The 57671-nt window shown below is 70.3% G+C and carries 44 protein-coding genes and 5 pseudogenes (2 of these 49 only partly in view); 23 read left to right on the forward strand and 26 right to left on the reverse strand.

What is annotated here, in order from left to right; translation table 11 throughout:
• From WT60_RS34735 to WT60_RS25850, 7 genes and pseudogenes are all read left to right on the forward strand, one after another.
• Nucleotides 1–452 carry the 3' portion of a hypothetical protein gene (locus WT60_RS34735; protein ID WP_186448655.1) on the forward strand. Its footprint begins 235 nt before the window's first position, so only the last 452 of its 687 coding nucleotides appear in the window; the start codon falls outside the window, past its left edge; it ends in the stop codon at nt 450–452.
• Nucleotides 449–904 carry a (2Fe-2S)-binding protein gene (locus WT60_RS25815; protein ID WP_059582187.1) on the forward strand — a complete coding sequence of 152 codons (456 nt, stop codon included), beginning with the start codon at nt 449–451 and terminating at the stop codon, nt 902–904. The genes WT60_RS34735 and WT60_RS25815 overlap by 4 nt, the downstream gene beginning before the upstream one ends.
• A 1-nt stretch (nt 905) precedes the next feature.
• Complete coding sequence (locus WT60_RS25820) at nt 906–3146, forward strand: xanthine dehydrogenase family protein molybdopterin-binding subunit (RefSeq protein ID WP_060356224.1); 2241 nt, start codon at nt 906–908, stop codon at nt 3144–3146.
• 15 nt (nt 3147–3161) lie between these two features.
• Nucleotides 3162–4460, forward strand: a complete 1299-nt coding sequence (locus WT60_RS25825) for a cytochrome c (protein ID WP_060356223.1) — start codon at nt 3162–3164, stop codon at nt 4458–4460.
• Between the two features lie 716 nt (nt 4461–5176).
• Nucleotides 5177–6592 carry a CoA transferase gene (locus WT60_RS25840; protein WP_038747886.1) on the forward strand — a complete coding sequence of 472 codons (1416 nt, stop codon included), beginning with the start codon at nt 5177–5179 and terminating at the stop codon, nt 6590–6592.
• A 157-nt stretch (nt 6593–6749) separates the two neighbouring features.
• A pseudogene (locus WT60_RS25845) lies at nt 6750–7100 on the forward strand (amino acid racemase); the annotation flags it as partial.
• Between the two features lie 104 nt (nt 7101–7204).
• Complete coding sequence (locus WT60_RS25850; protein WP_038747884.1) at nt 7205–8104, forward strand: LysR family transcriptional regulator; 900 nt, start codon at nt 7205–7207, stop codon at nt 8102–8104.
• Here the strand turns inward: WT60_RS25850 and WT60_RS25855 are convergent.
• The 4 genes from WT60_RS25855 to WT60_RS25875 form a co-directional block, all read right to left on the reverse strand.
• A complete protein-coding gene (locus WT60_RS25855; protein ID WP_060356222.1) occupies nt 8010–8504 on the reverse strand; it encodes a hypothetical protein in 495 nt (164 codons plus the stop codon). The two genes, WT60_RS25850 and WT60_RS25855, sit on opposite strands and share 95 nt — an antisense overlap.
• Nucleotides 8501–9313 carry a glycine betaine ABC transporter substrate-binding protein gene (locus WT60_RS25860; RefSeq protein WP_060356221.1) on the reverse strand — a complete coding sequence of 271 codons (813 nt, stop codon included), beginning with the start codon at nt 9311–9313 and terminating at the stop codon, nt 8501–8503. The genes WT60_RS25855 and WT60_RS25860 overlap by 4 nt, the downstream gene beginning before the upstream one ends.
• Before the next feature lie 57 nt (nt 9314–9370).
• Nucleotides 9371–10384: a zinc-binding alcohol dehydrogenase family protein gene (locus WT60_RS25865; protein WP_060356220.1), complete on the reverse strand. Its 1014-nt coding sequence runs from the start codon at nt 10382–10384 to the stop codon at nt 9371–9373.
• A gap of 739 nt (nt 10385–11123) precedes the next feature.
• Entirely contained in the window at nt 11124–12095 is a 972-nt protein-coding gene (locus WT60_RS25875; RefSeq protein WP_186448656.1) for a LysR family transcriptional regulator, read from the reverse strand.
• A 168-nt stretch (nt 12096–12263) separates the two neighbouring features.
• Between WT60_RS25875 and WT60_RS25880 the strand changes: the two genes are divergently transcribed.
• The 3 genes from WT60_RS25880 to WT60_RS25890 are packed head-to-tail and all read left to right on the forward strand — an operon-like array spanning nt 12264 to nt 16000.
• Complete coding sequence (locus WT60_RS25880) at nt 12264–13583, forward strand: MFS transporter (protein WP_038747872.1); 1320 nt, start codon at nt 12264–12266, stop codon at nt 13581–13583.
• 22 nt (nt 13584–13605) lie between these two features.
• Nucleotides 13606–14952 (forward strand): Zn-dependent hydrolase, encoded by a 1347-nt coding sequence (locus WT60_RS25885; protein ID WP_059582162.1) that lies wholly within the window; start codon nt 13606–13608, stop codon nt 14950–14952.
• A gap of 25 nt (nt 14953–14977) precedes the next feature.
• Nucleotides 14978–16000 carry a histone deacetylase family protein gene (locus WT60_RS25890; protein WP_038747866.1) on the forward strand — a complete coding sequence of 341 codons (1023 nt, stop codon included), beginning with the start codon at nt 14978–14980 and terminating at the stop codon, nt 15998–16000.
• A gap of 89 nt (nt 16001–16089) precedes the next feature.
• Here the strand turns inward: WT60_RS25890 and WT60_RS35755 are convergent.
• The 5 genes and pseudogenes from WT60_RS35755 to cobA all read right to left on the reverse strand — a co-directional run.
• Nucleotides 16090–16382 (reverse strand): annotated as a pseudogene (locus WT60_RS35755) (hypothetical protein).
• A 94-nt stretch (nt 16383–16476) separates the two neighbouring features.
• On the reverse strand, nt 16477–18654 hold the full coding sequence (locus tag WT60_RS25895) for a hypothetical protein (RefSeq protein WP_059648135.1): 2178 nt from the start codon (nt 18652–18654) through the stop codon (nt 16477–16479).
• Nucleotides 18655–19193: 539 nt separating this feature from the next.
• Nucleotides 19194–19697 (reverse strand): hypothetical protein, encoded by a 504-nt coding sequence (locus WT60_RS33975; protein WP_145986878.1) that lies wholly within the window; start codon nt 19695–19697, stop codon nt 19194–19196.
• A gap of 243 nt (nt 19698–19940) precedes the next feature.
• Nucleotides 19941–20996, reverse strand: a complete 1056-nt coding sequence (locus tag WT60_RS25905; RefSeq protein ID WP_060356235.1) for a CmpA/NrtA family ABC transporter substrate-binding protein — start codon at nt 20994–20996, stop codon at nt 19941–19943.
• Nucleotides 20982–21542 (reverse strand): annotated as a pseudogene (gene cobA / locus WT60_RS34740) (uroporphyrinogen-III C-methyltransferase); the annotation flags it as partial. The pseudogene cobA and the gene WT60_RS25905, both read right to left, overlap by 15 nt.
• 793 nt (nt 21543–22335) lie before the next feature.
• Between cobA and WT60_RS25915 the strand changes: the two are divergent.
• The 5 genes from WT60_RS25915 (at nt 22336) to WT60_RS34965 (ending at nt 32442) form a co-directional block, all read left to right on the forward strand.
• Nucleotides 22336–23661, forward strand: coding sequence for an MFS transporter (locus WT60_RS25915; RefSeq protein WP_060356218.1), 1326 nt, complete (start codon nt 22336–22338; stop codon nt 23659–23661).
• 23 nt (nt 23662–23684) lie between these two features.
• Nucleotides 23685–26300, forward strand: coding sequence for a nitrite reductase large subunit NirB (gene nirB / locus WT60_RS25920; RefSeq protein ID WP_060356217.1), 2616 nt, complete (start codon nt 23685–23687; stop codon nt 26298–26300).
• 37 nt (nt 26301–26337) lie between these two features.
• The gene (nirD, locus tag WT60_RS25925; protein WP_038747845.1) at nt 26338–26691 is read left to right on the forward strand and encodes a nitrite reductase small subunit NirD; all 354 of its coding nucleotides are present in this window, start codon (nt 26338–26340) and stop codon (nt 26689–26691) included.
• A gap of 41 nt (nt 26692–26732) precedes the next feature.
• Complete coding sequence (locus WT60_RS25930; RefSeq protein ID WP_060356216.1) at nt 26733–31013, forward strand: bifunctional nitrate reductase/sulfite reductase flavoprotein subunit alpha; 4281 nt, start codon at nt 26733–26735, stop codon at nt 31011–31013.
• Between the two features lie 709 nt (nt 31014–31722).
• Complete coding sequence (locus WT60_RS34965; protein WP_222430153.1) at nt 31723–32442, forward strand: hypothetical protein; 720 nt, start codon at nt 31723–31725, stop codon at nt 32440–32442.
• 304 nt (nt 32443–32746) lie between these two features.
• On the opposite strand, the gene WT60_RS25945 is transcribed toward WT60_RS34965, so the two are convergent.
• Nucleotides 32747–34459, reverse strand: coding sequence for a penicillin-binding protein 2 (locus WT60_RS25945; protein WP_060356215.1), 1713 nt, complete (start codon nt 34457–34459; stop codon nt 32747–32749).
• Between the two features lie 524 nt (nt 34460–34983).
• A pseudogene (locus WT60_RS25950) lies at nt 34984–35838 on the reverse strand (D-alanyl-D-alanine carboxypeptidase family protein); the annotation flags it as partial.
• Nucleotides 35839–36258: 420 nt separating this feature from the next.
• On the opposite strand from WT60_RS25950, the gene WT60_RS25955 reads away from it, so the two are divergent.
• The gene (locus tag WT60_RS25955; RefSeq protein ID WP_059669818.1) at nt 36259–36975 is read left to right on the forward strand and encodes a dienelactone hydrolase family protein; all 717 of its coding nucleotides are present in this window, start codon (nt 36259–36261) and stop codon (nt 36973–36975) included.
• A 564-nt stretch (nt 36976–37539) separates the two neighbouring features.
• Here the strand turns inward: WT60_RS25955 and WT60_RS35380 are convergent.
• Nucleotides 37540–38043, reverse strand: a pseudogene (locus tag WT60_RS35380) (lytic transglycosylase domain-containing protein); the annotation flags it as partial.
• Nucleotides 38044–38083: 40 nt separating this feature from the next.
• Here WT60_RS35380 and WT60_RS35385 point away from each other — a divergent pair.
• Nucleotides 38084–38569, forward strand: coding sequence for a hypothetical protein (locus tag WT60_RS35385; protein ID WP_236860926.1), 486 nt, complete (start codon nt 38084–38086; stop codon nt 38567–38569).
• A 177-nt stretch (nt 38570–38746) separates the two neighbouring features.
• On the opposite strand, the gene WT60_RS25965 is transcribed toward WT60_RS35385, so the two are convergent.
• The 10 genes from WT60_RS25965 to WT60_RS26010 all read right to left on the reverse strand — a co-directional run bounded on the left by WT60_RS25965 (nt 38747) and on the right by WT60_RS26010 (nt 47658).
• Nucleotides 38747–39889 carry an EscU/YscU/HrcU family type III secretion system export apparatus switch protein gene (locus tag WT60_RS25965; RefSeq protein WP_060356213.1) on the reverse strand — a complete coding sequence of 381 codons (1143 nt, stop codon included), beginning with the start codon at nt 39887–39889 and terminating at the stop codon, nt 38747–38749.
• A complete protein-coding gene (sctT, locus tag WT60_RS25970; RefSeq protein ID WP_038747827.1) occupies nt 39886–40668 on the reverse strand; it encodes a type III secretion system export apparatus subunit SctT in 783 nt (260 codons plus the stop codon). The genes WT60_RS25965 and sctT overlap by 4 nt, the downstream gene beginning before the upstream one ends.
• Nucleotides 40669–40678: 10 nt before the next feature.
• Nucleotides 40679–40948, reverse strand: coding sequence for an EscS/YscS/HrcS family type III secretion system export apparatus protein (locus tag WT60_RS25975; RefSeq protein ID WP_038747825.1), 270 nt, complete (start codon nt 40946–40948; stop codon nt 40679–40681).
• A gap of 18 nt (nt 40949–40966) precedes the next feature.
• Nucleotides 40967–41617, reverse strand: coding sequence for a type III secretion system export apparatus subunit SctR (sctR, locus tag WT60_RS25980; protein ID WP_038747822.1), 651 nt, complete (start codon nt 41615–41617; stop codon nt 40967–40969).
• Nucleotides 41618–41702: 85 nt separating this feature from the next.
• A complete protein-coding gene (locus tag WT60_RS25985; RefSeq protein ID WP_060356212.1) occupies nt 41703–42857 on the reverse strand; it encodes a FliM/FliN family flagellar motor switch protein in 1155 nt (384 codons plus the stop codon).
• Nucleotides 42838–43413 (reverse strand): hypothetical protein, encoded by a 576-nt coding sequence (locus tag WT60_RS25990; RefSeq protein WP_060356211.1) that lies wholly within the window; start codon nt 43411–43413, stop codon nt 42838–42840. Before WT60_RS25990 ends, WT60_RS25985 begins: the two co-directional genes overlap by 20 nt.
• 16 nt (nt 43414–43429) lie before the next feature.
• Nucleotides 43430–43777, reverse strand: coding sequence for a hypothetical protein (locus WT60_RS25995; protein ID WP_226383140.1), 348 nt, complete (start codon nt 43775–43777; stop codon nt 43430–43432).
• 8 nt (nt 43778–43785) lie between these two features.
• Nucleotides 43786–45219 (reverse strand): EscN/YscN/HrcN family type III secretion system ATPase, encoded by a 1434-nt coding sequence (locus WT60_RS26000; protein WP_236860927.1) that lies wholly within the window; start codon nt 45217–45219, stop codon nt 43786–43788.
• On the reverse strand, nt 45206–47293 hold the full coding sequence (locus WT60_RS26005) for an EscV/YscV/HrcV family type III secretion system export apparatus protein (RefSeq protein ID WP_060356210.1): 2088 nt from the start codon (nt 47291–47293) through the stop codon (nt 45206–45208). Before WT60_RS26005 ends, WT60_RS26000 begins: the two co-directional genes overlap by 14 nt.
• On the reverse strand, nt 47290–47658 hold the full coding sequence (locus tag WT60_RS26010) for a secretion protein (RefSeq protein ID WP_236860928.1): 369 nt from the start codon (nt 47656–47658) through the stop codon (nt 47290–47292). The genes WT60_RS26005 and WT60_RS26010 overlap by 4 nt, the downstream gene beginning before the upstream one ends.
• Before the next feature lie 160 nt (nt 47659–47818).
• Here WT60_RS26010 and WT60_RS26015 point away from each other — a divergent pair, with 160 nt between their 5' ends.
• Nucleotides 47819–50590, forward strand: coding sequence for a two component system sensor kinase (locus WT60_RS26015; RefSeq protein WP_038747810.1), 2772 nt, complete (start codon nt 47819–47821; stop codon nt 50588–50590).
• A gap of 20 nt (nt 50591–50610) precedes the next feature.
• On the opposite strand, the gene WT60_RS26020 is transcribed toward WT60_RS26015, so the two are convergent.
• Nucleotides 50611–51261 (reverse strand): two component system response regulator, encoded by a 651-nt coding sequence (locus tag WT60_RS26020; RefSeq protein WP_038747807.1) that lies wholly within the window; start codon nt 51259–51261, stop codon nt 50611–50613.
• Between the two features lie 101 nt (nt 51262–51362).
• Here WT60_RS26020 and WT60_RS26025 point away from each other — a divergent pair, with 101 nt between their 5' ends.
• From WT60_RS26025 to WT60_RS35390, 5 genes are all read left to right on the forward strand, one after another.
• Entirely contained in the window at nt 51363–51767 is a 405-nt protein-coding gene (locus WT60_RS26025) for a hypothetical protein (protein ID WP_226377296.1), read from the forward strand.
• Between the two features lie 23 nt (nt 51768–51790).
• The gene (locus tag WT60_RS26030) at nt 51791–53278 is read left to right on the forward strand and encodes an EscC/YscC/HrcC family type III secretion system outer membrane ring protein (protein ID WP_052145076.1); all 1488 of its coding nucleotides are present in this window, start codon (nt 51791–51793) and stop codon (nt 53276–53278) included.
• Nucleotides 53279–53294: 16 nt separating this feature from the next.
• A complete protein-coding gene (sctD, locus tag WT60_RS26035) occupies nt 53295–54506 on the forward strand; it encodes a type III secretion system inner membrane ring subunit SctD (RefSeq protein ID WP_060356209.1) in 1212 nt (403 codons plus the stop codon).
• 21 nt (nt 54507–54527) lie between these two features.
• Nucleotides 54528–54749 carry a hypothetical protein gene (locus tag WT60_RS26040; RefSeq protein ID WP_038747802.1) on the forward strand — a complete coding sequence of 74 codons (222 nt, stop codon included), beginning with the start codon at nt 54528–54530 and terminating at the stop codon, nt 54747–54749.
• Nucleotides 54750–55087: 338 nt separating this feature from the next.
• Nucleotides 55088–55243, forward strand: a complete 156-nt coding sequence (locus WT60_RS35390; protein WP_235364022.1) for a CyaA/EF/ExoY family adenylyl cyclase toxin — start codon at nt 55088–55090, stop codon at nt 55241–55243.
• An 86-nt stretch (nt 55244–55329) separates the two neighbouring features.
• Here WT60_RS35390 and sctW read toward each other — a convergent pair whose 3' ends face one another.
• The 3 genes in view from sctW to WT60_RS26060 are tightly spaced (each overlapping or abutting the next) and all read right to left on the reverse strand, a layout consistent with a single transcriptional unit that may run on beyond the window.
• The gene (gene sctW / locus WT60_RS26050) at nt 55330–56442 is read right to left on the reverse strand and encodes a type III secretion system gatekeeper subunit SctW (RefSeq protein WP_060356208.1); all 1113 of its coding nucleotides are present in this window, start codon (nt 56440–56442) and stop codon (nt 55330–55332) included.
• On the reverse strand, nt 56426–57100 hold the full coding sequence (locus tag WT60_RS26055; protein WP_038747796.1) for a hypothetical protein: 675 nt from the start codon (nt 57098–57100) through the stop codon (nt 56426–56428). The genes sctW and WT60_RS26055 overlap by 17 nt, the downstream gene beginning before the upstream one ends.
• Nucleotides 57097–57671, reverse strand: the 3' portion of a protein-coding gene (locus tag WT60_RS26060) for a type III secretion system domain-containing protein (RefSeq protein ID WP_186448657.1). 367 nt of this gene lie beyond the right edge of the window; 575 of the gene's 942 nt are visible here — the last part of the coding sequence; its start codon lies off the right edge, out of view — the gene reads right to left on this strand; its stop codon occupies nt 57097–57099. Before WT60_RS26060 ends, WT60_RS26055 begins: the two co-directional genes overlap by 4 nt.

Below are 57671 nucleotides of genomic sequence, written 5' to 3' on the forward strand. Positions count from 1 at the left end.
CTGAATGGCTGGCGCAGCCGCCCGCCTTGACGGCGCTGACGGCCGTAGCCGCCGTGAGTCGGCGGCCCGGCGCGACAACCCCGTGCGAACCGCGTTGCGGCGGGCAGGCGGCGCTCGTCGCGATCGCCTTGCGCGGGCCGCAGCGCCGGTATCCGAGCGGCATCGGAGTCGAGCCGCCACGCATGCCTGCCGTCGGCGCGGCGCGTGGAAGGCCGCGGTTTTTCCGCGTTTGCCGGCCCTCGCTCGTCGCTGCGCAGGATGTCGCCCCGCGCGATGCGCCGATCCGGTCGAGCCGACATGCGGGCGTGCGCTGCACCGTTTTCGTGCGTTGTCGTGCCGATCCATCGCGCCCGCACGGGCCGAGACTGCAGCAATTTCGCAATAGGTTCAATATGCGCGAGTTGCTGCTCGCCATTCGAAATCCCCACTCGTCATTGCCGGAGTCCGCATGACCGACTTGAACATCAACGGCGCGACCCATGCGGTCGACGCCCCCGCCGACATGCCGCTCCTCTGGGTGCTGCGCGATCTCGTCGGCCTGACCGGCACGAAATTCGGCTGCGGCATCGCGCAATGCGGCGCGTGCACCGTGCATCTCGACGGCGTCGCGGTGCGCTCGTGCGTGCTGCCCGTCGCCTCGGTCGGCGGCAGGAAAATCACGACGATCGAAGCGGTCGGCGCGACGCCAGCGGGGCAGAAGGTCCAGCAGGCGTGGCGCGAGCTCGACGTCGTCCAGTGCGGCTATTGCCAGTCCGGCCAGGTGATGGCGGCCGCGGCGCTGCTCGCGTCGAACCCGAACCCGACCGACGCGGACATCGACGCGGCGATGACGGGCAACCTCTGCCGCTGCGGCACGTACAACCGGATACGCGCGGCGATCAAGCACGCGGCGAAGGGGGCCTGACATGTCGCGCGGACTGATCGAAGCAGGCAGGGCGCACGCGGCCGAGGCGGCGCGCGGCGCGGGCGTGTCGCGGCGCGATTTCCTGAAATACGGGATGACGCTCGGCGCGGCGGCGGGCGGCGGCCTGCTGCTCGGCTTCAGCGTGCCCGCCGCGGGCGGCGACGCCCGCCGCTCGGTGATCGGCGGCGACGCGATCGAGACGCCCCGAAGCGGCGTGTTCGCGCCGAACGCGTTCGTGCAGATCGACCGCACGGGCACGGTCACGCTCGTGATGCCGAAGGTCGAGATGGGCCAGGGCGTCTACACGTCGATTCCGATGCTGATCGCCGAGGAGCTCGAGGTGCCGCTCGCGAGCGTGACGCTCGACCACGCGCCGCCGAACGCGAAGCTGTTTCTCGATCCGCTGCTCGGCGGCCAGCTGACGGGCGGCTCGACGTCGATCCGCTATGCGTGGGAGCCGATGCGCCGCGCGGGCGCGGCCGCGCGCACGCTGCTCGTCGCGGCGGCGGCGCGGCAGTGGAAGGTCGATCCGGCGTCGTGCCGCGCGCAAGGCGGCGAAGTGCTGCATCCGGCCAGCGGGCGGCGCGCGTCGTACGGGCAGCTCGCCGACGCGGCCGCGAAGCTGCCCGTGCCGAAGGACGTCGCGCTGAAGCAGCCCGAGGACTTCAAGCTGATCGGCAAGCCCGTCAAGCGGCTTGATTCGCCGGAGAAAATCGACGGCACCGCGCAGTTCGGGCTCGACGTGCGCGTGCCGGGCATGCTGTACGCGGTGATCGTCAACAGCCCGGTGTTCGGCGGCAAGGTCGCGCACGTCGACGATCGCGCCGCGAAGCAGGTGCCGGGCGTGCGGCAGGTGGTCGTCGCGGACGACGCGGTCGCGGTCGTCGGCGATCACACGTGGGCCGCGAAGCGCGGCGCGTCGGCGCTGCAGGTTCAATGGAACGAAGGCGCGGGCGCGCGCGTGTCGATGCGCGACATCGTCGCCGATCTCGCGCGCGCGGCCGACAGCGGCAAGGGCGCGGTCGCGCGCAAGGACGGCGACGTCGAGCATGCGTTTTCGAACGCGAAGACGCGCGTCGACGCGGTCTACGAGCAGCCGTTCCTCGCGCACGCGACGATGGAGCCCGTGAACTGCACGGTGCACGTGCGCCCGGACGGCTGCGAGCTCTGGACGGGCACGCAGGTGCCGACGCGCGCGGTCGACGCGGCCGCGAGCGTGACCGGCCTGCCGGCCGACAAGATCGTGCTGCACAACCATCTGTTGGGCGGCGGCTTCGGCCGGCGGCTCGAGACCGACATGGTGCGGCAGGCGGTCAAGATCGCGAAGCAGGTGAGCGCGCCGGTGAAGGTGGTCTGGACTCGCGAGGAGGACATCCGTCACGACATGTACCGGCCGTACTACTACGACCGCATTTCGGCGGGGCTCGACGCGAACGGCAAGCCGGTCGCGTGGCGGCACCGGATCGTCGGCTCGTCGATTCTCGCGCGCTTCGCGCCGCCCGCGGTCAAGGACGGCGTCGATCCGGACGCGGTCGAGGTCGCCGCCGAATTGCCGTACGACCTGCCGAACCAGCTCGTCGACTACGTGCGCCAGGAGCCGCGCCACGTGCCGACCGCGTTCTGGCGCGGCGTCGGGCCGACGCGCGGCACGTTCGTCGTCGAGAGCTTCATCGACGAGCTCGCCGCGCAGACGAAGACCGATCCCGTCGCCTACCGCCGCGCGCTGCTCGGCAAGTCGCCGCGCGCGCGCAACGTGCTCGACGTCGCCGCGAAGGCGGCGGGCTGGGGCGCGTCGCTGCCGAAGGGGCAGGGGCGCGGCGTATCGGTGATGCATGCGTTCGGCAGCTTCTTCTCGATGGTCGCGGACGTATCCGTCGACGACGGCGAGGTGAGCGTGAAGCGCATCGTGTGCGCGGTCGACTGCGGGATGGTGGTGAATCCGGACACGATCGAGGCGCAGGTGCAGGGCGGCATCATCTTCGGGATCACGGGCGCGCTGTACGGCGAGATCACGATCGAGGACGGCCGTGTCGAGCAGGGCAACTTCACCGACTACCGGATGCTGCGGATCGATCAGACGCCGCAAATCGACGTGCACATCGTGAAGAGCGGCGAAGCGCCGGGCGGGATCGGCGAGCCGGGCACGGCGGCGCTCGGCGCCGCGCTCACGAACGCGATCCATGCGGCGACGGGCAAGCGCCTGCGCAAGCTGCCGGTCGGCGGCCAGCTGAAAACCGCCTGAACGCCGAGGACTCCGATGATTCGTACTGGAAACAAGTTCAAGCGCGCCGCGCAGGCGCTCGGCGCGATGCTCGCGGCGCTCGCGGTGAGCACGGGCGCGCGCGCCGCCTCGCCCGACGACGCGCTTGTCGCGCGCGGCGCGTACCTCGCGAAGGCGGGCGACTGCATCGCGTGCCATACGGCCGCGCGCGGCAAGCCGTTCGCGGGCGGCCTGCCGATGGAAACGCCGATGGGCGCGATCTATGCGACCAACATCACGCCGGACCCGGAAACGGGGATCGGCGGCTACAGCGAGACGGACTTCGCGCGCGCGTTGCGCGAGGGCATCGCGAAGGACGGCCACAACCTGTATCCGGCGATGCCTTATCCGTCGTATGCGAAGCTCGCCGACGGCGACGTGAAGGCGCTCTACGCGTATTTCATGCATGGCGTCGAACCGGTGAAGCAGGCGAATCGCGCGCCGGACATTCCGTGGCCGCTCGGCATGCGCTGGCCGCTGAAGATCTGGAACGCGGTGTTTCTCGACGCGGGCGCGTATCGCGACAAGCCGGGCAAGGACGCGGCGTGGAATCGCGGCGCGTACCTCGTGCAGGGGCTCGGCCACTGCGGCTCGTGCCACACGCCGCGCGGCGTCGGCTTCCAGGAGAAGGCGCTCGACGAGAGCGGGCCGGCGTATCTGTCCGGCGCGCTGATCGACAACTGGTTCGCGTCGAACCTGACGGGCGAGCACAACGTCGGGCTCGGCCGATGGACCGAAGCGGACCTCGCGCAGTTCCTGAAGACGGGCGCGAACCGGCATGCGAGCGCGTTCGGCTCGATGACGAGCGTGATCAATCACAGCACGCAGGCGCTGAGCGAAGCGGATCTGGCCGCGATCGCGCGCTATCTGAAATCGCTGCCGGCGGCGGGCGGCACGGGCGCGCCGCCTTATCGCCACGACGCGGCCGCGACGCAGGCGCTGCTCGCGCGGCCGGCCGACGATGCGGGCGCGAAGGTGTACGCCGCGTACTGCATGCACTGCCACGGCGTCGACGGCCACGCGTTCGCGCCGCTGCTCGCGCCGCTCGCCGGCAATCCGAACGTGCTCGAGTCGAACGCGGCGTCGCTGATCAACGTCACGCTGAACGGCACCGACGATCTCGTGATCGACGGGCTGCCGGCCGCCTATCCGATGCCGAAGTTCGCGCACGTGCTGACCGACCGGCAGATCGCCGACGTGCTGACGTTCATGCGCGCCGGCTGGAACAACGGCGCGCCCGCGGTGCGCCCGGCCGACGTCGCGAAGCTGAGGAAGGCGACGCAGGCGTCGCGCTGACGGCGGCGGCGCGGATCGCGAAGCGCGGCGAATGTGCGCGCTGTGCCCCGGTTCGGCGAGGGCCGGCGCGCGCCGTTCGCCGCGTGGCGCGCGTGGGGCGAGCGCTTGGGGCGCGTCGCCGCAGGCCGGCGACGCGACGCGCGCGGAGTGCGGCGGCGGACCCGTCGCCGGTTCGCCGCAACGGGCGCTCATCGTCGAAGACGAAACGATGCGCGCACGGGGTGCGCCGAAAGGGCCGCGACGCGCGCGCCGGTTCAAGCGAACGAGCAAAGCGGACGAGTAATGCGGATATAAAGTCAACGTATAGCGGAGCGCCGCGCGTTCGTCGTCCTGATTCGGGGAGTCGACATCGAAGTTCAGATCGCCGAAAAAATGGAAATCGATTAGGCGAATCGGAATTCGATGTGCATTTCAATATCGCGCCGCGGAAGACGCATGACGCATTGCCATGATCGATGCGGCGCGATTCGCGTGCCCGCCTGGGAGCGGCGGCGGGCGTCGCCGCTTTCGCCGCATCGGCCCGGAAGCGGGAATCCCGCGCCCGGAGCCCGCGGGCCCGAATAGGGACGCTCGATCGCCCGACGGCCGCACATCCGGATTCGTTTTAAAAGAAGATGCGGACGAATTAAAAAATAACTTGATTCCCGGAATCAACGTTGACACTCGATATTCGCCGGCAATAATCTTGCCGTGATCTCTTCAAATCGGGGAAGTCAATGTCCGATCTCTCTTCGTCGTCGCAATCCGAACAATCCGGCCGTGCGCGCACCGCCGCGTATTTGCACGAAATCTGGCGGGCCGCGAACGGCGATCTCGCCGCCCTGCATGCGTTGAATTTCAGCGGCACGGGCGTGCTGCCGTCGGCGTTTCCGGTCACCGATTTCGCATCGGCCGCGATCGGCGCGGCGAGCGTCGCGGTCGCCGAACTCGTGCATCGCGCGACCGGCAAGCTGCCCGGCGTGCGCGTGGATCGCCGCCGTGCGTCGCTGTGGTTCGGCGCGTCGCTGCGGCCGCGCGGCTGGGACATGCCGCCGCCGTGGGATGCGATCGCGGGCGACTATCGCACGGCCGACGGCTGGATCAGGCTGCACACGAACGCGCCGCACCATCGCGCCGCCGCGCTCGCGGTGCTCGGCGCGCCGCCCGACAAGGCGGCGGTCGCGCACGCGGCCGGGCAGTGGCGCAGCGACGCGCTCGAGTCGGCCGTCGTCGAGCAGGGCGGATGCGCGGCCGCGATGCGCACGCAGGACGAATGGGCGCGACATCCGCAGGGGCTTGCAGTGCGCGCGGAGCCGCTGCTGATTCACGACGGCGTCGCGGTCGAAGGCAAGCGGCCCGCGTGGTCGCCGTCCGCCGAGCGGCCGCTGCGGGGCGTGCGCGTGCTCGATCTCACACGCATTCTGGCGGGCCCCGTCGCGACGCGCTTTCTCGCGGGCTTCGGCGCGCAGGTGCTGCGCATCGATCCGATCGGCTGGGACGAGCCGAACACGGTGCCCGAAGTCGTGCTCGGCAAGCGCTGCGCCCGCGCCGATCTGAAATCGGGCGACGGGCGCGCGCTGCTGCGCCGCCTGATCGGCGAGGCCGACGTGATGGTCCACGGCTACCGGCCCGATGCGCTCGACCGGCTCGGCTTCGATGCGGACGAACGGCGGCGGATCAATCCGGGCCTCGTCGACGTATCGCTCGACGCCTATGGCTGGAGCGGGCCGTGGCGCGGCCGCCGCGGCTTCGACAGCCTGGTGCAGACGAGCGCGGGCATCGTCGCGACGGGCATGCGCGAGGCCGGCGCCGAGCGGCCGGTGCCGCTGCCCGTGCAGGCGCTCGATCACGGCGCCGGCTATCTGCTCGCGACGGCCGCGATTCGCGGTCTCGCGCGACGGTTGGCGACAGGCGCCGGAACGAGGACGCGCGCGTCGCTCGCGCGAACGGCAGTGCTGCTCGCATCGGGTGGCTTGCAGGAAGCCGACAGGCCGGCGATCGCGCGCGAGACGGCGGGCGATCTGGCCGATTGGGTCGAGGAGACGAGTTGGGGGCCGGCGCAGCGCGTACGGGCGCCGTCCGAGGTCGAAGGCGCGCCGGTGCAATGGCCGCATCCGGCGCGCGCGCTCGGTTGGTCGCCCGCCGAGTGGTAGCGGGCGCGGACCGGCGCGGCCGTCACGGCCGCATCGGGGCATGCGCATGGATCAGGCCGTCGTGGCGAGCGGCGGCGGCGCGGGGATCGGTGTCGCGACCGCGCGGCGTTTCGCGCGGCAGCGGGCACGCGTGGCGATCGTCGGCCGCCGCGCCGACGGGCTCGCGCGCGTCGCCGGGCTGATCGGCACGCGCTTCACGATGGAGCAGGATTTCTATCGCGAGCGGATGGCGTCGCTTCACGGCATCGACGTGATCGTGCCGGGCGAGCGAGAGCGGGCCGTCGTCCACGACGTGATCTACGACGAGCTCTGTCACGGCGTCGCGCGCGATGAATCGCGCGCCGCCTACCGGCGGATCATCGACGCGTTGCAGGCGGCGGGCGCCGAAGCCGTGATCCTCGGCTGCACGGAAATCACGCTGCTGATCAAGCCCGCCGATTCGGCGCTGCCGGTGTTCGACACGACCGCGCTGCACGCGCTCGCGGCGGTCGAGCCGGCGGCCGGCTGAACGGCGCGCGCAAGCCGCCGCTCGACCGCCGCACGCGTTCGCAGTACCCTTGCAGCCCGTTGCGCGCCTTTGCGCGCGTCGCTCGCCCCGACGCGCCTCCCCCGATGATCCGACTCGACGACCTCGCCGTATTCGTGCTCGCCGCCGACAACGGCAGCCTGTCCGCCGCCGCGCGGCTGCTCGACGTCGCGCCGGCCGTCGCCAGCGCGGCGGTCAAGCGGCTCGAAAGCGAGCTCGACGTGCGCCTGCTCGCGCGCACGACGCGCAGCCTGCGCCTCACGCCGGACGGCGAGCGCTATCTCGCGTACGCGCGCAACGCGCTCGCCGAACTGCGCGCCGGCAAGGACGCGCTCGCGCGCGGCCGTCAGGAAGTGGGCGGCGACCTGACGCTGTCGATGCCGTCCGATTTCGGCCGCAACGTGCTGTCCGGCTGGCTCGACGAGTTTCTCGCGCTGTATCCGGCCGTGTCGCTGCACGTGCGGATCGGCGACCGGATCGTCAACCTGTTCCGTCAGCCGGTCGACGCGGTGCTGCGCTACGGCGTTCCCGACGATTCGTCGCTGATCGCGGCGCCGCTCGCGCCCGACAACCGGCGCGTGCTGTGCGCATCGCCCGCTTATTTCGCGCGGCACGGCAAGCCGGCGACGCCGGACGATCTGCGCGGCCACAACTGCCTGCGCTTCGCGCTGAGCGAGCGCACGCACGACCAATGGACGTTCCATTCGGGCGACGCCGCGCACACGGTCAAGGTGACGGGCAGCCGGGCTGCCGACGACGGCGAGCTCGTGCGTCGCTGGGCGGTCGGCGGGTACGGGATTGCGTACAAGTCGCGCCTCGACGTGCTCGACGATCTGCGCGCGGGGCGTCTCGAGCCCGCGCTCGACGCGTGGACGACCGAGCCGACGCCGCTCAATCTCGTCTATACGCACCGGCTCGCGCTGTCGCCGACGCTCGCCGCGCTGCGCGACTTTCTGCGGGCGCGGATCGCTGCGTACCTCGCTTAGCGCGGCGTCGCGTGGCGCGCAGCGAGATCGCGCCGTGCGGCGCTGATTGGCATGGAGCAGCGATTGGCGCGCCTGTCCGCATCGGCCGGAGCAGGTCGATGCCGGGCGAAGCGGGGCGGTGCCGAACAGCATCGAACGGCCCGAACGGCGAGAACGGCGCGAATAGCGCGAATGGCCTGAACAGCCCGCGCAGCCCGCACAGCCCGCACAGCCCGCACAGCCCGAGCAGCCCGAGCAGCCCGAACAGCCCGAACAGCCCGAACAGCCCGAACAGCCCGAACAGCCCGAACAGCCCGAACAGCCCGAACAGCACGAACAGCACGAACAGCACGAACAGCACGAACAGCACGAACAGCACGAACAGCACGAACAGCACGAACAGCACGCTCAGTCCGATCAACGCGACACGGCCCCACCCGACACACGCGCCGCAAGCTCGCGCAGATACCGCTCGCCCGCTTCGCGCGGGCTGAGCCCGTCGCGCGAAATCAGATGATCGAGCCGCGTGAGCCCGGCGTTGCCCGGGCGCAGCTGCCGCAGCGCGTCGACGGCGGCGGCGGGCAGCCGCTCGCGCGCCGATTTGCGCAGCACGAGCGTCGCCGCGTCGGCGCCGCGCAGCAGCCCGCGCGGCTCGCGCAGTTCGCGTATCGCGTGACGCCAGTGCAGGTATTGCGGCCGCCACAGCGGCACGACGACCCACGCGCGTCTTGCCGCCGCCTCTTCGAACGCGTCGACGCACTGTTCGAGTGTGCCGTTCGCGAAGCGATAGCCGTGCGCGTCGAGATCGTACGCGGCGAAGATCTCGCGCGAGAAGCGCGAGATGCCCGCGCCCGGGCCGATGCCCTGGATGAGCGGCGTCATCCGCTCGACGACGTCGGCGCGCGTCAGGTCCGCGACGCTCGACACCGCGTCGGCCGGCACGTAGTCGGGCACGCCCCACAGCGCGTACGGCGCGTACATCGCGGACAAGGGCTCGAACGCGTCGGCGATCGCGTCGAAATACGCGCCGTGGCTGCCGGGCAGCCACGCGGCGCACAGCATGTCGGCCGTGCCGTCGCGCAGCAGCTCGAACGCGCCTTCGTGCGGCCGCCTGATTTCGTCGACGCGCACGCCGTGACGCGCGAGCGCCGCGATCACGACGCCCGCCGCCGCGTGATGAAAGGACAAATCGATCGTCGCGAGCGTGACGACCGGGGAAGTTCGGGTCAAGGCGATCTCCGGAGAAAAAGGCGGCGGCGCGGCGGGCCGGCCGCGCCGCCCGGCGGATCAGAAGCCTTCGAGCACGATCTTGCCGCGCGCGCGATGGCTTTCGATGAACGCGTGCGCGCGCTTCAGGTTCGCCGCATTGATCGCGCCGAAGTGTTCGCTGAACGTCGTGCGCAGCGTGCCCGCGTCGACGAGCGCCGCGACGCGATCGAGCAGCGCGTGCTGCTCGAGCTGGTCGCTCGTGCCGAACATCGAGCGCGTGAACATGAACTCCCAGTGCAGCGACGCGCTCTTCGCCTTCAGCTTGCGGAAATCGAGCAGCGCCGGATCGTCGATCAGCGCGAGCTTGCCTTGCGGCTCGAGCGCGTCGACGATCTGATCGAAGTGACGATCGGTCTGGTTCAGGCTCGCGACGTAGTCCACCCGGCCGATGCCGATTCGCTCGAGCTCGGCGGCGAGCGGCTTCGAATGGTCGATCACGTGATGCGCGCCGAGCTCGCGGGCCCACGCGGCCGTCTCGTCGCGCGACGCGGTGCCGATCACGGTGACGCCCGTCAGGCGGCGCGCGAACTGCACGAGGATCGAGCCGACGCCGCCCGCCGCGCCGACGACGAGCAGCCGCTTGCCGGCCGCGGCGGGGCCCTCGGGGATCTGCAGGCGGTCGAACAGCAGCTCCCACGCGGTGATCGCGGTGAGCGGCAGCGCGGCCGCGTGCGCGAAGTCGAGCGAGCCCGGCATCCTGCCGACGATCCGCTCGTCGACGACGTGCAGCTCGCTGTTGGTGCCCGGGCGCGTCAGCGAGCCCGCGTACCACACGCGGTCGCCCGGCTTGAACAGCGACGCCGCGCTGCCGACGGCCAGCACGACGCCCGCCGCGTCCCAGCCGAGCACGGTCGGCTGGCCGGCTTCGGGCGGCCGGCCGGCGCGCACCTTGACGTCGACGGGATTGACCGACACCGCGCGGACTTCGACGAGCAGGTCGCGCGGGCCCGGCTGCGGGGCGGGCAGCTCGATGTCGACGAGCGAATCGGCGGCGTCGATCGGGAGGTTCTGGTAGAAGGCGATGGCTTTCATGGCGGTTCGAATCGGCGAAAAGTGAAAGGGAGCGCCGGCCGCCGCGCGCAGCGAATGCGCGCGCCGCGATGTTCGGGGCGGCGGGCGGCGCGGGGGGCGCCGCCGTCGTTGACCGTCGTTGTCAGCGGTCGTCGCGGCGCATCCGGGCGCGTTCGGTCGGCTCCGGCTGCGATGATGCGGCGCACGGCGGGCGCGTCACAGCCGGCGGGCGCGATTTCAGTTTCAACGCTGCGATGAAAATGGCCTGACGCGCGGCGAGCGGCCGCCGTTCGGCGAATGCCGACGGCGTGCGCCGCTTCGAGCGTGCGCCGCTTCGAGCGTGCGCCGCTTCGAGCGTGCGCCGCTTCGAGCGTGCGCCGCCTTGGCTTCGCGCCGATGCGTGGGCGCGGACGCGTTCATCTGCGCATCGCGCAGCGGGCCCGCCTCGAACGAACCGGCCATCGGCGGAACCTCGGCGGACCCTCCGCGGACGTTCATCGCGTTGCAACGGGCGGTGGAAACGGATCGTGCGCCGGCCAGCCGGCCGGCGTGCGCCTGCGCCGCGAAACGCGAATTTGCCGGATCGTTCTCGTTCGATCGGCGCTCGTTCGGCGAACATCGCGCGGTTGCATCGCCCGATCGCGTGCGATGCAACGCAATGCGCCGCCGCTCTTGCATCATCTGGCGCGCGACGTTCCCGCCCCGGCGCGTTCCGAGCCTCGCGCGGCCGGCCGAACCCGAGCGCGATCCGTCGCGCCGCTCAATGCAGCATCCCCAGCCGTTCCGCCATCGGATACCGCTGCACGTAGCGCTGAAACGCGTCGATGAACACTTTCTCGGCCGCGTTCATCCGGCGCTCGCGGTTCCACATCAGGAAGATCTCGACGTCGAGCAGGCCTTCTTCGGGCGGCAGGCGCCAGAGCCGCTGGCGTGCGATGTCGTCGCGCACGATGTGCTCGGGCAGGCAGCCGATGCCGTAGCCGGCGAACACGAGGCGGCGGATTTCGTCGAGGCTCGCCGACGTCGCGACGATGCGCCCGGTGAAGCCGCGCTGGTCGCGAAACACGGTGAGCGGCGCGAGCGCGTCGCCGATCTGGTCACTGGTGAACGAAACGAAATTCTCGGAGAGCAGATCCTCGATTTTCAAGGTCTGCCGGCCAAATAACTGGTGGTGACGTCCGCAAAACATTGCATAGCGTTGGCGCAAAAAACTGCGTAATTCTATTTTATCGACCGGCGTTCGGCATAATGCGAGTCCGCAAGTCGCGGTTTTTTGCAATAAAGAAGAAAGAATATCCGCTGAGCGCATGACTTCGATATGCAGATCGACGCGCGGATAAGCGCGGCGGAATTCGGCGAGAAATTCGTCGTAGACGGGCGATTCGACGCGGCTCACGCACAGCAGGCGCACCGAGCCGGTCAGCTCGCCGCCGCGGTCGTCGAGCTCGTTGTCGAGCCGCGACATGTGGCCGTAGATGTCGGTGGCGATCCGGTAGACCTCTTCTCCGGCGCGGGTCGGCAGGAACTGCGCGCCGCGCCGCTGGATCAGCGTGCGGCCGAGCGAATCCTCGAGCCGCTTGAGCGCCTGGCTCACGGCCGGCTGCGTCAGGTGCAGCCGTGCGGCCGCGCGGCTGATGCTGCGCTCCTGCATGATCGCCAGATAGGTTCGCAGCAGATTCCAGTCGAGGCGGTCCATCAGGACGCGGGAAACATGGCTTCGAATATTCGACATTTATTTTTACCCCAGAGAAACGATTCTGCATCGTAAAACTGGATTAATGAAATTTATTCTTAAGATAATAACTTAGAATTTGACCGATTAATCCCGGTGCGCGATAAAACGCCCATTTGCCGAATCCGCGCGATTCGGCGACGCGTACATTTCTGCGAGGAGATCGCATTGAACCGGGGCTTCCCACCGAGCCTGCCCGCGCGCCAGCCGCGTCGCGCGGCCGGCGCCGCGTTCGTCGGCACGATGATCGAGTGGTACGACTTCTACATCTACGCGAACGCGGCCGCGCTGGTCTTCGGCGAGCTGTTCTTCCCGTCGCGCGACTCGTTCACGAGCACGATGGCGTCATTCGCGACGTTCGCGGTCGGCTTCTTCGCGCGGCCGCTCGGCGGGCTGCTTTTCGGCCACCTCGGCGACCGGATCGGGCGCAAGAAGGCGCTGATGGCGACGCTCGCGATGATGGGCGCGGCGACCGTCTGCGTCGGGCTGCTGCCGACCTACGAGCGCGTCGGCATGCTCGCGCCCGCGCTGCTCGTGCTGCTGCGAATCGTGCAGGGCGTCGCGGTCGGCGGCGAATGGGGCGGCGCGGTGCTGATGGCGGGCGAGCACGCGCCGCACGGGCGGCGCACGTTCTTCGCGTCGTTCGCGCAGCTCGGCAGCCCGGCCGGGCTCATCCTGTCGCTCGTCGCGTTTCGCGCGGTCGCGTCGATGGAGCACGACGCGTTCATGTCGTGGGGCTGGCGCCTGCCGTTTCTCGCGAGCATCGCGCTGCTCGCGGTGGGCGCGTTCGTGCGGCTGAAGGTCGACGAATCGCCGGAGTTCGTGCGCGAGAAGGCGATGGCGCGCACCGTTGCGCGGCCGATCGCCGAGGTGCTGCGCTCGTCGCCCGCGATGCTGTCGTTCTGCCTGTGCGCGAACACGATCGGCATCGCCGGGCTGTATTTCACGAACACGTTCATGATCGCGTTCACGACGCAGCACGTCGGCGTGACGAAATCGCTGATTCTCGATTGCCTGTTCATCGTCGCGATCATCCAGTTCGCGTCGCAGCCGATCGCCGCGTGGCTCGGCGGCAAGCTCGGCGACGCGCGCTTTCTGAAGCTCGCCGCGCTTTTCGCGATGGCGTCGCCGTATCCGATGTTCGCGCTCGTGCAGACGGGACGCCTCGCGCCGATGGTGATCGGCATCGCGCTCGCGACCGTGTTCCTCGCCGGCTTCTATTCGGTGATCGCGGGCTTCGTGAGCGGCGCGTTTCCGGCGCGCGTGCGCTATTCGGCGATCTCGATCTCGTACCAGATGTGCGGCGCGATCGCGGGCGGGCTGACGCCGCTCGCCGGCACCTGGCTCGCGCATCGCTTCGTCGGGCAGTGGTGGCCGCTCGCGGTGTTCTATACGTGCCTCGCGGCGTTGTCGCTGTTCGGCGTGATCGCGCTCGACGCGCGCAGGCAGCAGCGGGCCGACGTCGCGGACGCCGTGCTTATGCGCTGATTCGGAAAGGGAGGAGGCTGCGGTGTGGGAAATCGACGGTACGCGACTCTGGAACAGTCTGATGGATCTCGCGCGGATCGGCGGCACCGCGCGGGGCGGCGTGCGCCGGCTCGCGCTGACCGACGCCGATCGGCGCGGCCGCGAGCGCTTCGCGCAATGGTGCCGCGACGCGGGAATGACGGTGCGCGTCGATGCGATCGGCAATCTGTTCGCGCGGCGCGCCGGTGCGGATGACGCGCATCCGGCCGTGCTCGTCGGCAGCCATCTCGACACGCAGCCCGAAGGCGGGCGCTTCGACGGCGCGTACGGCGTGCTCGCCGGGCTCGAGCTCGTGCGCACGCTGAACGATCGCGGGATCGTCACCGACAAGCCGATCGAGATCGTGTCGTGGACCAACGAGGAGGGCGCGCGCTTCGCGCCGGCGATGCTCGGCTCGGCGGTGTTCGCGGGCGCGATGTCGCTCGACGCGGCGCTCGCGGTGCGCGATGCGCACGGCGTCGCGCTCGCCGACGCGCTCGACGCGTGCGGCTACCGCGATCCGCTGCGGGCCGCGTGGGCGCTCGGCCCGCATGCGCCGTGCGATCCGGAAGTGGCGCGCGTGCCGATGCGCGAGCGCGTGGATGCGTACTTCGAGGCGCACATCGAGCAGGGGCCGGTGCTGGAGCGAAACGGCACGGCGATCGGCGTCGTGACGGGCGGGCAAGCGATCCGCTGGCTCGACGCGACCGTGACGGGCGTCGCCGCGCACGCGGGCACGACGCCGATGCCGTACCGGAAGTGCGCGCTGTTCGCGAGCGCCGAGATCGCGCTCGCGCTCGAAGCGCTCGCCGCGCGCCGCGCGCCGGATGCGCTCGCGACGATCGGGCAGAGCGTGATCGAGAACGCGTCGCGCAACACGATCGCGGAGCGCGTCGCGTTCAGCGTCGATCTTCGTCATCCTGACGATGCGACGCTCGACGCGATCGAGCGCGAGCTGCGCGACGCGTGCGCGCACATCGCCGCGCGCCGCGGCGTGGCGGTCGACATCCGCTCGCATTGGTCGAGTCCCGCGACGCCGTTCGACCCCGCGTGCGTCGCGCTCGTCGAGGCGGCCGCGCGCCGCTGCGGTTACACGCACGAGCGGATCGTGAGCGGCGCCGGACACGACGCGATTCATCTCGCGCGCTGCGTGCCGGCGGCGATGGTGTTCATTCCGTGCGTCGGCGGGCTGTCGCACAACGCGGCCGAGCGCGCGCTGCCCGAGCACGTCGCGGCGGGTGCGAACGTGCTGCTCGACGCGGTGCTCGCGCGCGCCGGCGTGCATGCGCAAACGGCTCGACCCGCGAGGCCGGCGCACGTGCGCGCCGACATCGCGGCGCAACTGCATTGACGATCGATCCGGGAACCGACCTCGCATGCTGACTTATTTTCATCCGGATCAGTTGAAGCACCGCCCGCTCACCTACCTGTCGCGCGGCAAGATGCGCGCGCCGCACGAAGTGCCCGAACGGGCCGCGCGGCTGCTCGACGCGGCGAACTCGCTCGGCTTCGACGTGCGCGCACCCGCGGACTTCGGCTCGGCGCCGCTCGCGGCCGTGCACAGCGCGCCGTATCTGCGCTTTCTCGCCGACGCGCATCGCGAATGGCGGCGCATTCCGGAGGATTGGGGGCCCGAGGTGATGTCGAACATTTACGTGCGCGAGCCGAATCCGCTGCGCGGCGTGCTCGCGCAGGCGGCGCGCTATCTCGCGGACGGCAGCTGCCCGATCGGCGAGCACACGTATCGGGCCGCGTACTGGTCCGCGCAGGATGCGCTCGCGGGCGCGGCGGCTCTTTGCGGCGGCGTGCGCGACGCGTACGCGCTCTGCCGTCCGCCCGGCCATCATGCGCGGCGCGACGCGGCGGGCGGCTTCTGTTATCTGAACAACGCGGCGATCGCCGCGCAGGCGCTGCGCGCGCGCTACGCGCGGGTCGCGATCCTCGACACCGACATGCATCACGGCCAGGGCATCCAGGCGCTGTTCTACGATCGCGACGACGTGCTGTACGTGTCGATTCACGGCGATCCGACGAACTTCTATCCGGCCGTCACGGGCTACGAGGAAGAGCGCGGAGCGGGGCGCGGCGAGGGCTACAACGTGAATCTGCCGATGCCGCACGGATCGGCCGAATCGGTGTTCTTCGCGCAGCTCGAGCGTGCGAAGGCGATCGTCGAGCGCTTCGCGCCCGACGCGCTCGTGTTCGCGCTCGGCTTCGACGTGTACCGGGACGATCCGCAATCGAAGGTCGCGGTGACGACCGAGGGCTTCGGCCGGCTCGGCGCGCTCGTCGGCGCGTTGCGCTTGCCGACGCTGATCGTGCAGGAAGGCGGCTATCACCTGGATACGCTCGCGCGCAACGCCGCGGCGTTCTTCGGGAGTTATCAGGCGGCGCGCTGAGCGCGCCCGCCGCAACGTTGGGACGGCGAAGTTTCCGTCGCCCGGGCGTTCGATGGGTTTCGTTGGTTCGGCACTAGTGGCTGACGAGGCTAGTGCGCCGCCCGCCATCTGGAGGTGGCCCTTGGATGCAGGCGGATTTTGCCGCGCGAGCGATCGCGCGGCTTTTCTCTTTTTGCGCCGCGCGCTCGCGCGGCGGTGCCGGCGAGGGCGTCCGGTCGTCGACGGAAAGGGCGCGCGGCGTGCGCTTTGCAATGGCGCTCGGCGCTAGGCGCGCGACAGGCTAGGCGTGGCGTGGCGGCGTTAAGCGCGCGATGGCGCGCGATGGCGTGCGATGGCCTGCGTCGCGCGCGCTCGCCGTACCGGCCGGCGTTTCGATCGGCACCGCGCCGGCGCCGCGCGAACCGGCGCGGCGAGCCGCGCTCGTTCGACGCGCGGCCGGCATCGAACCGTCGTCCCGCGATCGATGATTCGAGCGGTCAGGATGCCGCGCCGCTCATGCGGTTCGCCGCCGCGGCTTGCGTCGGGCCGCGCTGCGGCGTCGCGCCGCCGGCCGCGCGCGCGTCCCACCAGTACTTGCCCGCGCGCAAGTTCGGGTCCCGGATCGCCAGATACGTCGTGCTCCACAATTGCGCGGCGTTCGCCTCGGTGACGTCGGCGCTGCGCGTGCCGAACGCCTCCGCCTGGTATTGCCCGTTCGCGTACGACCACGACCACATTTCGGTCGAGCGCATGTCCTTTGCGTTCGAGATCACCTGCCAGATCTGCTGACGCGCCTGCGCGAGCAGCGTGCGCACGTCGCTCGGCAAATCGGTGCGCGCGAGCTGACGGTCGAGGCCTGCGACCCACATCGCCTGTTGCCACGACCAGATCACCGTGCCGTGATACGCGGAGCTCGTGAAGCGCGGCCAGAGCGTCGGGTCCGCGTACGCGGGGTTCGCGATCAGCATCCCGACGTCGGTCACGAGACCGGCCGGGAACGGCCGCATCACGTCGCTGACGATGCGCGCGAGCAACGGCGGCGCAGGATCGCCGAACAGCAGCACGAAGCCGCCGTCCGAGTGCATGATCGGGATCGGGTTGCCGTTCGCGTCGAGCGCGATCGCATCGAACTGCAGCGCGGCGTCCGGCATCGTGCCCGCCGGCACGCCCGCTTGCGGCGCGTACGCGGCGAGCTTCGCGCGCGCGTCGCTCGGCGTGACGGCGATCTGGAAGTACGGCGGCGCGGCGCGCTCCCAGACGGCCGCCGCCGCGCCCGCGTTCGCGAGGACGGCGCGCTGGTCGCCGCTCAGATACGGGTCGAGCAGCCCGCGCGCGAGGAAATTGGCGCACGCGCGCAGCGCGGCCGGCACGAGCGCGACGTTCACGTCGTACGGGTAGACGCCGCCCGCGAGGCCGTCGGTGCTGTCGCGCCAGTTGCCGACGATCTCGCCGGGGCGCAGCCGGATCAGGTTCGCGGCGAGCGCTTGCTGCGCGAACGGCTGCGCGGTCTGCACGACGCGCAGCAGGTTGCTCACGAAGCGGCTGCCGTTCGTGACGCCGTCGCCGCCCGTTTGCGCGAGATACGCGGCGGCGCGCGCCTGGCCGCGCGGGTCCTCGATCAGCCAGTCCGCCATGATCGGCGCGAGCATGTAGTCGCCGTCGATCATCTTGTAGTCGTAGGTCGGCGTCGGATCGTTCGGGCGGCCGTGCCTCAGATTGTCGATCAGCGCGAATTCGCCGATGCCTTCCTCGTGCGCGACCTTGCCGTCCGGCGACAGGCGGCTCAGCACCGAGCCGAGCCCGGCCTCGATCACGTCCGGCTGCAGCACGGGCATCAGCATGCGCACCGAGATCAGCGTGTCGCGGCCGAAGTAGGTGTCGTACTGCCACGAGCCCGCGAGCAGCTTGTCGCTGAAGCTCAGGAATTCGAACACGTTCTGGTTCAGCGGATCAGGGTTGACGGCCGACGTGAACAGATTCGCATGCGTGATCGGTTGCAGCGGCGTTTCGCCGCTGAACGCGTCGATGTGCAGACGCAGCGTCGGCGCGCCCGACGGCGACTGCAGCAGGAGCTTGCCGGCGCCGTCCGACGCCACCGAGCCGCCGTCGAGCACGGTGACGCGCAGCGCGTAGCCCGGCGCGCCGTCGACGCGATCGCGCTGCCACATCGCGACGTTGCCCGACACGGTCGGCGGCGCGACGATGTCGGCCGGCACGGTCGCGCCGCCGTTGTAGTCGCGCAGGAAGCGCACGGAGCTCAGCAGCGCCTGCCTGATCGACAGGCTGCTCGCGTCGGCCGACACGTCGACGCCGATTCCGTACAGCGTCCGGCCCGCCGCGTCCTGCGTGGTGGCGGGCGCGATCGGCGTGTCCTGGCTCCAGTTGACGGGCTGCGACGTATCGTCGAACCAGAGGCCCGCGCCGCTGTTGCCGGCCGGAAACACGACGAGCAGGCGAGGCTTCGCCGACGAGCGCATCAGCAGATGCGCGGCGATCTTGTCCTGTCGATAGAACGCGTTGATCTGGTTGCCGCGGTCGAGCCGGAACGCGAGCGCCGGGGCGGACGGATCGCCGCCTCCCGAAATGTCGTCGTGATCGGAGCAGCTCGCCAGAAAGGCAATGAAAAAGGCAATTAAACAGGTGAAGACTTTCCTCGTATCGAAATACGCCTTCATATCTCCTCCATTTGCTCGTGGGCAACGGAAATTGTGTCGATATGTCCGGTGACCGGATGTCGCCGGACAGACGAAAGGCACGGCTGAATGACGCTTGAATCGGGACGCGCGATGCGAGACGGCCGGATGCTCGCCGTGTCGTGCCGAATGCGGATTGCGCGCGGATTGCGTGCGGATTGCGTGCGCACGCCGCAACGTGCGGTTGCCGTGCGCGCGTCGCGCGCGTAGCCGGAGCCGCCCGGGCCGGCGCAAATGCCGCTGCGGCCGCCTGGCGCGAGCCGGGCGAGATGAGGATGTGACGCGGCGCGTCGATGCGCGCCGTGCCGGCCGAGTGCGACGCGAGCCCATCGCGCCTCGGCGGAAACGTTCGAACTTCGGCTACATCGCGTGCTGCGCGCTCGCTTCCACACGAATGCGTGGTACGTCAGCACCCGTGCATGCTAAACCATTCGTCACATGATTGGGGCGGGAGTGAACGTTGCTTTCGAATTTTCTATGTATCGAGTTGTTAATGATTCAAATGAAATCGCATTGAAAAATCATGATTCGTCAATCGATTCGGTCGAATTCGCATGGCAAAAGAACGCCGATTCGCGATCGCGGATTTCAGTGCGGGTGGGCCGTTCTGATCGATTCGTCGGCCGTCCTTCGTCCTTTGTCATCGCTTCGATTCGTCGACGTACCGCGCGACGGGTTGCCGCGCGCATTCGCAGTTGGCCCGTCGGCACCGGCTTCTTCGCGCGGTGCGACGAACGGCCGAAGCGATCTCGCGCGCGGCGTACGGAATTCGGCGCGCCTCGTTGATTCGCGCGCGCGGCGCGTGGCGTGCGGCGTGTCGCATGTGGCATGTGGCGCGTGGCGTGCGTCGCCGCGTGTCGTTTCGTTCGGCCGCGGCCGGACCGTTCGCGTGCGGGCGAGCCCCGGCGCGCATGGATGCAATCCGCGCCGTGTGCGATGCGCGCGCGCTTGATCGTCGTCGTCGTCGTGACAATCCGTACCAGGTGATGAGCTAATTCGGAGGCGCGGATGCGACGAAGCCGCATCTACTCGCCGCGTACATCGTGCGGGCGGCCCCGGCCGGCACGATCGCCGGCGTGGCGGCGCTATCGTGCAACTGATGTGCAACTGATGCGAATTGATCGGCCGGGCCGCCGCGAGGAGCAGCGGACTCTTCGCCGCGCGCATCGGCATCGATGCGCGGGCGAGTCGCCGACGAGGCGGCCGGCTCGCGTGCGTCGTGCAAACGTCGCGCGAGCCGGCCGCCGCGCGCGCGACGAAGCCCCCCGTCAGCCGACGCGCCGCGCTCCCGCGAGCGCGACCGCTTCGTCGTAGAGCGCCGTTTGCGCGACGCCGCTCGCGATTGCCGCGTCGTCGACGTCCGAGCGCAGCATGCCCCAGCGCCGGTATTGCGACAGGAACCACACGCCGTCGCTCGCCGCGGGCCGGTTCACCGTTCCGTGCCCGTAGAACCGGATCGGCGCGGGCGGCTGCGCGAACGGGCCCGCGCCGTAATCGCCGAGCAACCGCGGCGCGATCTGCGCGACCGGCACGTCGATCGCGTCCGGCTCCGCGAGCCATTCGGCCGCCTGCCGCCGATGGTCCGCGTCGTCGAGCCACTCGCACGCGTCGAGCAGCGTGCGCACCAGCAGCCGCGCGGCATTCGGATACAGCGCGACGAATTCGCGCCGGCACGCGAGCGCCTTTTCCGGATGATCGAGCCAGACTTCGCTCGTCGCCGCGACCGTCCTGCCCGCGCCGCTCGCCTCGGCGACCGCGTTCCACGGCTCGCCGACGCACAGCCCGTCGAGCTCGCCCGCCGCGAGCGCGCCGACCATCTCCGGCGGCGGAATCACGACGCTGCGAATGTCGCGCAGCGGATCGACGCCGCGCGACGCGAGCCAGTGATACAGCCACATCGCGTGCGTGCCCGTCGGGAACGTCTGCGCGAACACGGGGCGGCGGCCGAGCGTCGCGAGCGCGGCCTTCAGGTCGCCCGACGCGCGGTAGGCGCCGGCGAGCCGGTTCGAGAACGTGATCGCCTGGCCGTTGCGGTTGAGCACCATCGGCACGGCCATGTCGGCGCGCGGCCCGCCGATGCCGAGCTGCACGCCGTAGACGAGCCCGTACAGCGCGTGCGCCGCGTCGAGCTCGCCCGACAGCAGCTTGTCGCGGATGCTGGCCCACGACGGCTGCCGGCACAGCTCGAGCGCGAGACCGTAGCGCTCGCCGAGCTCGAGCCGCTTCGCGACGACGAGCGGCGCCGCGTCGCTCAGCGCGACGAAGCCGATGCGCAGGCGGCGGCGTTCCGGTGCGTCGGGCGTCGCTGCATCGAGCGTCGACAGCAGCCCCGCGGCGATCCGCTCGATGCGGCTCATCCCCATGTAGATCGCGAGCGTCGTGCCGGCTGCGGCGAGCCTCGCCCAGTCGGGCTCGCCGTGGTCCTGCAGGTGCGCGGTGACGAACGTCACGCCCTGACAGTGATCGCGGTGCGTGAGCGACACGCCGAGGCTCGCGGCGGCCGCGAAGCCCGACGAGATCCCATTGACGATCTCGACCGGCACGCGCGCCGCGCGCAACGCGGCGATCTCTTCGCCCGCGCGGCCGAACAGCAGCACGTCGCCGCCCTTGACGCGCACGACGTGCGCGCCGCGCAGCGCGTAGCGGCACATCAGCCGCTCGATGAACGTCTGCGGCGTCGACCGGCAGCCGCCGCGCTTGCCGACACGGATCACGCGCGCTTGCGGCGCGAGCGCGACGATGTCCGGATTGACGAGATCGTCGAGCAGCAGCACGTCGGCGGCCGCGAGCGCTTTCGCCGCCTTGAGCGTCAGCAGATCCAGATCGCCGGGGCCGGCGCCGAGCAGCGTGACCTTGCCCATCGTGTTCATCTTCGTATCCCCATGTCGCGCGGGCGGCGCGTGCGCGGCGAATGCGCGTTGCCCAAAAAAAGAACGGCGTCCTGCGCACCCCGCCGACGCAGCGGCCGGATGCGTGGGACACCGTTGTCCAAGTGGACCGTCCGTCGGCGGACGGTCCGAAAGAAGTCTCGCGATGCGGCACCGGCTCCGTTGCCGATGACGCTTCATGGTGAGCAATATTCGGGCCAGCGTCGGCGGCGCGCGCTTGGCGAAGCGGCGCGAGACGGCGCGCTTGCGCGCGTCGTCTCGCGCCGACGCGTCGCGTGCGGGGCGGCGTCGGGCGGGTTGCCGTCGCGCCCGCCCGACGCCAGCCCCGGCTGGGACGCAGCGCGCGACGCGAGCATCCGCGCAAAGCGCCGCACGCCGCTCATCGCTCATAGATCATCGCTCATCGCTCGCCGCGTCCGGACGCACGGCGTCGCGATCGACGCGCGAGGACGCCCGCCGCACCCGGCTGCGCACCGGCATGTCGCACGCCGACAGTGCTGCATCGCACCAGATCTGTGCTTCGCTGCATCACCGCGCATCGTCGGCGCGCGCCGCGAAACCCGGGCGTTTCGGCGCAATCCCGCGTCGCGTCTCGCTTCGCGTCGGCTGGCACGGCACTTGCCTAGCGATCGACGGGCGATTCAACGACGATTCGCCTCGCAGCATCGAATATCGATCCGCCCGGCGACGGGCTTTCTGGGCAACGGCGTCCTACGCATCCGGTCACTCGAGACCGGGTTCGCAGGACGCCGTTTTCGTTTGGTGAGACAACAAGATGTCCGACAAAGCCACCCGTATCGACCTGCTCGACTGGCGCACCGCGCCGATGCGCGCGTTCCATCTGACGTGGATCGCGTTCTTCGTGTGTTTCTTCGCATGGTTCGCGTGCGCGCCGCTGATGCCGCTCATCGCCCGCGAATTCAGGCTGAGCGCCGATCAGGTCGCGAACGTCAGCATCGCGGCCGTCGCGGCGACGATCGTGGTGCGGCTCGTCGTCGGCCCGCTCTGCGACCGTTTCGGCCCGCGCCGCGTCTATGCGGGCCTGCTCGCGCTCGGCGCGATTCCGGTGTTCGCGGTGGCGTTCTCGCACGATTACCTGACGTTCCTGCTGTGCCGCTTGGGCATCGGCGCGATCGGCGCGAGCTTCGTGATCACGCAATACCACACGTCGGTGATGTTCGCGCCGAACGTCGTCGGCACCGCGAACGCGACGGCGGCCGGCTGGGGCAACGCGGGCGCGGGCGCGGCTCAGGCGGCGATGCCGCTGCTCGTGGCCGCCGCGCTGATGCTCGGCCTGCCCGACGCGTCCGCGTGGCGCGCGGCGCTCGCGGCGCCGGGCGTCGCGATGCTCGCGATGGCGTTCGTCTACTGGCGCTTCACGCAGGACTGCCCGCAGGGCGACTTCGCCGCGCTGCGCGCGCGCGGCGTGACGATCGACAGCGGCAAGAAGGGCGGCTTCGCGAGCTTCGCCGCCGCGTGCGCGAACTACCGCGTGTGGATGCTGTTCGTCACCTACGGCGCGTGCTTCGGCGTCGAAGTGTTCATGCACAACATCGCCGCGCTCTACTACGTCAATCACTTCCAGCTGTCGCTGAAGGACGCGGGCCTCGCCGCCGGCATCTTCGGCCTCCTCGCGCTCTTCGCGCGCGCGACGGGCGGCTGGCTGTCGGATCGCGTCGCCGCGCGCCGCGGGCTCGACGTGCGCGCGACGCTGCTGTTCACGCTGATCGTCGGCGAGGGGCTCGGGCTGCTGTGGTTCGCGCATGCGGGCAGCGTGGCGGCGGCCGTCGTCGCGATGGTCGCGTTCGGTCTCTTCACGCACATGGCCTGCGGCGCGACGTACGCGCTCGTGCCGTTCATCGATCGCCGCGCGCTCGGCGGCGTCGCGGGGATCGTCGGCGCGGGCGGCAACGTCGGCGCGGTCGCGGCAGGATTCCTGATGAAAGGCGTCGGCGATATCCAACAAACGCTCACGCTGCTAGGCCTATTCGTCACCGTTTCCGCGTTTTGCGCGCTCGCGGTACGGTTCAGCGCCGAGCACAAGGCTCGCGAGGCGGCGCTGCGCGAGCGCGCGCTTGCCGCGAACGGCTTCACGCATTAACAGGGAAACAGAGGGCATCCACCATGAAAATCGTCGTCATCGGTCACGGGATGGTCGGCCACAAGCTGCTCGAATGCATCGCGGCCGGCGCGCGGGATGCGTGCTGCGCGCCGCAGGTCGCGGTGATCTGCGAAGAGCCGCGCCCCGCGTACGACCGCGTTCACCTGTCCGAATTCTTCGCCGGCAAGTCGGCCGACGACCTGTCGCTCGTCGAGCCGGGCTTCTTCGAGCGTCATCCGAACTTTCGCGTGCTGCTGAACACGAAGGCGGTCGCGATCGACCGCCGCGCGCGCACGGTCGCGCTGTCGACGGGCGAGACGCTCGCGTACGACAAGCTCGTGCTCGCGACGGGCTCGACGCCGTTCGTGCCGCCCGTGCCGGGTCGCGAGCGCGCCGATTGCTTCGTCTACCGAACGATCGAGGATCTCGAGGCGATGCAGGCGTGCGGCGCGCGCGCGAAGTCGGGCGTCGTCGTCGGCGGCGGGCTGCTCGGCCTCGAATGCGCGAAGGCGCTGCGCGACATGGGGCTCGCGACGCACGTCGTCGAATTCGCGCCGCGCCTGATGGCGGTGCAAGTGGACGAAGGCGGCGGCCGGATGCTGCGCGGCAGGATCGAGGCGCTCGGCGTGCAGGTGCACACGGGCAAGAACACGCTTGCGATCGTCGACGGCGAGGCGGGCGCGCACCGGATGGAATTCGCCGACGGCACGCATCTCGATGCCGACATGATCGTGTTCTCCGCGGGCATCCGGCCGCGCGACGAGATCGCGCGCGCGTGCGGGCTCGAGATCGGCCCGCGCGGCGGCGTCGCGATCGACAGCGGCTGCCGCACGAGCGATCAGGATATCTACGCGATCGGCGAATGCGCGGCGTGGAACGGCCAGACCTTCGGCCTCGTCGCGCCCGGCTACGACATGGCGCGCGTCGTCGCGCGGCAGCTCGCGGGCGGCGACGGCGCGTTCACCGGCGCGGACCTGAGCACGAAGCTCAAGCTGATGGGCGTCGATGTCGCGAGCATCGGCGACGCGCACGGCAAGACGCCCGGCAGCCGCACGTACCAGTTCGCCGACGAACGCAAGGCGATCTACAAGAAGCTCGTCGTGTCCGAATGCGGGAAAGAACTGCTCGGCGCGGTGATGGTGGGCGACGCGGCCGAGTACGGCACGCTGCTGCAGATGATGCTGAACCGGATCGAGCTGTCCGATTCGCCCGAATTCCTGATCCTGCCGTCGTCGGACGGCGCGGCGAAGCCGGCGCTCGGCGTCGACGCGCTGCCCGACGCCGCGCAGATCTGCTCGTGCAACAACGTGACGAAGGCGCAGCTCTGCGAGGCGCTCGCGCAGGGAGCGACGAGCATCGGCGCGCTGAAGAGCTGCACGGGCGCGGGCACGTCGTGCGGCGGCTGCGTGCCGCTCGTCACGCAGGTGATGAAGGCCGAGATGAAGAAGCAGGGCCTCGACGTGAACAACCACCTGTGCGAGCACTTCCCGCATTCGCGGCAGGAGCTCTATCACCTCGTGCGCGTCGAGCGGATCAAGACGTTCGGCGCGCTCTTGGAGAAGCACGGCCGCGGCCTCGGCTGCGACGTCTGCAAGCCGGCCGTCGCCGGCATCCTCGCGTCGTGCTGGAACGAATTCGTGCTCAAGAAGGAGCATGCGGGGCTGCAGGATACGAACGACTACTATCTCGCGAACATCCAGCGCGACGGCACGTATTCGGTCGTGCCGCGGATGCCGGGCGGCGAGGTCACGCCGGAAGGGCTGATCGCGGTCGGCCAGGTCGCGCGCAAGTACGGCCTCTACACGAAGATCACGGGCGGCCAGCGCGTCGACCTGTTCGGCGCGCGCGTCGAGCAGTTGCCGCTCATCTGGGAGGAGCTGATCGCGGCCGGCTTCGAATCGGGCCACGCGTACGGCAAGTCGGTGCGCACCGTGAAATCGTGCGTCGGCTCGACGTGGTGCCGCTACGGCGTCGGCGATTCGGTCGGCCTCGCGATCGATCTGGAAAACCGCTACAAGGGCCTGCGCGCGCCGCACAAGCTGAAGTTCGGCGTGTCCGGCTGCACGCGCGAATGCGCGGAGGCGCAGGGCAAGGACATCGGCGTGATCGCGACCGAGAAGGGCTGGAACCTGTACGTGTGCGGCAACGGCGGGATGAAGCCGCGCCACGCGGAGCTGCTCGCGGCCGATCTCGACCGCGAGCAGCTCGTGCGCTACGTCGACCGCTTCCTGATGTTCTACATCCGCACCGCCGACCGGCTGCAGCGCACGAGCGTGTGGCGCGACAACCTCGAAGGCGGGCTCGACTACCTGATCGACGTCGTCGTCCACGACAAGCTCGGGCTCGCGGCGGAGCTCGAGGCGCAGATGCAGCATATCGTCGATACGTATGAATGCGAATGGAAGAAGGCCGTCGCCGATCCGGCCACGCGCCGGCGCTTTCGTCACTTCGTCAACAGCGACGCGCCCGATTCGACGATCGCGTTCGTCGAGGCGCGCGGCCAGATTCGCCCGGCGACGCCGGACGAGCGCGAGGCGCTCGGCGCTGCCGGCCCGGCCGCTTCGGTCAGCCCGGCCGCTTCAGCCGACGCGCGCCGCGCGCCCGAGGCGCAAGCGCAAACCGAAGCCGAAACCGCTTGAACGTTCCGTCATCGTCAGCCACTGAAAGGAGATCGCCATGACCCGCCATCGAGACGCTTGCGCGTGGACGCCCGTCTGCGCGCTCGACGACATCCTGCCGAACACGGGCGTCTGCGCGCTCGTGAACGGCGAGCAGGTCGCCGTGTTCCACGTCGACGACGGCGGCGGCCACGGCCGCGCGTTCGCGATCGGCAACGTCGATCCGCATTCGCATGCCGCCGTGCTGTCGCGCGGGCTGATCGGCAGCCTCGGCGAGCGGATCGTCGTCGCGTCGCCGCTCTACAAGCATCACTTCGACCTGCGCACGGGCGAGTGCGTCGAGGCGCCGGACCAATCGGTGAGCGCGTATGCGTCGCGCATCGAGGACGGCTACGTGTGGGTCGCGGCCTGACGCGCCGCGCCGACCGATAGCGAACGGCGAGGCGAGCGAACGTGGCGAGCGCGAGCGTGAAGACCGTGTGCCCGTACTGTGGCGTCGGCTGCGGCATGGTGCTGCACGTCGAGGGCGGCGAGGTCGTCAAGGTGTCCGGCGACACCGAGCATCCGACCAACTTCGGGCGTCTGTGCACGAAGGGCTCGTCCGCGCATGTCGCGCTGCGCAACGCGGGCCGGCTCGAGCGGGCGTTCGTGCGCGACGCGCGCGAGCGCGATCCCGCGCCCGTGCCGATCGCCGACGCGATCGCCGAGACCGCGCGCCGGCTGCGCGCCGTGCTCGACGCGCACGGCCCCGACGCGCTCGCGTTCTACGTGTCGGGCCAGATGTCGCTCGAAGCGCAGTATCTCGTGAACAAGCTCGCGAAGGGCTACGTGCGCACGCCGCACATCGAATCGAATTCGCGCCTTTGCATGGCGAGCGCGGGTAGCGGCTACAAGCTGTCGCTCGGCGCGGACGGCCCGCCCGGCTCGTATCAGGATTTCGACCGCGCGGACCTGTTCTTCGTGATCGGCTCGAACATGGCCGACTGCCATCCGATCCTGTTCCTGCGGATGATGGACCGCGTGAAGGCGGGCGCGAAGCTCGTCGTCGTCGATCCGCGCCGCACCGCGACCGCGGACAAGGCGGACCTGTTCCTGAAGATCCGGCCCGGCACCGATCTCGCGCTGCTGAACGGGCTGCTGCATCTGCTGCACGCGAACGGCAGGACCGACGCGGAGTTCATCGCCGCGCACACCGAGGGCTGGGACGCGATGCCGGATTTCCTCGGCGATTACGCGCCCGAGAAGGTCGCCGAAATCACCGGCCTCGCCGAAGCGGACATCCGGCTCGCCGCGCAATGGATCGGCGACGCGCGCGAATGGACGAGCTGCTGGACGATGGGGCTCAACCAGAGCACGCACGGCACCTGGAACACGAACGCGATCTGCAACCTGCATCTCGCGACGGGCAGGATTTGCCGGCCGGGCAGCGGGCCGTTCTCGCTGACCGGGCAGCCGAACGCGATGGGCGGCCGCGAGATGGGCTACATGGGACCGGGGCTGCCGGGCCAGCGCACCGCGCTCGACGACGACGACCGCCGCTTCGTCGAGGACGTCTGGCGCCTGCCTGCGGGCACGATCCGCAAGGACGCGGGCGGCGGCACCGTCGACCTGTTCGCGAAAATGGCCGCGGGCGACGTGAAGGCGTGCTGGATCATCTGCACGAACCCGGCCGCGACGGTCGCGAACCGCAAGAACGTGATCGCCGGGCTGCGGGCGGCCGACGTCGTGATCGTGCAGGATGCGTTCCTCGACACCGAGACGAACCGCTACGCGGACATCCTGCTGCCGGGCGCGTTGTGGGCGGAGGCCGAAGGCGTGATGATCAACTCGGAGCGCAACCTCACGCTGATGCGGCAGGCGGTCGAGCCGCCCGGCGACGCATGGCCGGACTGGAGGATCGTCGCGGCGGTCGCGCGTGAGATGGGCTACGGCGACGCGTTCGACTACGGTTCGGCCGCCGAAGTATTCGACGAGATCCGGCGCTTCGCGAATCCGCGCACCGGCTACGACCTGCGCGGCGCGAGCCACGCGGCGCTGCGCGACACGCCGCTGCAATGGCCGTGTCCGCCGGACGACGGGCGCGACCGCCATCCGATTCGCTACCTGAACGACGGCGCGAGCGAGCCGCTTCGGACGCTGCCCGACGGCGGCGCGCCGCCGATCGCGTTCCCGACGCCGTCCGGCAAGGCGCGCTTCTTCGCGCGGCCGCACGTCGCGCCGGCCGAGACGCCGACGCGCGAATTCCCGATCGTGCTGAACACGGGCCGCTTGCAGCATCAGTGGCACACGATGACGAAGACGGGCAAGGTTGCGATGCTGAACAAGCTGAATCCGCGCCCATTCGTCGAGATCCATCCGCACGACGCGGCCGCGCTGTCGATCGCCGCGAAGGACGCGGTCGAGATCCGTTCGGCGCGCGGCCGCGCGGTGTTGCCCGCTGTCGTCACCGACCGCGTGCAGCCGGGCGCGTGCTTCGCGCCGATGCACTGGAACGATGTGTACGGCGACGACCTGTGCGTGAACGCGCTCACGAACGACGCGGTCGATCCGGTGTCGCTGCAGCCCGAACTCAAATTCTGCGCGGTCGCGCTTGCGCGCGCCGACGTGTCCGGCGAAACGGACGCCGCGGCGGGCGGCGCCGCGCGCGCGCCGCGCGCAGAAGCGCATGAAGCGCATGAAGCGCATGAATCGTATGAGGCACACGCAGGCGGCGCGCCGCGCGCGTTCGGCGCGTGCGAAGCCGCGTGCGCCGCCGACGCCGCCCCCGAGGAACTGAACATGTCCGATATCGACACCTTCGCCGCGCTGCTCGGCGTCCCGGTCACGGCGAGCGCGCCGCAGCTCACGGGCGCGGAACGCGTCTACGTCGCGGGCTTCGTCAGCGGGCTGCGCTGCGTCGAGGGCAGACGGGCGGGCGGCGTGCCGGTGCTGCCCGCGAACGCGCCGCTTGGCGCCGACACGCGGCTCTGGGTCGACGGGCTGCTCGCCGGGCTGTTCAGCCGCGCGCCGGGCGGGGCGCCGGCGCTGCTCGAGGCGCGGGCGGGCGCGACGTCGCCGCCGCCGCTGCCGGCGGCCGACGCGTCGCCCGCGCCGAGCGGCGTGCGGATCGTGCGCGCGCGGCCGAAGGTCGTGCTGCTGTGGGCGTCGCAGACGGGCAACGTCGAATCGCTGACCGAGCGCTACGCGACGCAGCTGATGGATTCGGGCTTCGAGATCCGCGTCGCGTGCATGGCCGATTATCCGGCCGCGTCGCTCGCGAAGGCGCAGTACGCGCTGCTGATGACGAGCACGTTCGGCGACGGCGACGCGCCGGACAACGGCCAGGAATTCTGGGCGGCGCTGAACGCAGCGCACGCGCCGCGCGTGGACGGGCTGCGCTACGCGGTGCTCGCGTTCGGCGACCGCAACTACGACCAGTTCTGCGGCCACGGCCGCCGGCTCGACGCGAGGCTCGCGGCGCTCGGCGCGACGCGCGTCGTCGAGCGCGTCGATTGCGACGCCGAATTCCAGCCGGCCGCCGACGCGTGGCTCGAACGCGCGATCGCGCGGATCAAGGAAGAGGACGCGGCGCTGCACGCGGTGCCGGCGGACGGGATGATCCCGTCGGGCGCGATCCCGACGAAGACGCGCCCGGCCGCGTCGCGGCTCGTCGCGAACCTGCGGCTCAACGAGCCGGGCGCGGCGAAGGATACGCGCTACGTGTCGCTGTCGACGGACGGCGCGGCGATCGAATACGAAACGGGCGACGCGCTCGGCGTGTGGCCGACGAACTGCCCGGCGCTCGTCGACGAGCTGCTGACGTTGACGCGCCTGAAGGCGGACGCGCCGGTGACGCTCGCGGGCGTGGGCGAGCTGCGGCTCGCCGATGCGCTCGCGAGGCATCTCGACATCACGCGGCCGCATCCCGACGCGCTCGCGCTCGTCGCGTCGCGCAGCCGCTCGGGAGACGCGCTCGCGCGCCTGCTCGGCGACGATCGCAAGGCGGATCTGAAAAACTGGCTGTGGGGGCAGCAGATCGCCGACGTGCTGCACGAGTTTCCGCTCGAGCTGTCGGCGGCCGAGCTCGTCGGGATGCTCAAGCGCCTGCAGCCGCGGCTGTATTCGATCGCGTCGAGCCCGAACGCGCATCGCGGCGAGATCCATCTGACCGTGTCGGCCGTGCGCTACAGCAACGGGCGGCGGCAGCGCAAGGGCGTCGCGTCGACGTTCCTCGCGGATCGCGCGGCCGACGCGGGCGTGCCGGTGTTCGTGCAGAAGTCCGCGCATTTCCGGCCGCCGGCGAGCGGCGACACGCCGATCGTGATGGTCGGGCCGGGCACGGGCATCGCGCCGTTTCGCGGCTTCCTGCACGAGCGGCGCGCGCGCGGCGCGAACGGGCGCAACTGGCTCTTCTTCGGCGAACAGCACGCGGACACCGATTTCTACTATCGCGACGAGCTCGCCCGGATGCGCACGGACGGTTTGCTGACGCGGCTCGATCTCGCGTTCTCGCGCGATCAGAAGGAGAAGATCTACGTGCAGGACCGGATGATCGAGCAGGGCGCGGCGCTGTGGGCGTGGCTCGAGGAGGGCGCGCATTTCTACGTGTGCGGCGACGCGTCGCGCATGGCGAAGGACGTCGACGCGGCGCTGAAGGCGATCGTCGCGCGGCATGGGGGGATGACCGACGAGCAGGCGGCGGACTACGTCGCGCGGCTCGCGAAGGACAAGCGTTATGCGCGAGACGTTTATTGAAGTGGGCGCGCCGCTCGACGGCGGCGGCGCGGCGCCGAGGGACACCGCATACGTGGGGCCGAGGCAGATGTACGGGCGCGGGCGGCGGGTGCGCAGCCGCGCCGGACGGGCACTCGCGCGCATGCACGCGCGGCTGCGCCGAGAGCCGCGCGCGTGCCTGCGCCATGCGGCGGACCGGGGGTCGAGCGTGCGCTGACGCGCGCTGTGCCGGGGGCGTTGGCGCGGGTGAGGTCGACGCCGTTGTGGGGGCGTCTGCGTTCGCGTTGCCATCAACGTCAGCGTCAACGTTAGCGTCAACCGAGCCGACCGCGTCAGCAGAGTCGGTCGCGTCGGCGGCAGTGGCGGCGATGACGGAGATGGCAGCGATAGCCGCGATGGCGCGCCACGTCGCGACACCGGGCGCACACCGCGCGCACGCCGCGCCGCCGCGCCGCCGCGCATCGCGGCGAATTCGACAAGCGCGGCGCGTTTTAAAAACACGCGCGCTCCGATTTTCGTAACATCGAACCGCGCGTTCGCCGACGGGCACGATGCCCCGACGACACGAACGCGTACGCCGCGGCCGCCGCACGCGCCGGCCGCGCCATGAACCCGACGTCGCCGGCGGCTGCGCCGCACGCGCCGCATCCCGCGTTCGCGCATACGGCGCCCGGCCGCGTCGTGACGACGAACGCCAGCCGGCCGGCCGCGCCATTCGATCGACAACCGCATGATCCGCAATCTCCCGATATCCGCTCATGTGCCGACTGCGGCCGGCGCGCAAGCTGCCGACCGGCTCGCCGGCACGACCGTTCCGGCGCACGCGTCGCGCAAGCAGATTTTCCCGAACTCGTGCGGCGCCGCGAGCCTTCTATGCATCGCGAAGGAGCTCGGCGTCGAGAAGATGCCGGCGTATAAGGGCTCGCTGAGCGAGCTCGGCGACGGCACGCTCGAGCTGAGCAACGCATGCGAGCAGGATCTTTTCATGATCACGAGCGGGATGACGACGCACCGGCGTCATGCGGACCGCATCCATGACGCCGGATATTCGATGCCGCAGCATCTGGTGTTCGCGGGGCAACTGCTGGGGCTCGAGATGGACATTCACGAGCATCCCGGCATCTTCTCGAAGGTGTTGAACTGGCTGTATTCGGACGTCAAGTCGTCGCTCGCGCCGGGCACCGTCGTCAGGCCGCACGCGGCCGAGCTGCGCGAAGGCGAGGCCGAGCTGAAGGCGCTCGCCGTGTCGTTCGCGAAGGTGCCGGTCGGGCTGCACTGGGTCGCGCATCGCGCCGACGGCAGCTACATGGACCCGGGAACGGGCAAGAACGCCGGCAGCTTCGACGACATGCAGCGCAACATGCGCGCCGAGTCCCATTTGTTCATGGGGTACGCGGATACGGGGATCTCGATCGTCGTGCGGCGGGGCGAATCGATCTCCCGCCCGTGAACGCGGCGCGCGCCGGGCCGACCATGTCGATGCCGCGGCGCGCGTGGAATCCGTCGCCTTGCGCTGCGAGCGCCACGCGCTTCACGACGCGCGGAGTCGCATCGAATGTCGGCGGCACACGGCGTTCCGCACGGCTCGGCGCGCGCGCCGCCGTTCGGAGATTGACCGAAAGCGCGCGGCGTGCGGCGAACGAGCCGGCACAAGCGTTCCGACATGTCGACGTCCGACAAGGATCGAGGGCGCAAACGACGGCTGCGGCTCGGCCGTTGCACGGCGGCTATCGGCGCGACGATCGAATCGCGCGTCATGCATGCCGCGGCGCTGTCCGATCGGGCGGCACGCCGAGCAGATGCAGCGCGTTCTCCATGATCTGCGCCCACGCGGGGCCGGCCGCCGGGCCGCCGTAATACGAGCCGCGCGACGGCTCGTCGATCATCACCGCGACGATCAGCCGGGGATCGCTCATCGGCGCCATGCCGACGAAGAGCGCCCGGTACTTGCCGCGCGCATAGCGCCCGGCGTGCAGCTTGCGCGCGGTGCCCGTCTTCGCGCCGATCCGGTAGTCGGGCAGCCGGGCGACGCGCGCCGTGCCTTGCTCGCCGTCCGTTTCCAGCATCGCGCGAATCTGCCGCGCAACCGCGGGCGGCACGACGCGCACGCGCTCGGCCTGCGCGCTCGCGCGCGTGAGCGACAGCGCAATGCGCTCGCCGTCGCCGGCGAAGGCCGTGTAGACGTCCGCGAGCTGCGCGAGCGACATCGACAGCCCGTAGCCGTACGACATCGTCAGGCGCTCGATCGGCCTCCAATGGCGGGCCGGCCGCAGCGTGCCGCGCGCGACCGCCGGCAGGCCCGCGAGCGGCCGAGCGCCGATGCCGGCACGCGCGAACGTCTGCCACATGTCCTGCGCGCGCAGCCGCTCGGCGATCTTCGCCATGCCGATATTGCTCGATTTCGCGATGATCTGCGTGACGCTCAGCTCGCCGAAGTCGCCGGTGTCGTGAATCGTCGCGCCGTCGATCTCCAGCACGCCGGGCGACGTGTCGAAGCGCGTGTCGGGCGTGACGACGCCTTCGCTCAACGCGAGCGCGACCGTGACGGGCTTGAGCGTCGAGGCCGGCTCGAAGACGTCGGTCAGCGCGCGGTTGCGGAAGCGGCCGTCGCCGTCGCCGGCCGCGTGCGGCTCGTTCGGATCGAACGTGGGAGCGTTCACGAGCGCGAGGACGCCGCCCGTCTTCGCATCGACGACGATCGCGCAGCCGGCCGCCGCGCCGGTGCGCTCGATGGTCCGCTCGACGGCGAGCGTGGCGAGATGCTGGATGCGCCGATCGACGGACAGCCTCACGTCCGCGCCGGGCGTGCCCGCCGATTCGACGTCGCCGACGTCCACCGGGCGGCCCAGGCGGTCGACGATGTAGTCCCGCTTCGCGCCGACGCCGGCGAGCGCGGCGTCGGCGGCGAGCTCGACGCCTTCGAGCCCGTGACCGTTCGCGCCGACGAAGCCGACGAGCTGCGCGACGTCGCCGCCGCCCGGGTAATAGCGCCGCGTCGCGCGGGCGACGTGCACGCCGGGCACGTCGAGCCGCTCGACGCGCGCGGCCAGCTCCGGCGCGATCCAGCGCTTCAGATACAGGAACTGCCGCGCGCTGAGCGCCTTGGCGGCGAGCGCGTCGTCCGGCAGGCCGAGCAGCGACGCGAGCGCGCGCATTTGCGGATGCGTCGCGCGGCGCAGCGCGTCGGGCGCGATCCACACGTCGGCGACGGGCTCGTTGATCGCGAGGGCGTCGCCGTTGCGGTCGAGAATGCGCCCGCGCGTCGGCGCGGCCGCGAACGTGTGCTCGTATCGCTTCACGCCCTGCCTGATGTAGAAATCGCTGTGCACGACCTGAACCCACAGCGCGCGCGCCGCGAGCGCGCCGAAGCCGGCGCAGAGGAGCGCGAGGACGCAGCGCGAGCGCCAGCGGGGGAGCGTGCCGGGCGTCGGCGGAGGGGGGCGGAGCGATTCGGTGGGTTTCGGCATGGTCGAATGGGTGTCGAGTCGACGTCGTGGCGACGAAGGTGGGTGGCGACAGGGGCGATGCCCCGACCGCGAGGGCGCGGCCGTGAAGCGAGAGCCCCGATGGATGACCGATGCGCTCGCCGCCGTTGGGCGAGCGCGTGCGGAAAGAGGACGCGGCGAAGCGCGTCGGCACGCGCGGCGCGATGCCGCGCGGAGGGATGAAGGCGAAATGACGCTGCACGGCGACGCGCGCCGCTTCGATAGGCGATCGACGCCGGCGCGGGCGTCGCGCGTCGTGTCGCGTCTCGTCGCGCGTGGCATCTTGTCGCGCGGGCGCGGGCGCGGGCGCGTCGCTGTTGCCGTCGCGGCGCGCGCGAGAGCGGCGTCGCGCTACGCGAACGTCACAGCATGCGCGCCCGATCTTCCGCGCGGTGCTCGCCGGCACGCGCGTTCGAGCGGCGCGCCCCCGTCGCCGCGGCTGTAGCGGTTGTAGCTGCCGTAGCGGTCGTAGCAGTCGTAGCAGTAGTAGCACTAGTAGCTGCCGTAGCGGTCGACGCCGCCGATTCGCCGCCGCCGAGCGACGCGAAGCCCCAGTCGAGGAGCTTGCCGGCGTCGGCGAGCCGCTGCTTTTCCGTCGGCTCGCCGAGCAGCACGGCGATCACGCGGTGCAACGCACGCGAGCCGGCGATGCGGCGCTCCGCGGTGACGACCATGCACCAGCCGGCCGCGTTCGTATGGCCCGTCTTCATGCCGTCGATGGTCGGATCGGTACTCAGCAGGCGATTCTTGTTCGTCTTCGAGAATGTCCCGTATGCGAAGCGCCGCTGTGACGAGAACGCGTAGAACGCCGGAAAATCCCGGTTCAGATGCTGCGCGAGAATCGACAGATCGTGCGCGGTCGAATAGTGATCGGGCGTCGTGATGCCCGACGGCGACACGAAATGCGAATCGCGCATGCCGAGCCGCCGCGCCGTGTCGTTCATCCGCGCCGCGAAGCCGGCGGGGCTGCCGCCGATCCGTTTCGCGAGCACGAGCGCCGCGTCGTTCGCCGACGCGACGATCAGGCCGCGCACCAGATCGCGCACGCTTACGTGCTGGCCGGGCGTCAGATACATGCGCGCTTCGTCGCTGCCGACGGACGCGATGTCGCCGGCGGAAACCGCGACGGTTTCGTCCCAGCGCAGCGTCCCGCGTTCGAGCGCGTCGAACGCGAGGTAGGCGGTCATCAGCTTCGTGAGCGAGGCCGGTTCGCGGCGCGCGTTCGCGTTGTGCTCGCCGAGCGTCGTGCCGGAATCGGCGTCGACGACGAGCCACGAAACGGCGCTCGTTTGCGGAGTCGGGCGCGCGTGCGCGCGGCCCGGCGCGACGCAGGCGGCCACGACGAGCAGCGCGCCGAGCATGCGCGGCGGCGGTGCAGGCAGCGTTCGTGCGGAGCGGGGCGTGGCGGCTGTCGAGGGGAGCGCGTTCGTCATGGTGTGGGTGGGGCAAGCGGATGATGGAAAACGGATGCGACGCGAGATCCGGCCGGCGGCTCGCGAAAGCGGCTTGAACGGCGAAGCGAAAATCGCCGGTACTGCAACGACAAGGTCGAATTATATTTTCGTCGTTTCCGACGGAACGTATTCAAATGTGTTTTATTGTCGCGGTATGAGCGGATAGGTGAAACGCGCCGCTTGGTTGATGTTGGTCAAATTCGTCGCATCCGGTCGAGACGCTCGATTTGGGCGCGCGCGCCCGCGCCATTTCATGCATCGCCCCGGCCTGGGCATCGTCGCGAAAGCTCAAGGCGATGACCTTCCGTCGGGCAAGGAGAGATGAAGTTGGAAACACGCACGATAGTCTACGAATGTGAAGGGACCCCGCTGGCGGGCTATTTCGCCGACTGTGCGCCGCACGTGGAAAAGCCCGCGATCCTGGTCGCGCACGAGGCGTTCGGAATGAACGAGCACATACGGGCGCGAACGAGACGCCTGGCCGACCTCGGTTATGCGGCGTTCGCCCTGGATATGTACGGCGTCGAGGGGCTTTCGCTATCGGAGGCGGTGAGCCGCCATATCGAGTTGATGTCCGCGCCGGGCCTCATGCTCGCTCGGGCGAGCGCGGGGCTCGGACTTCTGATGGCTCTGCCCGGCGTCGATCGCAAGCGGGTGGCCGCGATCGGCTTTTGCCAAGGCGGAATCAGCGTGCTGGAACTCGCGCGCAGCGGGGCGCCCGTTCGATGCGTCGTGGGTTTTCATCCCGGCCTGAAGCGTCCCGCAGGCAGCCCGGATCAGCCGATCCAGGCCAAGGTTCTGATGATGATCGGCGATCAGGACCCCGATGTGCCGCCGCAGGACCGCGCCGCCTTCGCGGCGGAAATGCAGGGAAAGCAGGTGGACTGGCAGCTTCACCTCTTCGGCGGCGTCGGGCATGCGTACACCAATCCCGACGCCGATCGACTGAACAAGCCCGGCTACGGCTTCAATCCTTCCGCGGACGAGCGGTCGTGGCGGATGATGCTCGCGCTTTTCGACGAGGTGTTCGGCGCGCTTGCTTGATTTTCGCCGCGTCCGGTGGAAATCGGCTTGCCTGCGGCGGGCCGTCGCGAACATCGCGAACATTGCGAACGAGCGGTGCAGGTCGGGCGCTTGCGACGAGAACGCGTGGTGCGCGCGGAGAATCACGAGCGCTGTCGAGACACAATGCGCGCGTCGATGCGCAAAGTCGCGAGGCGGGGGCGTGGCTGGCATGGAGCCGATTCGGCGCGGCCGTCGGAGCACGGGCGGGCGTTGACGCGGGCGGCTCGCGCGACAGCGCAACGAAGGAAATCGATGTCCGGGGATGCGCCGTGCACGACGAAGCGCTGCATCGCTGCTGCACCGAAACACCGAAACGCCGAAACGCCGCTCGTCAAGGATGCCGGACGTTCCGCCGGCTCGCGCGCACGCGCGCCATGCGACGAACTCGCCCTTCAGCGCTCGATGCGTACGCCGATACCGTTCGAGCCGCGCGCCGAGCAGATCCGCCGATTCGGGCTGCGGCCGATACGTCTGCGCGATCGGCGGCGCGACGCACTCGCCTCGACGCGCACGCGCAGCCGCGCGCATGCGCGCATGCGCGCGTCACGGCGCGGAACGCGCGGGCGTCGACAGCAGCAGCCTGCCGAGTTTCGCGAGGAGCGCGCCGACGGTGAGGCGCGGCGCATCCGGGCGCGCGGCGCGCGGGCGCGTCGCGGCATCGACGCTCGCGCGGGACGAACCGTCGCGTCGCGCATCGTCGGGCGGCGGGCATGCGCTGCGGTAGCACGCGAGCACCTGCCGCACGTAGTCCTGCGTTTCCCGATATGGCGGAATCCGGCCGCGGTACTTGCGCACCGCGCCTTCGCCCGCGTTGTACGCGGCGAGCGCGAGCGTCAGGTCGTCGCCGAATTCGCCGAGCAGCCATTTCAGATAGGTCGCGCCGGCGCGCAGGTTCGCATGCGGATCGCGCAGATCGTCGAAGCCGAAGCGCGCGCCCGTGGCGGGAATCACCTGCATCAGGCCGGTCGCGCCCTTCGGCGATATCGCGTTCGCGTCGTAGTCGGATTCGACGCGGATCATCGCGTGCAGCAGCTTCGCGTCGAGACCGAATTCCCGGGCGACCGTCGCGACGAGCGCGTTGTAGCGCGTGGGGCGCGACGGCGGCGCCGCGGCGGACGCGAGAGGCGCGGCGGGCGACGCCGCGTTTCGTGATGCGGCCGCCTCGACGGTGCGAACGTCGGTATCGTCGGCGAGGCTCGCATGTTCGCGCGATGTCGGGCCGGAGGATCGCGAAGGCGAAGCGGAAGTCGACAGCGGGGGCGACGCCTGCTTCGCCGCATGTCCCGCCGAGTCGTCAGTCGAGTTTTCCGCCGTGTCTTTCGTGGTGTCTTTGGCGGTGTCTTTCGCGGTGTCTTTGGCCGTGTCCCTCACCGAGTCATTCCCCGAGTCCTTCGCCGTGTCGTCGGCAAGCGCCGCGCGAGACGACGCAAACGCGCGTGTGGCCGCATCGGCCGGCTCGATGGAGGGCGTCGCGGCGTTCGTCGAAGGCGGAGCGAACGCCGAAAGCGCGGCCGTGTTCGCATCGGAGCGACCGCCGGCCGCCGCACTCGATTCCTCGACGTCCTCGACGTAAGGCGTCCAGACGAGCGGCGCTCGCGCCTCCTGCGCATGCGCGCTTCGCGCGTCGATGCCGACGGTCGCGAGCGCGAAGGCGATCGCGAGCGCCCGCGACGTGCGCGATGACGCAACCGCCAGCGGAGCGCGCGCCGCTCGCGTCCGGCGCGGCGCGCTCCGCCGCGCCGCACGACGCTCAGCCGTTTGCATCGTTGCGGGAAGAATGTGCGCGTTCGTCTCGCGCGACGCGACCGCCGTCATCACGACCGCAGCCATCGTCATCGCTGTCGTCATCGCCATCGTCGTACGGCAACTGCATCGCGACGCGCAGCACGTGCGCGACGGCCTCGAACAGGTCGGGCGGAATGCGCTGCCCGACGCCGAGCCGGCTCGCGAGCGCCCGCGCGAGCGGCACGTTCTCGACGACGGGCACGCGCTCGCGCTCGGCGAGCGCGACGATGTGCAGCGCCATCTCGTCGCGGCCGATCTCGATCACCTCGGGCAGCGGCGTCTCGTCGCGCCGGTAATAGAGGCACACGGCGACGTGCGTCGGGTTGCGCACGACGACCGTCGATTTCGCGACGTTCGCGGCGAGGCTGCCGCTTTGCACCTCGCGATGGATCTCGCGCCGCTTGTGCTTGATCTCCGGGTTGCCTTCGGAATTCTTGAATTCCTGCTTGATGTCCTCGAGCGACATCATCAGCTGCTTCGTCGTGTTGTAGCGCTGGAACGCGAAATCGGCGATGCCGAACACGACGTAAAAGCCGATCAGCGCCGCCCACATCCAGTACAGCAGCTGCGTGCTGACCGCGAGCCCGCATTCGACGCTGCAAAGCGGCAGGAACTGCAGCGACGGCGCGTACTGCCGGATCAGATAGAAGAAGATCGCCGACAGCACGCCGACCTTGAACAGCGATTTCGCGAATTCGAACAGGCTCTTCAGCGAAAACATCTGCTTGAAGTTCGCGAGCGGATTGATCTTGTCGAGCGACGGCTTGATCGCGTCGACGGCGAGCAGCGGGCCGATCTGCGCGATCACCGCGACCACCGTCGTCGCGATCACGAGCGCCGCCATGCCGAGCGTGAAGCGGATCAGCGCCGCGCCGAGCGCGCGCATCCAGCGCGCGGTGGCGGCGGCGAAATCGTCGTTGACGACCGCGATCGACACGTCGACGAGCGCCTCGAACGCCTGCAGCAGATGCGCGCCCTCGAACAGGAAATAGCCGAGCAGCACCGCGAGCTGCACGCCGCTCGTGATCTCGGCGCTTTTCGCGACCTGGCCTTTCTTGCGCGCGTCGGCGAGCTTCTTCGCGGTCGGCTTTTCGGTCTTCTCGCTCATTGCAGCATGCCGCAAAGATGCGCGATGCGCTCGGGCAGCCGCGCGATGTCGGCGAGCGGCAGCCGGAACGCGAAGCTCGCGCACATGACGACCAGCAGCAGCGCGAACGCGCTCTTGATCGGCATCGACAGGAAGAACACGTTCAACTGCTGCGCGGAGCGGTTGACGAGGCCGAGCGCCATGTCGACGAGGAGGATCGCCGCGAGCGCCGGCATCGCGAAGCGCAGGCACAGCTCGACCATCAGATGCCACTGCTGCGCGAAGAACGCGAGCGCGCCGGGGCCGAAGTGGAGCGCGGCGCCCGGCGGCAGCGTCGCGTACGACGCGTAGATCGTCGCGATCAGCGTGTTGAACCCGCCCGACACGAGAAAGAGCAGCGTGAACACTTGCGAGAACACCATCCCGAACGGCGACGACTGCGCGCCGAGCAGCGGATTGAGCACGCTCGCGATCGACGCGCCGCGTGTCGTGTCGATCAGGAAGCCCGCCATGTCGAGCGCCCAGAACGGGATCGCCGCGCAAAAGCCGATCAGCGCGCCGATGCACAGCTCGCCGAACGCGAGCCACAGGTAATGCGGCGTGCCGCCGGCCGCCTGGGGCAACGCCGGCCAGGCATCGTGAAACGGCAGCACGGGCAGCGCGATCATCAGCGCGAGTGCGTTGCGCACGAGCGCGCCGCCGAGCGTGGCCGGCGTGAAGACGGGCAAGATCAGCAGCGCGCCGAACGGGCGCAGCATCGCGATCGCGACGATCGGCAGCCATTGGACGAGCGTCTGCATGGGCGGCGCGCTACGATCGCATCCTGCCGATCTGATCGAAGCTCTGCAGCGTATAGTTGACGAGCACGTCGCCCATCCAGTGATACGTCGCGGCGAGCGTGACGGCGACGGCGAGCAGCTTGATCAGGAATTGAATCGTCTGGTCCTGCACCTGCGTGAGCGCCTGCACGAGACTCACGAGAATGCCGACGACCGACGCGACGACGACGACGGGCAGCGACAGCAGCAGCACGAGCCACATCATCTGCGCGGCGAGCTGGGTGACGACGGCTTCGCTCATGCGTGGCGGCGCGCGGCGTCAGGCGAACGACAGCAGAAGCTGGCCGATCAGCTTCTCCCAGCCGTGCACCAGCACGAACACGAGCAGCTTGAGCGGCAGCGCGATCGTCATCGGCGACACCATCATCATCCCCATCGCCAGCAGCACGTTCGACACGATCAGATCGATCGCGATGAACGGCAGGAACAGCAGCAGGCCGATCTTGAACGCTTCGATCAGCTGGCTCACGGTGAACGCGGGCAGCAGCACGAGCAGCGAATCGTCGGGAATCCGGTTGCGGTACGGCTCGGGCCAGGTCTTGTGGCCGATGTCCGCGAAGAAGCGCACCTGGTCCGGCGCGGTGTTGCGCTCGAGAAACGCGCGGTACGGCGCGAGGATCGTCTTTTCGACCTGCTGCGTGAAGTCCGGCGCGTCGATCCTGACCGGATGCGCGGCGACGTTGTCCTGGATCGCGAGCCCGACTGGCGCCATCACGAACATCGTCAGCACGAGCGCGAGCCCGTGCAGCGCGATGTTCGGCGGGATCTGCTGCGTGCCGAGCGCGTTGCGCAGCAGCGCGAACACGACCGACAGCTTGAGGAACGACGTGCCCAGCACCACGAGCAGCGGCAGGATCGACAGTGCGAACAGCACGGCGATCAACTGGAGGGGCTGGTCGAAAAGGTTCATCCACGAATCCGGAAAGGGCGATACGCGACGCATTATCGGCGCGCGTCGCGCGCCGACCCATCCGGCCGACACCTGAAGTCGCGCGTCATGCGGGCAGCAGATGCTCGATGCGCACGGCGAGGCGCCCGCCGATGTCGAGCAGCGTGCCGCGTGCGAACGGCTTGCCCGCGACCTGCAGCGTGACGAGCCCGTCGGGCTGCGCGGGGCCGTCGAGCACGTCGCCCGCGCGCAGGCTCGCGAGCCGCGCGAGCGGCACGTCGATCGTCGCGACCTGCGCGACGACGCGCACGCGCGCGTCGAGCCGCAGCGGCGGGGCGTGTCCTTCGTGCCCGTCGTGCATGTCGGGCGCATCGACAGTGTCGGGCGCATCGAACCCGTCGGCCGCGCCTCGCGCATCCGGCAGCGCGGCAGGCTCGACATCGATGTCGAGCCAGTCATCGAACGTATCCATCGTCGTTCCAATCGTGTAAGGGCCGTGCCGGCAATCGAGCACGGTCGCGAGCGGGCGCTCGGCGAAGAGCGCGAGCTCGCCTTGCGCAACCGCGTATGCGTGTTGCAGCAGCAGCGCGTCGCCTGCGCGCACGCGCGAGAGCGTCGCCGTGTCGACGATGCTCCAGCCGGCCGCGAGCGAGAGCCGGAGCGCGGGCGAGGCCGCGCGGCCGCCGTGCGGCGGCGTGCGCGGCGGCATGGCTGAAGAACCGACCGGCGAATGGGGCGGCAGATCGATCGGCTCCAAATCGATCGGCTGCGGATCGACCGGCAGAAAATCATCCGGCAGCGGATCGAGCCCGTTCGCGAGCCGTTCGAGCCATGCGAGCGGAGCGTCGACGATCCGCATGTCGAGCGCCGCATGCTCGCGCTCGATGCGCAGCGACCACGCGGGCTCGGCCGCGCACGCGCCGCGCTCGATCGCGTCGGCGCGCAGCCACGACACGCCGAACGACGCGAGATCCGGCTCGATGCACGCGCACGTCCACGCGGCGAGCGCGCCGCGCAGCTCGACGGGCACCGCGTCCCAGTGCGGCACGCTCAGCACCGGCTCGATCCATCGGCACCACGGCGCGGCGTCGACCCATAGGCGCACGGGGCCGTCGTCCGTGCGCGCCGACAGGATCAGGCCGTCGCCGCCCGCGCGCAGAAAGCGCAGCGCGAGCGCGCCGTCGCCGAGCGCGAGCCGCCGGCCCGCGCCGACCGCGCGCAGCAGCGCGAGCGTCGTGCGATCAATCCGCAGCGGCTGCATCGGACCACTCCAGCGTGACGGGCTGCGCGAAACGTGCGGCGAGCGCCGCCTCGAGCCGGCCGCGCATCCGCCGCGCCCGCGCCCGCAAATGCGCGTGCTCGCCGCCCGAATCGAGCGCGACGACGAGCGTGCCGCCCGCGAAGCGCGCGCGCAGCGTGAGCCCGGCGAGCGGGCCGTTCGCGATGCGCAGCGTCAGCACGTCGGCGGGCGACGGGCGCGGCGCGGCGGGCGCGCCGTCGAACCGCGCGCCCGCACCGCCTGCCGGCGCGCGTCGAGCGTGCGCGCGCGAGCCGGCGGCTGCGGCGCTCGAGCCGTCCGAGCCGCTCGAATCACCCGAGTCACCCGAGTCACCCGAGTCGTTCGTGCGGATCGCCGGCGCGTCGTCGGCGGGCGTGCGCGGTGGCCGCGCGTCGCCCGGCCCGGCGTCGAGCCAGGCGCAAAACGCATCGGCGGCGTCGCCCGCCGACATCTCGCTGCGATCCGGCGCGCGCGCGGCGTGCGGCGCGCACGGTCCGTACGATTCGCGCAACCGCGCGCCCGTCGTCATCGTTTTCACGGCGCACCTCGTCGCGTCATTCCAGCAGCGCGTTCAGTTTTTCCTGATCGACGAGCGCGCGGCGCAACTGATCGAGCTGGCCGTCGCGTTCGAGCCGCAGCGCCTGCCACTGCGCATCGACCGCCTCGATCCGGTCGGCGAGCGTCTGGTCGCGTTGATGAAAGCCCGCGAGCTCGCGCTTGAGCGCCTGCAGCGATGCGTAGTCGTGCACCGCGTCCTCGTCCGCGCACTCGCGCCATTCGACCCAAAGCGCGCGACGCGCCTCCAGCAGGCTCGCCTTGCTTGCAAGGAGCGTCGCCTCCTGTTGCTCGAGCATCGCGAGCGTGCTGCGTATGCTGCGCTCGCGACGCTTCTTGATTGTCACGAGCGTGGTCAGCGTTGACCGTCCACCGTTGTCCATAACTGATCGATCGTCTGTTCAAACGTAGTCTTCTCCGTCACCGGCTGGCACAGGAAGCGGCGGATCGCGTCGCGCCGCGCGAGCGCGTCGTCGGCTTCCGGATCGCGTCCCGGCTGATATTCGCCGACCCGCACGAGCAGCTCGATGTCGCGATAGACGGCGTCGAGGCGTCTGAGCCGCGCGGCGAGATCCCGATGGCGCGCATCGACGATCTGGCTCATCACGCGGCTCACGCTCGCGCCGACGTCGATCGCCGGATAATGGTTCGCCTGCGCGAGCTTGCGCGACAGCACGATGTGGCCGTCGAGGATCGAGCGGGCCTCGTCGGCGACGGGCTCGTTCATGTCGTCGCCCTCGACGAGCACCGTGTAGAGCCCGGTGATGCTGCCCGTTGCGGCGGGCCCCGCGCGTTCGAGCAGGCGCGGCAGCCGCGCGAAGAAGCTCGGCGGATAGCTGCCCGCCGCGGGCTTTTCGCCTGCCGCGAGGCCGATCTCGCGCGCCGCGCGCGCGAAGCGCGTCAGCGAATCCATCATCAGCAGCACGTCGCGGCCCTGGTCGCGGAAGTGTTCGGCGATCGCGGTCGCCGCGTACGCGGCCTTCAGCCGCTCGAGCGCCGGGCGATCGGACGTCGACACGACGACGACCGCGCGCGCGCGCGCCTGAGGCGTCAGCACGCGTTCGAGAAACTCGCGCACCTCGCGGCCGCGCTCGCCGATCAGCGCGAGCACGGTGACATCGGCGGGGCTGCCGTCGCAGATCATGCCGAGCAGCGTGCTCTTGCCGCCGCCCGCGGCCGCGAAGATGCCGATCCGTTGCCCGCGCCCGCACGTGAGCACGCCGTCGATCGCGCGCACGCCGAGCGGCAGCGGCGTGTCGATCACCGCGCGCGCGAGCGGGCCGGGCGCCGCGCGATCGAGATCGATCCGCGCGGCGTCGGCGGGTATCGCGGGGCCGTCGTCGAGCGGCCGGCCGAGCCCGTCGACGACGCGCCCGAGCAGAAAATCGCCGACCGCGATCCGGTGCGGCCGCCCGAGCGCGCGCACCGCGCTGCCCGCCGCGATGCCGCGCGGTTCGGCGAACGGCGACAGCAGCGCCGCGTCGCCGTCGACCGCGACGACTTCGGCGTCGATCCCGCTCGGCTCGAGCCGGCACAGATCGCCGAAGCCGACGCCCGGCAGCGTCGCGCGCACGAGCGTCGGGCCGATCTCGACGACGCGGCCGAAGCGCACGCCGGCCTCGGGCGCGACGCCGCGCGGCGCGAGCCGCGCGTCGACGAGCGCGGCGACGCGCGCGCGATCAACTAGGCGATCAAGTAGGCGATCGAGCGAGCGATCGCGCGGGTGATCAGGCGGGTGATCAGGCGGGTGATCAAGCGGGTGATCAAGCGGGTGATCAAGCGGGCGCATCGGCGAGCTCCCCGATCAGATCGGCGGTGCCGATCACGCGCAATTCCGCCTCGTCGCCGATTTCCTGGAACGACAGCACGGGCAGATCGCCGAACTCGCGCTCGACCATCTTGCGCATGAAACGGCGCACGTCGATCGCGGTGACGAGCACGGTGCGCCGCAAATCGGCGTCGGCGAGCGCGCCTTGCAGGCGCGTGACGATCGCGTGCGTGTGCTCGGGCGCGAGCGACGAATACGAGCCCGCGGCCGTCTGCCGGATCGATTCGCGAACCATCGATTCGATGCGCTCGCCGATCATCCAGCAGCTGATCCACGGTTGGCCCGCGCGATGGCGCGTCGCGATGTGCCGCCGCAGCGCGACGCGCACGTATTCGGCGAGCATCACGGGGTCCTTCTCGCGCGGCGCCCATTCGACGAGCGCCTCGAAGATGCCGCGCAGATCGCGCACCGACACGCGCTCGTCGACGAGCCGCTGCAGCACGTCCGCGATCCGGCCGATCGGCATCTGGCGCTGCACTTCCTTCACGAGCTCCGCGTAGCGCGCCTCCATCGCGTCCATCAGGAAGCGGGTTTCCTGCACGCCGATGAACTGCGCGGCGTGACGCTCGACGACGAGCGACACGCAGTGCGCGACGCGCGCCTCGTCGCGATGAACGGTGACGCCGAGCGCGGCGAGCGCGTCCGCATGAGCGGGGTCGATCCATTGAAGCCGCAACTGCGCGAACGGCAGCGCCTCGACGCGCACGCGCTGCGCAACGCTTGCGCTGCGCGCGTCGGCGAGCCATTCGTTCGCCGGCATCGCGAGCGTGAGAACGGGCTCCTGATAGAGCAGGATCTGCACGGCGTCGGCGGCGAGCCCGGCGTCGGCTTGCAGATGGATCTCGGGCAGCGGCAGGCCGAGCTGCTCGAACGTGCGCGCGCGCAGCGCGTCGAGCGCTTCGGTGAGCTTCGCGGGCCGCACCGCCGTTTCGCCGTGGCGGATCATCAACGGGATCGCGCCCGGCGTCAGCGCGAAGCCCGGCGAGCCGGGCGCGTGTGCCGCGAGCGCGCCCGCCGGCGCGGCCGCGCCGTGCGCCGCGGTGCCGATGCCCGCCGCGCCGCGCTTCGCGCGCCGGCGCAGATGCCACGCGCAGCCGAACACCAGCGCGGCGAGCGCGACGAAGTAGACGACGGGAAAGCCCGGCAGCAGCGCGAACACGAGCAGCACCGACGCGGCGAGCCAGAGCGCCTGCGGCTGCTTGCCGATCTGCTCGGCGAGATCGGCGGCGAGCGGCTGGCGCGTGTCGCCCGGCACGCGCGTGACGATGATGCCCGCGGTGATCGAGATCAGCAGCGCGGGAATCTGGCTGATGAGGCCGTCGCCGATCGACAGGATCGCGTACGTCGACATCGCCTGGCTCGCGCTCATGCCGTGCATGAACACGCCGACCGCGGTGCCGCCGAGGATGTTGACGAGAATGATGATGATGCCCGCGATCGCATCGCCCTTGACGAACTTCATCGCGCCGTCCATCGCGCCGTAGAGCTGGCTCTCCTTCTGCACGAGGCCGCGCAGCCGGCGCGCGTCGTTCGCGTCGATCGTGCCCGCGCGCAGGTCGCCGTCGATGCTCATCTGCTTGCCGGGCATCCCGTCGAGCGAGAAACGCGCGCTCACCTCGGCGACGCGCTCGGAGCCCTTCGTGATCACGATGAACTGAACGATCGTGATGATCACGAACACGATGAGGCCGACGCCGAGATTGCCGCCGACCGCGAAGCTGCCGAACGTGTAGACGATCTCGCCCGCGTCCGCCTGCAGCAGGATGAGACGCGTCGTGCTGATCGTGAGCGCGAGCCGGTAGAGCGTCGTGATCAGCAGCAGCGACGGGAACACCGAGAATTCGAGCGGATCGCGGATGTACAGCGACATCATCAGCAGGATGATCGACACCATCAGATTGAACGCGATCATCAGGTCGACGAGGCTCGTCGGCAGCGGCACGATCATCATGAACACCGCGACGAGCAGCATCACCGCGAGCACGATGTCCTGGCGGCCCGCCGCGCGCGCGAGCCACGGCGCGAGCCGTTTCATGCGGCGTCTCCGGCGTGCGCGTCGAGCAGGCGCCGCATCGTCCGGTGGCCGGCCAGCCAGTCGTCGACGTTCGTGTCGCGCGGAAACGCGCAGCTCACGACGAGCTGCGTGCCCGCCGCGAACGCGCGCAGCATGAGGCCCTGCATGCGCATCGGATCGCACCGCGCGATGACGCGCATCAGCGCGTCGCGGCGGCGCGCGGCGTCCACCGCGCTCGCGAGCGACAGCGTGAGCCGCCCGCCGTCGACTTCGACGAAAAGGCGCGTACCCGCCACGGCGAATTCCATGCGCTCGGCGATGCGCTCGCAGGGCAAATCGAGCAGGCGCAGCAACTGCTCGAGTCGGCGTTCCGTTTGCAAATCCATTCGGTTCCTTCGTACGCCGAAGATGCGTCGTGAGACAAGGTCGAGACATCTTCGCGAATCGGGCCCGAGCGGGGCATACGGTAAAGACCTGAACCGGCCGGCGCGCGAAAATGCAAAATGCGATAATTACGCCGCAGATGTTGCGGGGTACACATCAATAATGAGTGCATTGTGGGAAAAGTCGCTGACCGCGCGGATCATGGTGATCCTGAGTTGCGCGATGACGGCTTTCTGGCTGTTGTCCGAGTCGATCGGCTTTTATTTTCGATACATCGAGGCGCAAAGAGAGCTGCGCAGCGAGCTCACCTGGCAGCTCGAGTCGATCGCGCAGGAGGAAAGCCGCCGTTACGAATACGCCGAGCGCCAGGCGCGGATGCTGCTGTCGTGGTGGAACATGCTCGACGACCGGATCATCCTGCGCCCGAAGGCGCAGGCTTCGGGGCAGCATGCGATTTTCGTGCCGTTCAAGGACGCGAAGGGCGATCGCGAGCTCGTCGATCGCGCGCGTGAAATCGTCGAGATCTACGGGCACGCCGATCCGCGCAACCGGATGGACACGTTCCTGCTGCTGCCGACGGAAGGCATCGTGCTGTTCGAGCCGGAAAGGATGTCGAAGAACGACATGCAGCGCAAGATCGCCGCGCTGGCGACGCTGCGCACGCTGCCGAAGCTGCCCGTCGTGCATTGGGGCGCGGCGATCACGGATTCGAAGGGCGTGCTCCGCGCGGCGGCGGCCGTCGTCGATCCGCACACGGGCATCGTCGCCGGCCAGAATCTGCGGGTGGGCGACATCCCGTCGATCGCGAAGGACATGGGGCTCGAGGCGCCGCCGCGCTTCGCGCTGCAATCGCAGGCGGGCGACGTGTTCTGGATGGGCGCCGACACGCCGATGAAGCCGCCGCCCGCGTTCGTGCTCACGCCGAAGTGCGACCGCACGAACTGGAATCGCCGGGGCAACTACTATGTGATCTGCACGCCGCTGTCGGGCCCGAACTGGCAGCTCGCCGCGATCTATCCGGTGAGCGCGGTCACGGACAAGGCGATGTCGCTGCTGCCGCTGACGACGCGCTGGACCTTCGTCGTGCAGCTGCTGCTGATCGCGTTCGTCTACGTCACGCTGCAGCGGCAGCTCGGCCGGCCGCTGCAGCATTTCGTCGACATCATCGACGCGCAGCGCGAGGGCGACCTCGGCCGCCGCCTGCCGACCGGGCGCCGCGACGAGCTGGGCCGGATCGGGAGCGCGTACAACTCGCTGCTCAGCACGGTCAACGCGTACTACAAGACGCTCGAGAGCAAGGTGCGCGAGCGCACGCGCGAGCTCGCGGAGGCCAAGCGGATCGCCGAATCGGCGAGCCACCGCAAGAGCGAGCACATCGCGAGCATCAGCCACGAGCTGCGCACGCCGCTCAACGGGATCGTCGGCGCGCTCGCGCTCCTGAATCGCAGCGCGCTGCAGGCCGAGCAGCGGGATCTCGTGCGCGTCGCGCAGCAGTCGTCGTGCTATCTGCTCGGGATCGTCAACAACGTGCTCGACTTTTCGCGAATCGAGGCGGGCCAGCTCGAGCTCGCGAGCGAGCAGACCGATCTGCTCGCGCTGCTCGACCAGGCGATGCTGACGATCCACATCCGCGCGCACGAGAAGAGCCTCAGCCTGCGGACCTTCGTCACGTCCGACGTGCCGCGTCGCGTGTGGCTAGACGGCCTGCGCGTGCGGCAGATCCTCATCAACCTGCTCGGCAACGCGATGAAGTTCACCGAGCAGGGGCACATCCACCTGAGCGTCGAGCGCCGCGCGGACATGCTCGCGTTCGTCGTCGAGGATACCGGCAAGGGCATTCCGGACGAATACCAGCTCGACATCTTCAAGCCGTTCGTGCAGGTGCGCGCGCACGACAGCGGCAACGGCCTCGGCCTGCCGATCGCGTCGCGGCTCGCGAACCTGATGAACGGCGAGATCCTGCTCGACAGCAAGCTCGGCAAGGGCACGCGCTTCACGGTGCTGCTGCCGCTGCAGGCCGATGAAATGCCGCCCGCGCCGCTCGCGGGCCATCTCGTCGCGCCGGCCGCGCTGCACATGCAGCTGCGCATGTGGGGGCTGCAAGTCGACACGGGCGACAACGTGCAGTTTCCGATGCCCGAATCGGGCTATCTGCCGGGCAAGCTGTGGGACAAGGTCGTGCTCGCGCTGCGCGGCGAGGCCGTGCAGGAAGAGGTCGCGCCGAAGGCGATCTGCCCGTGGTCGCTGAAGATCCTCGTCGTCGACGACGTCGCGGTCAATCGCGACATCGTCGGCAAGATGCTGCGCGAGCTCGGGCATCGCACGCGCGCGGCCGCGTCCGGGCAGCTCGCGCTGAAGCTCGGCCGCTCGCACGTGTTCGATCTCGTGCTGATGGACGTGCGCATGCCCGAGCTGGACGGCATGGCGACCGCGAAGCGCTGGCGGCACGTGGCCGAGGGCGTGCTCGATCCGGATACGCCGATCGTCGCGCTGACGGCGAACGCGTCGCCCGCCGAGCACGAGCGCGCGAGGGCGGCGGGAATGAACGGTTATCTGACGAAACCGGTTTCGCTCGAGCAGCTGGCCGACATGATCAATCAGGTCGCGTCGACGCAGCTCGCGCGCGGCGTCGAGCTCACGCCGAACGCGAAGTCATGCTCGCCGCTCTTCGATCTGAACGACGCCGCGATGCGCGAGAAGCTGCATCAGGCGCTCGTCGATCTGCACCGGCAGATCGACGCCGCATGGCACGCGAATGACGTCGCGTCGATGCTGAACGTGCTGCATGCGCTGAAGGGCTGCGCGGGCCAGGGCGGGCTCGACCTCGTGCGCGAGGCGGCCGAGCAGCAGGAGCGTCAGGTGCGCGCGGGCGGCTGGACGAGCTGTCAGGACGTGCGGGACCTGGCGGAATTGATCTCGATTCAGTTTGCGTGACCGCAGCGGCGGGCGCCGCGTCAGTGCAGGCCGAGGCGGTGCGCCCAGTTGGCGAGCTCCGCCGCGTTGTGCGCGTCGAGCTTGCGCATCAGGTTCAGTCGATGGGTCTCCACGGTCTTGATCGTAATCGTGAGCTTCTCGGCGATGTCGCGGTTGCGGCAGCCTTCGGAAATCAGTTTGAGCACCTGACGTTCGCGCGGCGTGAGCGCGACCGCGCCGTCGGCAACGGCCTTGGTCGTGACCTGCTCGACGTTGAGCGCCGGATCGATCACCGTGTGGCCGCGCCACACTTTCCAGATCGCGTCGAGCAGCGTCTGCTTCGAGCTGTTCTTCAGCAGGTAGCCGTTCGCGCCGGCCGCGAGCGCGGCGCTCGCGCGATGTTCGGTGGTCTCGGCGGTGACGACGAGGATGCCGAGGTCCGGCCAGCGCCGCCGCAACTGATGGATCACGTCGAGGCCGTTCATGCCGGGCAGGCCGAGATCGAGCAGCACGATGTCGGGATCGAGCCGCTGGCACGCGGCATAGACGTCGAGGCCGTTGCTGATTTCGTCGACGACGGACAGCGGCGGCGAAGCATCCAGCAGGTTCTTGAGGCCCAACCGCAGCAGGGGATGGTCCTCCACGACCAGGATGCGTATCTCGGCGGGAGCGGCGGTATGCGTGAGAGCCATGGGGCGGGTGCCAGACGATGATGAAAAATTACTCAAGGCGTCCGAAATTCAGGTGATGACCGGATCGATTCTATCAAGGTCTATCTTGAAAATGTCACGCCATGAAGCACGGATACCTGATTGACGCTCCCGCATGCATCCGGCATGTCGGATCGGTTTCGATCGGCGACGCGCGGCGCGGACGCTGGTCGCTGACGATGGACGAGCTGGACGGCTGGTGCGGCGAAGGCGCCTACGGCGTATGCGTTGCGTTCGCCGTGGACGGCGCGCCGCACGACGCCGCATGGCTTGCACACGCGGCGCTGTGGCTCGCGTCGCTGCGCGGCCAGCCCGACGATGCGCTGTGGCTGGACGAGGGCACGCTCTACTTCGTGCGCCGCTACGATTGCGACGTCGATGCGGCCGCGCTGCGCGCGGGGCTCGAGCAGCAGGGCGCGGTCGTGCGCTGGCTCGGCGCGCATCACGCGGCCGCGCGCGGCATGCGTCGCGCAGGGCCTCTCGAATGACGCGCGCGTTTCGTCGCACGCGAATGCGCGCGCGGGCCGCCGCGGCGCTTGCCGCGTGCGTGGCGGCGAACGCGGCGGCATGGGCCGCGCCGCTGCCGACGCACGGCGCGGCGCCGTTCTTTCTCGCCACGCGCGGCGCGAAGCTCGCCGACGTGCTGCGCGATCTCGGCGCGAACTATCGGGTGCCCGTCGTCGTCAGCGAGCAGGTCGACGGCGCGTTCATCGGCACGCTCGACGGCGGCCCGCCGGACGCGGCGCTCGATCGTCTCGCGCGGCTCTATCAGCTCGCGTGGTACTACGACGGGCAAACGCTCTACGTGTATCGCGCGCAGGAGGTGGCGAGCCGTCTGATCGCGCTCGACTACCTGCCTTCCGCCACCTTGATCGCGCAATTGCGCTCGGCCGGGCTGCTGGATCGGCGGCAATGCCGCGTGCTGGCGATCGCGCAGGCGAACGCGATCGAGGCGTACGGCGTGCCCGTCTGCCTCGAGCGCATCGCGCAATTCGCGAAGCGCCTCGATCAGCAGGCGATCAATCGCGAGCAGAATCAGGAGTCGGTGCGCTTCTTTCCGCTCAAGTACGCGACGGCCGCCGACACGTCGTACAGCTATCGATCTCAGCAGGTGACGGTGCCGGGCGTCGTGTCGGTGCTGCGCGAGATGGCGCAGGGCCGCGCGCTGCCGCTCAAGGACAGCCAGGGGCAGCAGCCGGCGAGCGACCGGCTGCTGCCGATGTTCGCCGCCGACGCGCGGCAGAACGCGGTGATCGTGCGCGACAAGCGCGCGAACATGAGCCTCTACGGCGACCTGATCGCGCAGCTCGACCGCAAGCCGAAGCTCGTCGAGATCTCGGTCACGATCATCGACATCAACGCGGAGGACCTCGGCGCGCTCGGCGTCGACTGGCAGGCGTCCGCGCGGATCGGCGGCGGCACGGTGAGCTTCAACAGCGGCGGCCAGCCCGGCGCGGGCAGCTTCTCGACGGTGATCTCGAACACCGGCAACTTCATGGTGCAGCTCAGCGCATTGCAGCAGAACTCGAAGGCGCGCATCCTGTCGCGCCCGTCGGTCGTCACGCTCGACAACATGCAGGCGGTGCTGGATCGCAACATCACGTTCTATACGAAGGTGAGCGCCGAGCGCGTCGCGCGGCTCGAATCGATTTCGACGGGCTCGCTGCTGCGCGTGACGCCGCGCATCATCGGCGACGCGGGCCGCCAGGAGGTCATGCTGACGCTCGTCGTGCAGGACGGCCGCCAGACGAGCCCGCTGAGCCGCCAGGAGCCGTTGCCGCAGACGCTCAGCTCCGAGATCGCGACGCATTCGCTGCTCAAGGAGGGCGATGCGCTGCTGCTGGGCGGCTTCGTGCAGGACGAGCTGAGCGAGGGCGAGCGCAAGATTCCGCTGCTCGGCGACATCCCGATTCTCGGGCGTCTGTTCAAGACGACGAGCCGGAGCCAGCGGCACACGGTCCGGCTGTTCCTGATTCGCGCCGATCCGTGGCAGACGTAGCCGGCATGACGATCCGATGCACAAGCTCAAGTGGCTGAACGGCCCGCTCGCCGGCCTCGAGTTCGATCTGCCGCCGGGCGCGACGCGCATCGGCGGCGACGACGCGGACATCGCGCTGCCGCTCGAAGGCGATGCGCGCGCGGAGCTGACGAGCGGCGAGGACGGCGTGCGCGTGTCGGCCGACGCGCGCGCGTGGGTCGACGGCCAGCCGTGGAATGCGCACGGCGCGTTGCCTCTCGGGCGGGCGATCGACGTCGCGGGCGTCGCGTTCGTGCTCGGCGAAAGCGGCGATGCGCTGTCCGCGCTGCCGGTGCCTGCGCGGCGTCGCGCCGCGACGGCGGCGTCGACGCGCGCGCTCGCATGCGCGGCGCTCGCGTGCGCCGCGATCGTCGCGATCGCCGCGGGGCTCGGGCTGATTCTGTGGCGCCCGCCTGCGCCGGCGCGATTCGATGTCGACGCGTGGCTCGCGCAACAGATGCGCGCGCCGGCGCTGCACGGCCTGCATGCGCGGCGCGCGGCGGACGGCTCGGTGGAGGTGAGCGGGCTTTGCGCGTCGTCGGGCGACGTCGAGCGGCTGCGGGCGCGGTTGCGCGCGCGCGGCATCACGATGCGCGACGCGAGCCTCTGCGCGGACACGCTGCGCGAGAACGTGCGCAACGTGCTCGCGCTGAACGGCTACCGCGACGTGGACGTGCGCAGCGACGCGACGCTCGACGGCGTCGAGATCCGCGGGCCGATCGTTGCCGATGCGGCATGGCAGCGCGTCGCCGCGCAGCTTCAGATGCTGCGCGGGCTGCGCGCATGGCGCGCGGTCAACGATCGCGCATTGTGGTTCGGCCGGCTGTACGAAGCGCTGTCGGCTCGCGTGCCGCTCGACGGCCTGAACATCGTGATGTCCGGCAAGACGCTGATCGTCAGCGGCGCGGCGGACCCGGCCCGCGCGGCGGCGCTTTCGGCCGTGATCGCCGAATTCAACCGCTCGGCCCGCGACGGTTTCGCCGCGACGTGGCAGGACGTGCCGTCGCAACAGACGGCGAGCGCGTATCTGCCCGCGCCCGTCGTGACGGTGGGCGGCCACGCGGGCGCGATCTACGTCGTGCTCGCGAACGGCATGCGGCTGCAACTGGGCGGCGTGCTGCCGAACGGCTATGCGATCGTGCGCGTCACGCGCCGCGCGATGAGCCTGCGCAAGGACGAGCGCCTCGTGTCGGTGCCGCTCGACATGTGATCCTCCCGCAAGGAACCTCCGATGGTACGACTGACTGCTCTCGAAGAAACGCTGTTCGCCGACGACACGGGCGAGGCGCGCGACCGGCTGCTCGCCGTGCTCGCGCGCGCGTGCGCGCCGGGCGGCGATTGTCCGGACGCCGTGCGGCTCGCGGCGAGCGCGGCGCGCGACGTGATCGACACGCTGTGGGCGCGATATCACGGCAGCCCGCCCGGCCAAGCGGGGACGTCGCCGCGAGGCTGAATGCTCCGGCGAGCGCTCACGATGGGGAAACCGGCCGTGCGTGCCGGATTGCGCGAGCGGCGCCGCGCGATATCGCACACGATCGAATGTTCCGGATCGGCGCGGATACCGGATGCCCGAGCGCGGCCGCGGATTCGTGACGGCCGATCGAAGGCGTTCAGCGGCGATTGGTCGATTGTCGGCGCGTCCGGCGTTGCGGAAGCGCCGGGTCACGAACGGCATGACGCGACGGATTCGGCGCGGCCGAGCGCCGCCGGCGGTACGGCCGAATGCCGGCTCGCCGCGCCCGTCGAGCGCGTGCGAGGTGAGGCCGGAGCGCGCCCGCGCATCTGATCGAATTGCGGCGCGTCGCGCGCGAACATGCTTGCCAGACTTGCCTGATCGGCACTCGGCGCGCCGATCGGTTCGCGACCGGCCGGATCGAGAGCGGCCGTCCGACGAAGGGCGGTCGCATCAAGGGCAAGCGCGCGAACCGGGGCCCGCCGGCCGGGTAAGGGAAGCGGCGCGCGTGCGGCGCGAGCCGTTCCTGTTCGCGCGCGAGCGATTGCCCGCCCATCTTCGCGCACGAGCGCGCGCCGAACTACAGCCCGGCGTCGGCCAGCGCTTCGAGATGCTCGGCGAACGCGCCGAGGATCGCGTCGCGCTGGTCGGCGTCCTCGTAGCAGTCGACGGGCAGCAGCTTGACGAGCTCCTGCATCGCCTTCGCGTAGCGGTAGCGGAACGCGTCGTCGCGGATCGCCGCACCGGTGCGCTCGGCGAGCCAGCCCGCGTTGATCCAGCTTTGCTCGACGCATTCGACGAGCGATTGCAGCAGCACGTCGGCGTCGACGCCGGGCGCGTTCAACGCGTCGGCCGCGCGCGCGCAGTGATCCTCGACGCCGAGAAACTGCAGGATGCGTTTCAGGTCCGTGATCACGGCCGCGAGATGCGCATCCATCGCCGGCCCCTGTGCGGACAGCTCGAACGCGAGCGCGCGGATCAGCGTCTTCAGCTTGCGCCGCCGGTCGCGCAGGCGGCGAAATTCGTCGAACCATTCGGTCAGGCGCTTTTGCCGCGCGGCCGCGCGCTGATAGAGCCGCCGCAGCTCGCTCAGGCCCGCGCGGCCGGCCACGCCGAATTCGAGCCGGGCGAACAGCTGCAATGCCCATTCGTCGCCGTCGAGAATCGCGGCGAGCGCGTCTTCTGCGCGCTTGCGCCGCATGCCGGACAGCTTGCCTTCTTCGAGCATCGCGCCGAGCAGCAGCGCGATTTCGCCCGCGTTGAAGCCGGCGTCGCGCATCGCGTCGGCCGCATCGTCGAGTTCGTCGACGCCGGGAATCCGCTCGCGCAGCTCGGCGAGCTCGGCCGCCGACACCGCGCCGATCTGCTTGATCAACTGATGCAGCATCGAGCGCGCGCGCGGCCGCTCCGGGCGGCCGTCCGCCGTGCCGCGCCGCGGCTCGCGAAAACGCGCGCCGATCGCGAAGCCGATGTCCTCGAGCGTTTCGGCGAACGATTCGCCCGACACGCCCGCCGCTTCGAGCGGCGCGCCGCCGAAGTCGAGCGGCGCGTCGGCGAGCTCGCGTTGCGCGAGCTCGTGCGCGGACTGCGGCGGCACGATCCGCTGGACCGGCTGCGCGGAAGCCGCGCCGGCGCCGGCCGGCGTCGCGGCGGCGCTCGCCTGCGCGGCGGCCGGATCAATACGGTTGAGCATCGGAGCGAGTCTCCTCGGTTGGGCCCGCGAGGCGCGCGAGCAACAGGCGCAGATGCCGGTCGAGATCGAAGCGGACGATCGCGTCCGGCGTTTCGAACCGTGCGGCGCGGTCCGACAGTGCGGTGTCGGCGTCGATTCGCACGCGCGGGTCGTGCCCAAGCGCGTCGCGCGTGCGCGGCAGGTTCGCCGGCGATACGAAGACGCGGAACGCTTGCCCGTGCGCGTCGGCGCGAACGCGCACGCGCACGCGTTGCGCGAGCAGCGCGACGGGCTCGTGCGTGCCGAGGTACGGCTCGACCACGCTCGCGACGAGCGCGCGCACGCGCGCGTCGATCCGCTCGGCGATCCGGGCCTCGGCTTCGCGCGCGTCGATCAGCCAGCGGACGGTATCGTCGATCAACGTGTCTCGCCGGCATTCGAGCTCGGCTTCGGCGCGGGCGGCGCCTTCGCGGTACGCGTCGTCGCGCACGCGCTCGGCCGCTTGCCGCGCCGCGTCGAGCTCGCGCCGCGCCTGATCGACGAGCGCACGCGCTTCGTCGCGCGCGGCCGCGACGACGGCCGCCGCGTCGCAATAGCGCGCGAGCGCGTTCGCCGGCAGATGCACGTCGAGCGGCGCGGGGCCGGGCAGCGAGACGATCGGAGGAACGAGGCCGTTCATAGGAAGCGGGCGAGTTTCAGGAGCTTGTCGGAGGCGGAGCCGGCGGTTGCCGGCGGCGATGCGTCGAGCGGGTTTCGCACGGCGAGCGCGTGCGGCGCGATCGATGCGGTCGGCGCGGTCGGTACGGTCGGTACGGTCGCTGCGGTCGATGGGCTCGCCGCGTCGGGGGGCGCGGCGAGCCGTTCACACCCGTCGGTCGCGCCGGGCGTCGCGCGCAGGACCCGGGCGTCTCGCATGTCGTGCATGCCGCGCGTCTCGTGCATCTCACGCATCTCATGCGTTTGATGCGTCTGGTGCGTGTCGAACGCATCGGCTGCATCGGCTGCATCGGCCGCATCGAACGCATCGAACGCAACCGACGCATCGAACGCAGCCGGCCGCACGGCCGCATCCGGCCCGTCGAGCGGCGCATCGTCCGCCGGCGGCAGCCGCGTCGCGAGCAGCGTCGCGACGACGCACGCCCCCGCGTCGCGCCGCCACCATCGCACGCCAGCCGCCGTCGCGGCGTCGACGAGGCGCTCTGGCGATGCGACGCGCGCGGGCGAGCTCCATCCGCGATGCAGCGCGAGCA

This window comes from Burkholderia sp. MSMB617WGS, from assembly GCF_001532025.2.
GTDB classification, from domain to species: domain Bacteria; phylum Pseudomonadota; class Gammaproteobacteria; order Burkholderiales; family Burkholderiaceae; genus Burkholderia; species Burkholderia savannae.

What these genes read in the sequence shown, in the direction of transcription:
- WT60_RS25820 (WP_060356224.1), top strand. Translation starts at nt 906, where the DNA reads ATGTCGCGCGGACTGATCGAAGCAGGCAGGGCGCACGCGGCCGAGGCG.
- nirB (WP_060356217.1), top strand. Translation starts at nt 23,685, where the DNA reads ATGAAAATCGTCGTCATCGGTCACGGGATGGTCGGCCACAAGCTGCTC.
- WT60_RS26010 (WP_236860928.1), bottom strand. Translation starts at nt 47,658, where the DNA reads ATGGATTTGCAAACGGAACGCCGACTCGAGCAGTTGCTGCGCCTGCTC.
- WT60_RS26040 (WP_038747802.1), top strand. Translation starts at nt 54,528, where the DNA reads ATGGTACGACTGACTGCTCTCGAAGAAACGCTGTTCGCCGACGACACG.
- WT60_RS25825 (WP_060356223.1), top strand. Translation starts at nt 3,162, where the DNA reads ATGATTCGTACTGGAAACAAGTTCAAGCGCGCCGCGCAGGCGCTCGGC.
- WT60_RS25975 (WP_038747825.1), bottom strand. Translation starts at nt 40,948, where the DNA reads ATGAGCGAAGCCGTCGTCACCCAGCTCGCCGCGCAGATGATGTGGCTC.
- WT60_RS25850 (WP_038747884.1), top strand. Translation starts at nt 7,205, where the DNA reads ATGATCCGACTCGACGACCTCGCCGTATTCGTGCTCGCCGCCGACAAC.
- WT60_RS25815 (WP_059582187.1), top strand. Translation starts at nt 449, where the DNA reads ATGACCGACTTGAACATCAACGGCGCGACCCATGCGGTCGACGCCCCC.
- WT60_RS25865 (WP_060356220.1), bottom strand. Translation starts at nt 10,384, where the DNA reads ATGAAAGCCATCGCCTTCTACCAGAACCTCCCGATCGACGCCGCCGAT.
- WT60_RS26000 (WP_236860927.1), bottom strand. Translation starts at nt 45,219, where the DNA reads ATGCGCCCGCTTGATCACCCGCTTGATCACCCGCTTGATCACCCGCCT.
- WT60_RS34965 (WP_222430153.1), top strand. Translation starts at nt 31,723, where the DNA reads ATGATCCGCAATCTCCCGATATCCGCTCATGTGCCGACTGCGGCCGGC.
- WT60_RS26005 (WP_060356210.1), bottom strand. Translation starts at nt 47,293, where the DNA reads ATGAAACGGCTCGCGCCGTGGCTCGCGCGCGCGGCGGGCCGCCAGGAC.
- sctW (WP_060356208.1), bottom strand. Translation starts at nt 56,442, where the DNA reads ATGCTCAACCGTATTGATCCGGCCGCCGCGCAGGCGAGCGCCGCCGCG.
- WT60_RS25875 (WP_186448656.1), bottom strand. Translation starts at nt 12,095, where the DNA reads ATGTCGAATATTCGAAGCCATGTTTCCCGCGTCCTGATGGACCGCCTC.
- sctR (WP_038747822.1), bottom strand. Translation starts at nt 41,617, where the DNA reads ATGAACCTTTTCGACCAGCCCCTCCAGTTGATCGCCGTGCTGTTCGCA.
- WT60_RS25945 (WP_060356215.1), bottom strand. Translation starts at nt 34,459, where the DNA reads ATGCCGAAACCCACCGAATCGCTCCGCCCCCCTCCGCCGACGCCCGGC.
- WT60_RS25890 (WP_038747866.1), top strand. Translation starts at nt 14,978, where the DNA reads ATGCTGACTTATTTTCATCCGGATCAGTTGAAGCACCGCCCGCTCACC.
- WT60_RS25915 (WP_060356218.1), top strand. Translation starts at nt 22,336, where the DNA reads ATGTCCGACAAAGCCACCCGTATCGACCTGCTCGACTGGCGCACCGCG.
- WT60_RS25985 (WP_060356212.1), bottom strand. Translation starts at nt 42,857, where the DNA reads ATGCAGCCGCTGCGGATTGATCGCACGACGCTCGCGCTGCTGCGCGCG.
- WT60_RS26055 (WP_038747796.1), bottom strand. Translation starts at nt 57,100, where the DNA reads ATGAACGGCCTCGTTCCTCCGATCGTCTCGCTGCCCGGCCCCGCGCCG.
- WT60_RS25965 (WP_060356213.1), bottom strand. Translation starts at nt 39,889, where the DNA reads ATGAGCGAGAAGACCGAAAAGCCGACCGCGAAGAAGCTCGCCGACGCG.
- WT60_RS25895 (WP_059648135.1), bottom strand. Translation starts at nt 18,654, where the DNA reads ATGAAGGCGTATTTCGATACGAGGAAAGTCTTCACCTGTTTAATTGCC.
- WT60_RS33975 (WP_145986878.1), bottom strand. Translation starts at nt 19,697, where the DNA reads ATGCGGCTTCGTCGCATCCGCGCCTCCGAATTAGCTCATCACCTGGTA.
- WT60_RS25840 (WP_038747886.1), top strand. Translation starts at nt 5,177, where the DNA reads ATGTCCGATCTCTCTTCGTCGTCGCAATCCGAACAATCCGGCCGTGCG.
- nirD (WP_038747845.1), top strand. Translation starts at nt 26,338, where the DNA reads ATGACCCGCCATCGAGACGCTTGCGCGTGGACGCCCGTCTGCGCGCTC.
- WT60_RS26025 (WP_226377296.1), top strand. Translation starts at nt 51,363, where the DNA reads ATGAAGCACGGATACCTGATTGACGCTCCCGCATGCATCCGGCATGTC.
- WT60_RS26015 (WP_038747810.1), top strand. Translation starts at nt 47,819, where the DNA reads ATGAGTGCATTGTGGGAAAAGTCGCTGACCGCGCGGATCATGGTGATC.
- sctD (WP_060356209.1), top strand. Translation starts at nt 53,295, where the DNA reads ATGCACAAGCTCAAGTGGCTGAACGGCCCGCTCGCCGGCCTCGAGTTC.
- sctT (WP_038747827.1), bottom strand. Translation starts at nt 40,668, where the DNA reads ATGCAGACGCTCGTCCAATGGCTGCCGATCGTCGCGATCGCGATGCTG.
- WT60_RS26020 (WP_038747807.1), bottom strand. Translation starts at nt 51,261, where the DNA reads ATGGCTCTCACGCATACCGCCGCTCCCGCCGAGATACGCATCCTGGTC.
- WT60_RS26030 (WP_052145076.1), top strand. Translation starts at nt 51,791, where the DNA reads ATGCGCGCGCGGGCCGCCGCGGCGCTTGCCGCGTGCGTGGCGGCGAAC.